This is a genomic window from Acinetobacter sp. YH18001 (genome assembly GCF_013416975.1).
Taxonomy (GTDB): Bacteria; Pseudomonadota; Gammaproteobacteria; order Pseudomonadales; family Moraxellaceae; genus Acinetobacter; species Acinetobacter pseudolwoffii.
On the sequence record NZ_VPEU01000010.1, the window covers coordinates 1 to 57,671 of the forward strand.

General features: G+C 44.7%; 52 protein-coding genes, 4 tRNA genes and 2 pseudogenes (1 of these 58 running past the window's edge). 33 read left to right on the forward strand and 25 right to left on the reverse strand.

Going from position 1 to position 57,671, the window contains the following annotated elements:
• Positions 1–898 precede the first annotated feature (898 nt).
• Entirely contained in the window at positions 899–2,605 is a 1,707-nt protein-coding gene (locus FTV48_RS05175) for a diguanylate cyclase (RefSeq protein WP_179999588.1), read from the forward strand.
• Between the two features lie 393 nt (positions 2,606–2,998).
• On the opposite strand, the gene uvrA is transcribed toward FTV48_RS05175, so the two are convergent.
• The 3 genes from uvrA to tenA form a co-directional block, all read right to left on the reverse strand.
• Positions 2,999–5,830: an excinuclease ABC subunit UvrA gene (gene uvrA / locus FTV48_RS05180; RefSeq protein ID WP_179999590.1), complete on the reverse strand. Its 2,832-nt coding sequence runs from the start codon at positions 5,828–5,830 to the stop codon at positions 2,999–3,001.
• A gap of 181 nt (positions 5,831–6,011) precedes the next feature.
• The gene (locus FTV48_RS05185; protein ID WP_159138374.1) at positions 6,012–6,380 is read right to left on the reverse strand and encodes a hypothetical protein; all 369 of its coding nucleotides are present in this window, start codon (positions 6,378–6,380) and stop codon (positions 6,012–6,014) included.
• 223 nt (positions 6,381–6,603) lie between these two features.
• A complete protein-coding gene (gene tenA, locus FTV48_RS05190; protein ID WP_159138373.1) occupies positions 6,604–7,275 on the reverse strand; it encodes a thiaminase II in 672 nt (223 codons plus the stop codon).
• A gap of 222 nt (positions 7,276–7,497) precedes the next feature.
• On the opposite strand from tenA, the gene FTV48_RS05195 reads away from it, so the two are divergent.
• From FTV48_RS05195 to ahpC, 4 genes are all read left to right on the forward strand, one after another.
• A complete protein-coding gene (locus FTV48_RS05195) occupies positions 7,498–8,586 on the forward strand; it encodes a DUF475 domain-containing protein (protein WP_159138372.1) in 1,089 nt (362 codons plus the stop codon).
• A gap of 153 nt (positions 8,587–8,739) precedes the next feature.
• Positions 8,740–10,104 (forward strand): MFS transporter, encoded by a 1,365-nt coding sequence (locus FTV48_RS05200; protein ID WP_179999592.1) that lies wholly within the window; start codon positions 8,740–8,742, stop codon positions 10,102–10,104.
• Between the two features lie 51 nt (positions 10,105–10,155).
• Positions 10,156–10,746 carry a single-stranded DNA-binding protein gene (gene ssb, locus FTV48_RS05205; RefSeq protein WP_005095120.1) on the forward strand — a complete coding sequence of 197 codons (591 nt, stop codon included), beginning with the start codon at positions 10,156–10,158 and terminating at the stop codon, positions 10,744–10,746.
• 329 nt (positions 10,747–11,075) lie between these two features.
• Positions 11,076–11,639 (forward strand): alkyl hydroperoxide reductase subunit C, encoded by a 564-nt coding sequence (ahpC, locus tag FTV48_RS05210; RefSeq protein WP_005095146.1) that lies wholly within the window; start codon positions 11,076–11,078, stop codon positions 11,637–11,639.
• An 81-nt stretch (positions 11,640–11,720) separates the two neighbouring features.
• Here ahpC and FTV48_RS05215 read toward each other — a convergent pair whose 3' ends face one another.
• Positions 11,721–12,644 (reverse strand): LysR substrate-binding domain-containing protein, encoded by a 924-nt coding sequence (locus FTV48_RS05215; protein WP_179999594.1) that lies wholly within the window; start codon positions 12,642–12,644, stop codon positions 11,721–11,723.
• Between the two features lie 143 nt (positions 12,645–12,787).
• Positions 12,788–13,415: pseudogene (gene ycaC / locus FTV48_RS05220) on the reverse strand (isochorismate family cysteine hydrolase YcaC).
• A 308-nt stretch (positions 13,416–13,723) separates the two neighbouring features.
• Between ycaC and FTV48_RS05225 the strand changes: the two are divergent.
• The 3 genes from FTV48_RS05225 (at position 13,724) to FTV48_RS05235 (ending at position 17,176) form a co-directional block, all read left to right on the forward strand.
• Positions 13,724–14,602, forward strand: a complete 879-nt coding sequence (locus FTV48_RS05225) for a pirin family protein (protein ID WP_005095152.1) — start codon at positions 13,724–13,726, stop codon at positions 14,600–14,602.
• 414 nt (positions 14,603–15,016) lie between these two features.
• Positions 15,017–16,324 carry an FAD-dependent oxidoreductase gene (locus FTV48_RS05230; RefSeq protein WP_005173177.1) on the forward strand — a complete coding sequence of 436 codons (1,308 nt, stop codon included), beginning with the start codon at positions 15,017–15,019 and terminating at the stop codon, positions 16,322–16,324.
• Positions 16,325–16,327: 3 nt separating this feature from the next.
• Positions 16,328–17,176 carry a cyclopropane-fatty-acyl-phospholipid synthase family protein gene (locus FTV48_RS05235; protein WP_100356958.1) on the forward strand — a complete coding sequence of 283 codons (849 nt, stop codon included), beginning with the start codon at positions 16,328–16,330 and terminating at the stop codon, positions 17,174–17,176.
• A gap of 89 nt (positions 17,177–17,265) precedes the next feature.
• Here the strand turns inward: FTV48_RS05235 and FTV48_RS05240 are convergent.
• The 3 genes from FTV48_RS05240 to FTV48_RS05250 all read right to left on the reverse strand — a co-directional run bounded on the left by FTV48_RS05240 (position 17,266) and on the right by FTV48_RS05250 (position 18,229).
• A tRNA-Thr gene (locus tag FTV48_RS05240) sits at positions 17,266–17,341 on the reverse strand.
• Positions 17,342–17,544: 203 nt separating this feature from the next.
• Positions 17,545–17,772, reverse strand: a complete 228-nt coding sequence (locus FTV48_RS05245; protein ID WP_179999596.1) for a hypothetical protein — start codon at positions 17,770–17,772, stop codon at positions 17,545–17,547.
• 366 nt (positions 17,773–18,138) lie between these two features.
• Positions 18,139–18,229 (reverse strand) — tRNA-Ser (locus FTV48_RS05250).
• A gap of 121 nt (positions 18,230–18,350) precedes the next feature.
• Here FTV48_RS05250 and FTV48_RS05255 point away from each other — a divergent pair.
• On the forward strand, positions 18,351–20,231 hold the full coding sequence (locus FTV48_RS05255) for a potassium transporter Kup (protein WP_179999598.1): 1,881 nt from the start codon (positions 18,351–18,353) through the stop codon (positions 20,229–20,231).
• Between the two features lie 78 nt (positions 20,232–20,309).
• Here FTV48_RS05255 and FTV48_RS05260 read toward each other — a convergent pair whose 3' ends face one another.
• Entirely contained in the window at positions 20,310–20,888 is a 579-nt protein-coding gene (locus tag FTV48_RS05260) for a hypothetical protein (RefSeq protein ID WP_005173169.1), read from the reverse strand.
• A gap of 265 nt (positions 20,889–21,153) precedes the next feature.
• On the opposite strand from FTV48_RS05260, the gene FTV48_RS05265 reads away from it, so the two are divergent.
• Positions 21,154–22,236, forward strand: a complete 1,083-nt coding sequence (locus tag FTV48_RS05265; protein WP_074383897.1) for a DNA/RNA non-specific endonuclease — start codon at positions 21,154–21,156, stop codon at positions 22,234–22,236.
• Between the two features lie 77 nt (positions 22,237–22,313).
• Positions 22,314–22,559, forward strand: coding sequence for a hypothetical protein (locus FTV48_RS05270; RefSeq protein WP_005095167.1), 246 nt, complete (start codon positions 22,314–22,316; stop codon positions 22,557–22,559).
• A 101-nt stretch (positions 22,560–22,660) separates the two neighbouring features.
• Here the strand turns inward: FTV48_RS05270 and FTV48_RS05275 are convergent, their stop codons facing one another.
• Entirely contained in the window at positions 22,661–23,674 is a 1,014-nt protein-coding gene (locus tag FTV48_RS05275; protein ID WP_100354911.1) for an AraC family transcriptional regulator, read from the reverse strand.
• A gap of 110 nt (positions 23,675–23,784) precedes the next feature.
• Here FTV48_RS05275 and FTV48_RS05280 point away from each other — a divergent pair, with 110 nt between their 5' ends.
• Positions 23,785–24,429: a hypothetical protein gene (locus tag FTV48_RS05280; RefSeq protein WP_074383899.1), complete on the forward strand. Its 645-nt coding sequence runs from the start codon at positions 23,785–23,787 to the stop codon at positions 24,427–24,429.
• Positions 24,430–25,026: 597 nt separating this feature from the next.
• Here FTV48_RS05280 and hisF read toward each other — a convergent pair.
• Positions 25,027–25,785, reverse strand: coding sequence for an imidazole glycerol phosphate synthase subunit HisF (gene hisF / locus FTV48_RS05285; protein ID WP_005095173.1), 759 nt, complete (start codon positions 25,783–25,785; stop codon positions 25,027–25,029).
• A gap of 113 nt (positions 25,786–25,898) precedes the next feature.
• Between hisF and FTV48_RS05290 the strand changes: the two genes are divergently transcribed.
• The 3 genes from FTV48_RS05290 to FTV48_RS05300 are packed head-to-tail and all read left to right on the forward strand — an operon-like array spanning position 25,899 to position 27,925.
• The gene (locus tag FTV48_RS05290) at positions 25,899–26,846 is read left to right on the forward strand and encodes a homoserine kinase (protein WP_159516464.1); all 948 of its coding nucleotides are present in this window, start codon (positions 25,899–25,901) and stop codon (positions 26,844–26,846) included.
• Between the two features lie 36 nt (positions 26,847–26,882).
• Positions 26,883–27,509 carry a DUF1294 domain-containing protein gene (locus tag FTV48_RS05295; protein WP_179999600.1) on the forward strand — a complete coding sequence of 209 codons (627 nt, stop codon included), beginning with the start codon at positions 26,883–26,885 and terminating at the stop codon, positions 27,507–27,509.
• 20 nt (positions 27,510–27,529) lie between these two features.
• A complete protein-coding gene (locus FTV48_RS05300) occupies positions 27,530–27,925 on the forward strand; it encodes a hypothetical protein (protein WP_005095179.1) in 396 nt (131 codons plus the stop codon).
• Positions 27,926–28,280: 355 nt separating this feature from the next.
• Here FTV48_RS05300 and FTV48_RS05305 read toward each other — a convergent pair whose 3' ends face one another.
• Positions 28,281–28,640 (reverse strand): helix-turn-helix domain-containing protein, encoded by a 360-nt coding sequence (locus FTV48_RS05305; RefSeq protein WP_179999602.1) that lies wholly within the window; start codon positions 28,638–28,640, stop codon positions 28,281–28,283.
• A 96-nt stretch (positions 28,641–28,736) separates the two neighbouring features.
• On the opposite strand from FTV48_RS05305, the gene FTV48_RS05310 reads away from it, so the two are divergent.
• Positions 28,737–30,068, forward strand: a complete 1,332-nt coding sequence (locus tag FTV48_RS05310) for an APC family permease (RefSeq protein WP_179999604.1) — start codon at positions 28,737–28,739, stop codon at positions 30,066–30,068.
• Positions 30,069–30,108: 40 nt separating this feature from the next.
• Positions 30,109–31,515: an FAD-binding oxidoreductase gene (locus FTV48_RS05315; RefSeq protein WP_179999607.1), complete on the forward strand. Its 1,407-nt coding sequence runs from the start codon at positions 30,109–30,111 to the stop codon at positions 31,513–31,515.
• Between the two features lie 71 nt (positions 31,516–31,586).
• Here FTV48_RS05315 and FTV48_RS05320 read toward each other — a convergent pair whose 3' ends face one another.
• From FTV48_RS05320 to hisB, 6 genes are all read right to left on the reverse strand, one after another.
• Complete coding sequence (locus tag FTV48_RS05320) at positions 31,587–32,498, reverse strand: DMT family transporter (protein WP_179999609.1); 912 nt, start codon at positions 32,496–32,498, stop codon at positions 31,587–31,589.
• Positions 32,499–32,563: 65 nt separating this feature from the next.
• Positions 32,564–33,298: a 1-(5-phosphoribosyl)-5-[(5-phosphoribosylamino)methylideneamino]imidazole-4-carboxamide isomerase gene (gene hisA, locus FTV48_RS05325; protein ID WP_074383906.1), complete on the reverse strand. Its 735-nt coding sequence runs from the start codon at positions 33,296–33,298 to the stop codon at positions 32,564–32,566.
• Positions 33,299–33,497: 199 nt separating this feature from the next.
• On the reverse strand, positions 33,498–34,268 hold the full coding sequence (locus tag FTV48_RS05330) for a hypothetical protein (protein ID WP_179999611.1): 771 nt from the start codon (positions 34,266–34,268) through the stop codon (positions 33,498–33,500).
• A gap of 406 nt (positions 34,269–34,674) precedes the next feature.
• Positions 34,675–35,337, reverse strand: a complete 663-nt coding sequence (locus FTV48_RS05335) for a 3'-5' exonuclease (RefSeq protein ID WP_100354904.1) — start codon at positions 35,335–35,337, stop codon at positions 34,675–34,677.
• A gap of 359 nt (positions 35,338–35,696) precedes the next feature.
• Positions 35,697–36,314 (reverse strand): imidazole glycerol phosphate synthase subunit HisH, encoded by a 618-nt coding sequence (gene hisH / locus FTV48_RS05340; protein WP_074383909.1) that lies wholly within the window; start codon positions 36,312–36,314, stop codon positions 35,697–35,699.
• Entirely contained in the window at positions 36,314–36,907 is a 594-nt protein-coding gene (gene hisB, locus FTV48_RS05345; RefSeq protein WP_179999613.1) for an imidazoleglycerol-phosphate dehydratase HisB, read from the reverse strand. The genes hisH and hisB overlap by 1 nt, the downstream gene beginning before the upstream one ends.
• Positions 36,908–37,003: 96 nt before the next feature.
• On the opposite strand from hisB, the gene FTV48_RS05350 reads away from it, so the two are divergent.
• From FTV48_RS05350 to tehB, 7 genes are all read left to right on the forward strand, one after another.
• Entirely contained in the window at positions 37,004–37,381 is a 378-nt protein-coding gene (locus FTV48_RS05350) for a GNAT family N-acetyltransferase (RefSeq protein WP_005095200.1), read from the forward strand.
• 202 nt (positions 37,382–37,583) lie between these two features.
• A tRNA-Phe gene (locus FTV48_RS05355) sits at positions 37,584–37,659 on the forward strand.
• A gap of 136 nt (positions 37,660–37,795) precedes the next feature.
• Positions 37,796–37,871 (forward strand) — tRNA-Phe (locus tag FTV48_RS05360).
• A gap of 236 nt (positions 37,872–38,107) precedes the next feature.
• The gene (locus FTV48_RS05365; RefSeq protein ID WP_179999615.1) at positions 38,108–38,611 is read left to right on the forward strand and encodes a hypothetical protein; all 504 of its coding nucleotides are present in this window, start codon (positions 38,108–38,110) and stop codon (positions 38,609–38,611) included.
• A 198-nt stretch (positions 38,612–38,809) separates the two neighbouring features.
• Positions 38,810–39,559, forward strand: coding sequence for a hypothetical protein (locus FTV48_RS05370; protein WP_005173124.1), 750 nt, complete (start codon positions 38,810–38,812; stop codon positions 39,557–39,559).
• A gap of 110 nt (positions 39,560–39,669) precedes the next feature.
• Positions 39,670–39,942: a hypothetical protein gene (locus tag FTV48_RS05375; RefSeq protein ID WP_159138357.1), complete on the forward strand. Its 273-nt coding sequence runs from the start codon at positions 39,670–39,672 to the stop codon at positions 39,940–39,942.
• 213 nt (positions 39,943–40,155) lie between these two features.
• Positions 40,156–41,022, forward strand: coding sequence for an SAM-dependent methyltransferase TehB (gene tehB, locus FTV48_RS05380; RefSeq protein ID WP_100354898.1), 867 nt, complete (start codon positions 40,156–40,158; stop codon positions 41,020–41,022).
• Positions 41,023–41,118: 96 nt separating this feature from the next.
• Here the strand turns inward: tehB and FTV48_RS05385 are convergent, their stop codons facing one another.
• The 4 genes and pseudogenes from FTV48_RS05385 to fadB all read right to left on the reverse strand — a co-directional run bounded on the left by FTV48_RS05385 (position 41,119) and on the right by fadB (position 45,688).
• Positions 41,119–41,544 (reverse strand): hypothetical protein, encoded by a 426-nt coding sequence (locus FTV48_RS05385; protein WP_005173119.1) that lies wholly within the window; start codon positions 41,542–41,544, stop codon positions 41,119–41,121.
• A 150-nt stretch (positions 41,545–41,694) separates the two neighbouring features.
• Positions 41,695–42,294, reverse strand: a pseudogene (locus FTV48_RS05390) (ImmA/IrrE family metallo-endopeptidase); the annotation flags it as partial.
• A 58-nt stretch (positions 42,295–42,352) separates the two neighbouring features.
• Positions 42,353–43,525, reverse strand: a complete 1,173-nt coding sequence (gene fadA, locus FTV48_RS05395) for an acetyl-CoA C-acyltransferase FadA (protein ID WP_005095215.1) — start codon at positions 43,523–43,525, stop codon at positions 42,353–42,355.
• Positions 43,526–43,537: 12 nt separating this feature from the next.
• The gene (fadB, locus tag FTV48_RS05400; RefSeq protein WP_179999617.1) at positions 43,538–45,688 is read right to left on the reverse strand and encodes a fatty acid oxidation complex subunit alpha FadB; all 2,151 of its coding nucleotides are present in this window, start codon (positions 45,686–45,688) and stop codon (positions 43,538–43,540) included.
• 583 nt (positions 45,689–46,271) lie between these two features.
• Between fadB and FTV48_RS05405 the strand changes: the two genes are divergently transcribed.
• The gene (locus tag FTV48_RS05405; protein ID WP_100354982.1) at positions 46,272–46,700 is read left to right on the forward strand and encodes a PH domain-containing protein; all 429 of its coding nucleotides are present in this window, start codon (positions 46,272–46,274) and stop codon (positions 46,698–46,700) included.
• 1 nt (position 46,701) lies between these two features.
• Here the strand turns inward: FTV48_RS05405 and FTV48_RS05410 are convergent, their stop codons facing one another.
• The gene (locus FTV48_RS05410) at positions 46,702–47,763 is read right to left on the reverse strand and encodes an AAA family ATPase (protein ID WP_179999619.1); all 1,062 of its coding nucleotides are present in this window, start codon (positions 47,761–47,763) and stop codon (positions 46,702–46,704) included.
• 224 nt (positions 47,764–47,987) lie between these two features.
• Between FTV48_RS05410 and uvrC the strand changes: the two genes are divergently transcribed.
• The 3 genes from uvrC (at position 47,988) to pgsA (ending at position 51,392) form a co-directional block, all read left to right on the forward strand.
• A complete protein-coding gene (uvrC, locus tag FTV48_RS05415) occupies positions 47,988–49,787 on the forward strand; it encodes an excinuclease ABC subunit UvrC (RefSeq protein ID WP_005173083.1) in 1,800 nt (599 codons plus the stop codon).
• Between the two features lie 115 nt (positions 49,788–49,902).
• Positions 49,903–50,697 (forward strand): thioesterase family protein, encoded by a 795-nt coding sequence (locus FTV48_RS05420; protein ID WP_179999621.1) that lies wholly within the window; start codon positions 49,903–49,905, stop codon positions 50,695–50,697.
• Between the two features lie 107 nt (positions 50,698–50,804).
• Positions 50,805–51,392: a CDP-diacylglycerol--glycerol-3-phosphate 3-phosphatidyltransferase gene (pgsA, locus tag FTV48_RS05425; protein ID WP_005095228.1), complete on the forward strand. Its 588-nt coding sequence runs from the start codon at positions 50,805–50,807 to the stop codon at positions 51,390–51,392.
• Between the two features lie 686 nt (positions 51,393–52,078).
• On the opposite strand, the gene FTV48_RS05430 is transcribed toward pgsA, so the two are convergent.
• Together FTV48_RS05430 and argH are read right to left on the reverse strand one after the other, a co-directional pair.
• Positions 52,079–52,348: an oxidative damage protection protein gene (locus FTV48_RS05430; protein ID WP_005095230.1), complete on the reverse strand. Its 270-nt coding sequence runs from the start codon at positions 52,346–52,348 to the stop codon at positions 52,079–52,081.
• A 29-nt stretch (positions 52,349–52,377) separates the two neighbouring features.
• Positions 52,378–53,808: an argininosuccinate lyase gene (gene argH, locus FTV48_RS05435; protein WP_171294103.1), complete on the reverse strand. Its 1,431-nt coding sequence runs from the start codon at positions 53,806–53,808 to the stop codon at positions 52,378–52,380.
• On the opposite strand from argH, the gene FTV48_RS05440 reads away from it, so the two are divergent.
• The 5 genes from FTV48_RS05440 to FTV48_RS05460 all read left to right on the forward strand — a co-directional run.
• Positions 53,799–54,953: a sensor histidine kinase gene (locus FTV48_RS05440; protein WP_074383921.1), complete on the forward strand. Its 1,155-nt coding sequence runs from the start codon at positions 53,799–53,801 to the stop codon at positions 54,951–54,953. The two genes, argH and FTV48_RS05440, sit on opposite strands and share 10 nt — an antisense overlap.
• Before the next feature lie 69 nt (positions 54,954–55,022).
• Entirely contained in the window at positions 55,023–55,763 is a 741-nt protein-coding gene (locus FTV48_RS05445) for a LytTR family DNA-binding domain-containing protein (protein WP_005095238.1), read from the forward strand.
• Between the two features lie 107 nt (positions 55,764–55,870).
• Positions 55,871–56,794: a hydroxymethylbilane synthase gene (hemC, locus tag FTV48_RS05450; protein ID WP_005095241.1), complete on the forward strand. Its 924-nt coding sequence runs from the start codon at positions 55,871–55,873 to the stop codon at positions 56,792–56,794.
• Positions 56,794–57,573 carry a uroporphyrinogen-III synthase gene (locus tag FTV48_RS05455; RefSeq protein ID WP_100354891.1) on the forward strand — a complete coding sequence of 260 codons (780 nt, stop codon included), beginning with the start codon at positions 56,794–56,796 and terminating at the stop codon, positions 57,571–57,573. Before hemC ends, FTV48_RS05455 begins: the two co-directional genes overlap by 1 nt.
• Positions 57,570–57,671, forward strand: partial view of a hypothetical protein gene (locus tag FTV48_RS05460; protein ID WP_179999623.1) — the 5' portion only. Its footprint extends 735 nt past the window's final position; 102 of the gene's 837 nt are visible here — the first part of the coding sequence; it begins with the start codon at positions 57,570–57,572; its stop codon lies off the right edge, out of view. The genes FTV48_RS05455 and FTV48_RS05460 overlap by 4 nt, the downstream gene beginning before the upstream one ends.

Genomic DNA, 57,671 nt, shown 5'->3' on the forward strand with positions numbered 1-57,671 from the left:
AATGTGTGGATAATTTAATTCATTAATTCGATTGAATTGATTTCTTTTATTGCCAAATTCAATTTATGTTTTAAAGATAAATTCATAAATATGTCAAAAAATATAAGATGAATTATATAATTCATCACGCTTTATTATAAATTGTACAAATTTAATGCAGAATTTCTCTAGAATTGTAATAGGTGTCTCTTTTTTGAACCAAAATGTGATACTTTTTAATTCCGACTAGGCCAATCGGCTTTACATTGTTAATAGATTTTTACATAATATCAGTATCAGGTTAAAGTTGATGTTTCATCATGATTTAACGTGATTCTCCACAATTTTTTTATTGGCCCAGCTTTCCCCAAGGTTGGGCTTTTTTTTATCCGCACTTTTTATTTACTTTCTACTCATCTTCTAAGATAGAAACTGTTCTGTAGCAATGAACTTCAGCAATAAAAATAGTAAAAATAAAGCACTAAAATGGTGCATATTAATTCATTAATAGATGACCTAAAAATATAAGCACTAAAAAAAACCCCAGTTTTCATAGAAAACTGGGGTTTTTTCGCCAAAATTTGCGGGTAAACTAAAATATCTGCTGAGGAATAATTTAACTCGCCCTAATGCGGTGCATTATGCACCCAATTGTTGCATGTGTAAATAGTGCGGAAAGCAAGTTTTGATATTTTTTTTAATGCTTAAAAGTCCTGTATTTGTGTTGTATTTTTTGTAGGATAAAACCCATAAAACTTTAGCCTGAATTTAAAAAGTAGCGCTTTTAAAAATTAAAATCAAAAAAATATAGAAAAAACATTAACTAAGTTGAATACCTACTTTAAGAGTATTTCATTTTATTTGTATAATAATCAATCTATTTAGCTTTGCTTGTCATATTGGGGCGTAATACAACAGCATGAATACCTTACGCTCTGAGTGGATCAGTAAACGTTTGTACTGGTCGATGTCGATTATTATTTTATGTTTACTTTGCATCTGTATTCCCTTAATTGTGAGTAGCAGTCAAAGTTATTTAAAATCCAGACAAACTTATCAACAATTGAATGCCTTACAGCAGGTCGCTGATCTGGCGAATAAAATTTCGCGTGAGCGTGCGCCTGCCAATAAAGCCATGTCCAGTTCGGTGCAGGAATTTGCCCAGCATCAGCAAGAGTTAATCAGCTATCGTCAACAGGTGGATCGGCAATTGTCCCAGACCGCGGATGTCTTGACGGAGGTCGGGTTTAACAACCTGAGTCAGCAACTTTCACAGCTTGAGAATAGTTTGAAAAAAGGGCGTGCACAGGTTGATGCTTATACCCAGATGCCGCGTCAGCTGCGCAGTGCTCAGGAACTTGATCAGGCGATTCTGGCGATGTTTGCTGCCTGGGAAAGTTGCCGTGAACTTTTGCGTGACGTGGCGGTGGCTTCAGATAGCTCATCGACCCCTCTGAATAACTATATTAGCCAGATTCTATTTTTATCAGATTTACGTGATCAGGCCGGTCGTGTGGCCTCGTCTATCATGGCACATGTGACTTTTGAAGCTCCGCTTCCCACTGAAAATATTACCCGCTCTTTACAGACCCAACATCAGGTGCGTTATTTGTGGGCCTTGATTGATACCATTCAACCTGTTCAAGATAAGACTGAGGAATTCATCCGTTTACATCGGCGGGTAGAAACCGAGTTTATTCAGCAAGGCTTACCGATTGTGAGTGAGCTGATCAGTGACAGTCTGGAGCAACGTGACTACCGTTTGAGCGGAACAGAGCTGACTGAAGCGATCGTAGATAAATTTGCGACTGTGGTAGACCTGCAAACTTATCTGCTGCAATACAGCAGAGATGCCGCTATTCAGGAAATGAACAGCAATATGCAGCGTTTGATCTGGAGCGTGTTGGTATCGTTGATTTCATTACTGACCGCGATTTCCACCATGATCTTTGCACGCAAACAAGTATTTTTGCCACTTATTCAGGCACGCCGCATGTTGTTGAGTTTGTCTAAAAACTCGGGTCGTCAGAAAATTGATATGCGGCTGCGTGAAGTGAATCATTCTGATTCCTTATTCGCTGCCATTCAGAAATTGCAACAAATGTTGCAAGAACGCGATGCGCTAGAATTCCGTTTAAAAAATATTGCTCATTCCGATTCTTTGACCGGGCTGGCCAACCGTTTTGCGTTGGAAGAATATATCCGCTTTATGGAAAATCAGCCGGGTCAATTGAGCCAGACCTGTTTGATGATTATTGATATTGATCATTTTAAACAGGTGAATGATCAATATGGGCATATTATTGGCGATCAGGTGATTCAACTGGTGGCCGAGCGTTTACAGGCCAATGTCCGTGCTACAGATTTGTTGGTGCGTTATGGCGGCGATGAATTTCTGGTATTGATTGAAAATATCCAGATGCAGCAGGCACTGATTGTGGCTGATAAAATCCGGGCTGAAGTGGCTGAGCGTCATATTGTGACTGCAGCAGGAGACGAGATTCAGGTTTCGGTCAGTATCGGGGTTGCCATTGGTGCTGGCTCCTGGATAGCTTTATTGTCCAATGCAGATGATGCTTTGTTTAAAGCCAAAGCGAAGGGACGGAATGTGGTGGCTGAGGTTTAGTCTAAAAGATTCCTTCTCTACTTTTGACTGCACAAAAGTAGCCAAATGCATTTGTTCGAATGATGCTAAGTCCCTTTAGCACAGTCAAACGGGCAACATCCATGTTGCCAGTCATGTGATTTAATTTGGATGATCTTTAGCCTTAAGTTGACCATGTTCATGCCAAATTATTTCCAATGCATCAGACTAAAAAGACGCATGAAAACTGGCAGCCAATTCATTCTTCAATAGATAAGTATTTTGATGCCTATGAAGGTTATATCTCATCTCATGATGCTAAAAAGGTAGATGATCAAATATTGGCACAATTGGCTGAAGAAATATCGTTCAATAGGATCATGAAAAATAAAAAGCCCTCCTTGATAAAAGAAGGGCTGATAAATCTTGTATAGCTTATTTCAACAACGGCTTCAAAAATTTACCCGTATGTGATGCTTTCACTTTCACGACTTGTTCAGGCGTACCTTCCGCGACAATCATACCGCCACCCGAACCACCTTCAGGTCCCAAATCTACCACCCAGTCAGCAGTTTTAATCACATCCAGATTATGCTCAATCACCACAATGGTATTACCCTTATCACGTAGCTGATGCAGGATGTCCAGCAGCTTGGCAATATCATGGAAATGCAGACCCGTGGTCGGTTCATCCAGAATATACAGGGTTTGACCGGTATCGCGTTTGGCCAGTTCACGCGCCAGTTTGACACGCTGCGCTTCACCACCAGAAAGAGTGGTAGCAGACTGACCCAGACGGATATAACCCAGACCCACCTGATGCAATGTTTCCAGACGACGGTGAATCACCGGAATGGCATCAAAGAAATGCATGGCATCTTCAACTGTCATCTGCAAGACATCGGAAATATTCTTGCCCTTATAGTTCACTTCCAGCGTTTCACGGTTATAACGTTTGCCATGACAGGCATCGCAAGGCACATACATATCCGGCAGGAAATGCATCGCCACCTTGATCATGCCGTCGCCTTCACAGGCTTCACAGCGACCACCTTTCACGTTAAACGAGAAACGACCCGCGGCATAACCACGTGCTTTGGCTTCCGGAGTTTGTGAAAACAGTTCACGAATCGGGGTAAATAAACCGGTATAAGTGGCCGGATTGGAACGTGGGGTTCGTCCAATCGGACTCTGGTCAATATCGACGACTTTGTCGAGGAACTGCAAGCCATCAATCGATTCAAACTTTTCCGATGTTAAAGTGGTTGCACCATTCAGTTGGGTCGCCGCCAAAGGTAACAATGTCCGGTTAATCAAGGTCGATTTACCCGAACCCGATACCCCGGTAACACAAGTCATAATGCCCAAAGGAATGGTCAGATCGACTTTTTTCAGGTTATGCCCAGATGCACCCATCAGCTTGATCTGTTCTTCAGGTTTAGGTGGCTGAATCCGTTTTTTCGGCACTTCAATTTTTAACTTGCCAGACAAATATTGTCCGGTCAGCGAGTCAGGATTGGCCAGAATTTCATCATAAGTCCCTTCAGCAATCACATATCCACCATGTACACCTGCACCCGGGCCAATATCAATAATATGATCGGCGGCACGAATTGCATCTTCATCATGCTCGACCACCAAGACGGTATTGCCCAAGTCTCGCAGACGGATTAGGGTTTGCAGCAGACGGTCATTGTCACGCTGATGCAGACCAATTGAGGGTTCATCCAGCACATACATCACGCCCATCAGGCCGGCACCAATCTGGGAAGCCAGACGAATACGCTGTGCTTCACCGCCCGACAATGTTTCGGCAGAACGCGACAGGCTGAGATAATTCAGACCGACTGAGACCAGGAAGTGCAGACGTTCACGGATTTCCTTGAAAATCTTGTCGGCGATTTCTCCGCGTGCGCCTTCTAGGTTAATGTCCTGATAATAGCTTTCGGCATCACCAATCGACATGCGGGTAATGTCGGCAATGGTCTTGTCCAGAATTTTCACATTCCGCGAGATTTCATTCAGCCGTGAACCATCACAGGCATCACAGGCAGCATTGGACAGATACTGCGCCAGATCATCACGCACATAATTACTTTCAGTTTCACGGTAGCGGCGTTCCAGATGCGGCAAAATCCCTTCAAACGGAATCACCCGATTATGACGACGGCCACGCTCATCGATATAACTCAGATCAATTTTTTCTTTGCCGGTGCCGTACAGGAATTTCTTCTTGGTGTCGGCATCCAGTTCATTCCACGGCGTTTCTAAAGAAAAATCAAAATGCTCGGCGACTTTCTGGATCATGCCGTAATAATAAGGACGCTGACGATCCCAGCCTCGAATGGCACCCTGACTGACACTGACTTCAGGATTAGGAATCAGTTTATCGGCACTAAAATGACTGCGGGTGCCGAGACCATCACAGACCGGACAGGCACCAAAAGGGTTATTGAACGAGAATAAACGCGGTTCCAGTTCTGCGACAGCGCGGTCACATTCCGGGCAGGAATGCTTGGCAGAAAATACCCGATCATCATGTTCATCCTTCATCCAGGATAAAATCGCAATATCGCCACCGAGGCGCAGTGCAGTTTCAAAACTTTCTGCAATACGGTTGCCCAGATCATCACGGACTTTAAAGCGGTCGACCACGACTTCAATGGTATGTTTTTTCTTTTTGTCCAGCTCTGGTGGCGGATCAATTTCCATGATCTCGCCATCGACGCGGGCACGGACAAAACCTTGACTCTGTAACTGCTCAAATAAGGCGGTATATTCACCTTTACGCTCACGCACTACCGGGGCAAGCAGCATTAAGGCTGTGCCTTCTTCCAGCACTTTGACTGCATCGACCATTTCCGTGACGGTTTGTGCCACCATCGGCAGGTCATGTTCTGGACAGAAGGGCGTACCGACACGTGCATACAGCAGACGTAAGTAGTCATAAATTTCGGTAATGGTACCCACGGTAGAACGCGGGTTATGGCTGGTCGATTTCTGTTCAATCGCGATGGCTGGACTGAGACCTTCAATCGAATCGACTTCCGGTTTTTCCATTTGTGAAAGGAACTGGCGTGCATAGGCAGACAGCGATTCTACATATCTGCGCTGACCTTCGGCATATAAGGTATCAAAGGCAAGCGAGGACTTACCTGAACCAGACAGTCCCGTAATCACCACAAACTTGTCGCGTGGTATATCAAGGTTCACATTTTTCAGGTTATGGGTACGTGCGCCTCGAATACGGATGTGGCTTTGGCTCATGCAAGGATCCTAGAATATTCATCAAAAACCCTTATATGATACCGGATGAAAAATGTTCAAGTGCAAATAAAAGTATTTTAAACGTCAAGTTATGTCGGTGATTGGTCAATTCATCACAATACCGAGAAATATCACAGTAGATCGCTTCACTGTTCAGAATGACTAGACGTGAGGGAAGTTCTTAACAAGCCGCTGCATAGCGGCGTTCAAAGATAGATTCAATCTCTTCAAAGTAGCGGTCACGTGGCACATCATGATGCAGACGTGCATAAAAATTCACTTCATTTTCCAGAATGTGCAGAAAGTCCTCATAGTCTTTTTGGAAAAAATCCAAGTCAAGCAAATCATTACGGCGTGCCTGATGACAGCGATACTTTTCAATAAATTTCAGCAGGTGTTTCTGGATATGCGTGTTGGTGTGGTAAATCAGATAAGTCGCTGCCGAACCACAATCTAGGCAGCCTTGTTCGAGATAGATTTCTTCATTGTTGAACCAGCAACATTGCAGGGTGAAAAATGCCCGAATCGCTTCGGTGCCTAAAGTGTCCATATTATCTGCCTCTTTCCGGGATTGATTTTATTAATTGATAATTATTCTTAATTATTGTTCGGCAATTTTGGGCTTATATCTAGATCTAGCGTACCAGCCCGTTCTATCCTTGTTTTTTCAGACTAAGCCGTTTTTATGATGGGTTTATGACAGCAGAAATTTTTTTGAACGGCTATGACAAAAAAAGCCCTGTCTTAAACAGGGCCTTTTTTATTCGTCTGTCTTATTCATCCAGACCAGGCCACTGGCGTTGCTCAAAGGCACTGTCCCAGAATAACCATTCCAGACGGGCAGCATGGGTATAAGCTGCATGCATTTTTTCTAGTGTATCGGCATCGACACGCGCCGCAACACGGTCAACGGTCGCAATCACATTACGCACTGCAGTATGGAACTCTTCTCCTGAATAGGTATCCACCCAAGCTTGATACGGATTATTCGGCGCAGAGTTATCGACAATATCTTTACCAACTTCGGCATAAATCCAGAAACAAGGCAGCAACGAGGCCAGCACCACCGGGTAGCTTTCTGACCAGGCGGTTGAAGTCAGGTAAGAGGTATAGTGATGACATGCCAGAGTTAGCGGGGTATTTTCAAACTGCTCTTTGCTAATACCAAAATCCTGCATAAAGCCATCATGCAGGCTACGTTCCACTACAATTGCAATTTTGGCTGCCTCGGCAAACTGGATCACATCGTCCGCTTCAAAAGCTTTGGCGGCACACACGGCCAGTGCACGGCCATAGGCCAGTAAATAATGCGCATCCTGAATTACATAATGACTAAAGGCTTCACGGCTTAAAGTACCTTGCGCCAGTTGCTGATTAAAGGGCAGGGCCAGGGTCTTCTGATAAAGCCCGAGATTACGTTGCCATAGCTCTTGTGAAAAACTCATGCTGAAAATCCTTCGCAGTTCAAGTTAAACCATGCGGCACTATAGCAAAGATCGGGCTGTTTAAAAGATCGGCAAATTTTAAAAACAGAAAATAAGATAAAACAGCTCAGGAAGTGCTTTGGTTTATGCGCTAAAAGTTTCATAATTAGCTTAACTTTTCCTATTCGTATTGCTGCTCTTTCGCAGCCATACATTTATTTAATTTATCCAAGGTCGTTGTGTATGTTGAAACATTTTGGTTTCTCGATTGCATTTTCGATCGTGTGTCTTGGTTTGTCTGCGTATTGGGGTTATACCCATGGTCCTGAAGCAGGCCTGCAAACCATGCTCACAGCGCTAACCATCACCGCTATTCTGGCGATTATGGAAGTGTCGTTGTCCTTTGATAACGCGGTTGTTAATGCCTCAGTCCTACGGGGTTGGGATCATTTCTGGAAAATGCTGTTCCTGACAGTCGGTATTCTGATTGCAGTCTTCGGGATGCGTCTGATCTTCCCGGTGGTCATTGTAGCAGTGACTGCAGACCTGGGCTTTATGGAAGTGGTACGTCTGGCCCTGAATGATCCAAAAGAATATTCAGCCCGTCTCATGGCGCATCATCCAGAAATTGCAGCTTTTGGTGGGGCATTCCTGTTGATGGTATTCCTGAACTTCTTCCTGGATGAAGAAAAAGACACGCACTGGTTCAGACGGGTAGAACGCCGTCTGTCCAATCTGGCCAATGTGCCGGCGATGTCGGTGTTTATTGCACTGGTGGCCTTGTTAATCATGGCAGCCAATGTCGATGAAGCCAAGCGTCTGGCAGTGACCATGGCCGGGATCTGGGGTATCGTGATTTATATCGGGGTGCAGGTTCTCAGTCATATGCTCGGCGGTGAACCGGAAGTCGATGAAGAAGGCAATGCGATTCGTCATGATGAAAATGGTGTACCGACGGGTGTAGTGAAAGCCGGTATTGGTGGTTTCCTGTATTTAGAAGTTCTGGATGCCTCATTCAGTTTTGATGGCGTGATCGGTGCCTTTGCGATTACCTCAGACGTGGTTATCATCATGCTGGGTCTGGCAATTGGTGCGATCTTTGTGCGTTCCATGACCATTTATCTGGTCGAACAGGGCACATTGGATGCCTATATCTATCTGGAACACGGAGCGCATTATGCGATTGGTGCACTGGCCTTTATTATGATTGCCAGCGGAACCGGTCTGCATGTACCAGAAGTGGTTACCGGTCTGATCGGTGTCGCCTTCATTGTCTGGGCAGTGATCGCTTCAATCCAGTATAAAAAGCGTCAGGCCATCTTGGAAAAATAAAGCGCTGTACCTGATTGAAAAGCGTAGCTCCGGCTGCGCTTTTTCATTTTTAGATCGGCATCATCTTTATTTCAAATAAAATTCATGTCTTCTTCCTGAGCTGAATGTCCTATAATCTGGGCTCCAGATTAATTAACCCAATCGCCATAACTTATGATGAATGCTTTAGAACGTCGTTCAACCTTTGCCCTGAGCAGTATTTTTGCACTGCGCATGTTGGGGTTGTTTATGATTATCCCGGTGTTTTCTGTGGCAGGGCAGGCCTATGACGATGCAACGCCTGCACTGATCGGTTTGGCGGTCGGGGTCTATGGTTTGACTCAGGCCTTATTACAGATACCATTTAGCCTGATTGCAGACCGCTACAGCCGTAAGCCTTTGATTGTTTTAGGACTGCTGCTGTTTGCCTTGGGTGGTGCGATTGCAGCCATGTCTGACAGCATTTATGGCGTGATTATCGGTCGTGCCATTGCCGGTGGTGGCGCAGTATCCGCTGTCGTCATGGCCTTGCTGGCCGATGTCACGCGTGAAGAAAACCGCATGAAAGCCATGGCAATCATGGGCATGAGTATTGGTCTGTCTTTTGTGGTGGCATTTAGTCTCGGGCCTTGGCTGACAGGTCTGGTTGGCATTTCGGGATTGTTCTGGGTTACTACGGTGATGGGATTGGCTGCCATTGCGATGCTGTTTATGGTGCCTAAAGTCACGCGGCATCATAAAAACTTTCAACAGGGTTATCTGACCCAACTGAAACAGGTGCTCCAGATTGGCGATCTGAATCGTCTGCATGTATCTGTGTTTACCCTGCATTTATTGCTCACAGCCATGTTTATTTATGTGCCTTCGCAGCTGATCGAGTTTGCAGATCTGCCGCTTTCCAGTCATGGCTTGGTCTATTTACCCCTGTTGGTGCTAAGTCTGTTCTTTGCTTTTCCGAGTATCATTCTGGCAGAAAAATACCACAAAATGCGCGCGATTTTTCTGGTGGCGATTAGCGGTATTATTCTGGGTTTAATGGTGATGGTCTTTGGTTTTGAATCCAAATATATCTTGCTCATTGGCCTGGGCCTGTTCTTTATTGCCTTTAACGTGATGGAGGCCTTATTGCCTTCCTGGCTGTCTAAAGCTGCACCGATCCAGTCTAAAGCGACGGCAATGGGCGTGAATGCCAGCAGCCAGTTTTTGGGTGCCTTCTTTGGTGGGATGATCGGTGGTCAATTGTTGCTGCTCAATAATACCTCGATGGGCTGGAGTATCCTGACCGGGATCGCGATAATCTGGCTGCTGATGAGTTTTGGTCTGGCTCAGCCGCGTTATCTGTCCTCATTGGTACTGCGATTGCCGGAAAGCAGACAAACTGACGAATGGACTTCTCAGCTTTTGGCGATTCGTGGTATTGAAGAAGTCGTGGTGATGGCTGAACAGCAAGTTGCCTATATAAAAGTCGATAAACAGCAGATTGATGATGCTTCGCGACAACAATTAACGCACTTGTTAGGTAAAGAGGTAGCCATTTAAGCATAACTCTTATAAAGTAAAATACAGAAATATATAGGAAGTAAACAGCAAATGCGTGGTGTAAATAAAGTCATTTTAGTGGGTACTTTGGGTAAAGATCCGGAAACCAAAACTTTTGCAAATGGTGGTTCTCTCACTCAATTTTCGATCGCCACTAGCGATTCGTGGACAGATAAAAGTACCGGTGAACGTAAAGAACAAACGGAATGGCACCGTATCGTGTTGCATAACCGTTTAGGCGAAATTGCGCAGCAATATCTGCGTAAAGGTTCTAAAGTATATATTGAAGGTTCATTACGTACCCGTCAGTGGACTGATCAAAATGGTCAGGAGCGCTATACAACGGAAATCCGTGGTGATCAAATGCAGATGCTGGACTCGAATCGTTCACAAGGCGAGCAGGGCGACAACAGTTTTAACCAGCCACGTTTTAATAACAATAATCAGGCGAGTAACAACCAAAGTGGCGGTTACGGCAATAATCCGCAGTCGGGTTATGGTTCAGCGCCGCAGCAAGGCGGTTTCAACAACAATCAGGGTGGCGGTTATGGCAACAATAACCCGAGTGGTTTTGCACCGAAATCTGCACCTGCACCAACAGCAGCGCCTGCAGCTGATTTAGATGATGATCTTCCGTTTTAACTTATCAGAACGGTAAATCTTCATCCAAGACCCACCTGAATCCGGTGGGTTTTTTATGTCTTGAATTTGCTTTGTTTAGTTTGGATAGAGCTCAGAGCTTTATCATTGCTAATCTAAGTTGCAAAAAATTATATTTCAACTGCTCGGCTTATGTTCAAAATTCTAGGCTCCATATTGAGAAAATCAATCAGATCAGTAATTCTCATAGAAATCTTAAATCTAGAAAAGCGATTATTTTTATAAAAACTTACGGTTTTACCTATTTAAAAAATTTTCGTATTCTATCTTCATCGAATGAACAATCTCACCAATATACGAGGAAAGGTCTCATGAGTTTAATCAATACTGAAATCAAACCATTCAACGCCACTGCTTACCACAAGGGTCAATTTGTGGAAGTGTCCGAGCAGGACATGAAAGGTAAATGGTCGGTTGTATTCTTCTATCCTGCTGACTTTACTTTTGTTTGTCCAACTGAATTAGGCGATCTTGCTGATCAATATGCTGAATTCCAGAAAATGGGCGTAGAAATTTATGGTGTATCAACCGATACGCACTTCACCCATAAAGCTTGGCATGATACCTCTGACGTAATTGGTAAAATCCAGTACCCAATGATCGGCGACCCAACCTGGACTTTGGCGAAAAACTTTGAAGTATTGATTGAAGCTGAAGGTCTGGCAGATCGTGGTACTTTCGTGATCGATCCAGAAGGTAAAATCCAGATCGTTGAAATCAATGCCGGTGGTATTGGTCGTGATGCAGCTGAACTGCTTCGCAAAGTGAAAGCAGCGCAATATGTACACGCTCACCCAGGTGAAGTATGTCCTGCGAAATGGAAAGAAGGCGAAGCAACTCTTGCTCCTTCAATTGACTTAGTGGGTAAAATCTAATTCGCTCACTTTATTTCAAAGCAAAAAATCCAGCACTCAGTGCTGGATTTTTTTATTGGCTGCTCAACATGAAAGCACAATTCAAATGGTATAGCCCTGATGGCCTTCTGCCCGGGCACGTAAGCCCTCGACCAGATGCTCAATCAGTTTTTCCATCACCAGACGCTGACCTTTGCGTGAGGCATAGACCAGTTGTACGGTTCCCATATTGGAACACCAGTCTGGCAGCAGATGGATCAGGCGACCAGCTTTGAGATCTGCTTCCACGGTTAACAAGGGTAGATCGGCAATACCCAGGCCATCCAGGGCAGAATAGTATACGCCGGCCAGGTCATTGCTTTTGATGCGGGGTTCTAGGGGGATATCCATCTGTTCATGACTGTCGATACGATGCAGATGCCATTGATAGTGGTTTTTCTGCGTGCCTAAAACGATGGTCGGAAAGTCATTGATCTCAGTGGGGTAGTGTATCGAACGGCCTTGCAACAGCTCCGGACTGGCAACCAGACAATGCGTGGTTTTAGTCACATCGCGAACGACAATGCTGGAATCTTCATTGGCTTCAAAGTTGGTGCGGATTGCCAGGTCAATCTCATCATGCAGCACATCGACACGCCGGCTGGTAATTTCCATTTCTACCTGAACCTTGGGATAAGTCTTGAGGAATTCATTCAGCAGGCTGCGGATCTGGTAGCGCATCATCACCGAAGGACAACTCAGCTTGACCAGGCCTTGTGGTTCACTTTTCTGCTTGAGCAAGACATTACGGGCACATTCCACCTGTTGAATCAGCTTTTCGCATTCCTCAAAAAATTCCTGGCCCAGTGAGGTCACCTTAAAATGTCGGGTTGAGCGTTGAATCAGGGTGACATTGAAACGGGCTTCCAGCTCTAAAATACGTCGGCTGAGTTTGGATTTGGTGATTCCGGAGATGTCACTGGCTGCACTGAAGCCGCCATGCTTGACCACCAGATAAAAATAATAATAGTCATCAAAAGAATGCACCTTTCACCTCAATCGCCCTGCGTTCATACAATGCCCATCATAGGGGAAATCCGGGCCAGGCTAAACTGTTTCCAAGCCAGATTAATTTAATTGTTCCAACAAAAAGCGACCCGAAGGCCGCTTATTTTAGAGATGTGTATGGTTTATTTTTGGGCAGTATTCTGGTTATAGCTATTCATCAGGTTGCGGTAGTCAGGAATATGATTGCTGAACAGGCTGCCGAGACCTTCGATATCATTACGCCAGTCACGGTGCAGTTCACAAGCCAGACCAAACTAGGTCATCAGCTGTGCACCAGCCTGTGACATGCGGTTCCATGCAGCATCACGTGTCAGGTGATTAAAGGTACCAGATGCATCTGTCACGATGAATACGTCAAATTCTTCTTCAAGTGCAGACAGCGCCGGGGAAGGCGACACATACTTCAGTCACCACGCCAGCAATGATCAACTGTTTTTTACCCGTGGCTTTTACCGCTTTAACAAAATCTTCATTATCCCAGGCATTAATTTGCCCTGGACGAGCAATATAAGGTGCGTCCGGGAATAGCTCTTTCAGCTCAGGAACCAACGGACCATTTGGGCCTTGTTCGAAGCTGGTGGTCAAAATGGTCGGTAAATTGAAATATTTTGCTGCTGCCGCAAGCGCCAATACATTATTTTTGAATTTATCTGGGTCAATATCACGAACCAGTGACAACAAACCAGTCTGATGGTCTACAAGTAATACGGCTGCATTGTCTTTGTCTAAACGTACATAAGGTTTTGCCATTTCTCTGTTCCTCTCTATAAAATTAGCATCCCGTCTTGGATCAAACCCAGGCTGTTCCGGGACGTGGTGATTTTTATATTAGAGCTAAAAACAGGACAAAATAAGCCCAAATTCTGGGATAAATAATCTTAAAAATAGGATAATTAAAAATTTAGACCAAAATTTTAGTTTATTTGTGTTGAATTCGGGAAGTTAAAGCAGAGATTGTCTTATATATAAGATACTGTATTCCAGCTTAGGACTATCAGCGCATCTTGGCCCGGCATAAAATGGCTGCATGTTCATCCTATCGTAATAGGAGTTAAAAGATGAAAAAAGTAATTGGTGTTTACCGTAATCAAAACATGCATTGGGTCGGTGATGGCTTTCCGGTCAAAAATCTGTTTTCCTATGACCGTTTAGGTCAGGCGATCAGTCCGTTTTTGTTGCTGGATTATGCTGCGCCCTATCATTTTGATCCGACGACTGTACAACATGGCGTGGGTTCACATCCACATCGCGGTTTTGAAACAGTGACGTTAGCCTATCAGGGGGCAGTGACGCATCAAGATTCAAGTGGCGGTGGCGGCACGATTCAGGCAGGTGATGTGCAGTGGATGACCGCAGGCTCAGGGGTAGTCCATGAAGAATTTCATTCTCCAGATTTTGCCAAACATGGCGGTCTCTTTGAAATGGTACAGCTCTGGGTCAATCTGCCGGCCAAAGACAAGATGACCACACCACGTTATCAGGCGATCACTGCGGCAGCTATTCCGCGGATTGAAATGGATGAAGAGGCGGGGCATATCCGGGTGATTGCAGGTGAGTTTGCTGGTCATCAAGGTCCTGCTCATACTTTTAGTCCGATCAATGTCTGGGATGGTGAACTGAAAGCGGAATATGAAACCACATTACATATCCCTGCCGGGCATAATGCACTGTTAGTCGTGCTGAAGGGTGAGCTGGTGGTCAATGCGAGCCAGAAAGTCCTGGACAGCTCAATTATAATGTTTGCCCGTGATGGAGATCCGGCGATTCAGTTGCAAGCCTATCAGGATACCCAGTTTGTGTTACTGACAGGCGAGCCACTCAATGAGCCCATTCAAGGTTATGGCCCGTTTGTAATGAACAGCAAGGAAGAAATTATGCAGGCATTTCAAGAGTTTAATCAGGGTAAATTTGGTGAAATTGCGGTGCAGGCTGAATAGTACACCGAGCGGTTAAACAAAGAAGCCTCTGCTTTCGCAGAGGCTTTTATTTTATAAGGCGCTGTAGTTTCTTGTCGTTTTAAATAATTTACGCATAAACTCATCTTGGTGGAATCTGATGGGTTTATGGTTTTATTATGCTGTGAATCATAGGTTTTTCAAGGGCGTTTGTCAACCAAAGGTTATAAAAATGGTTAATTAAGATGTTTGTTTTTAAAGTGATTTTTCTGGTTATATGGAAAAAATATGAATAAAATCCTGAGTTTGGTGAATTTTGTAACCTGTTCAAAAAAATAGTGAAAAGCAGATTTTATCCCGTCCAATTGCCTTTACGAAAAACATATATTCTGGAAGATTTTAATAACCTGTTTGATTGGCGCATGGTACATAATTTCTGTAGTTTTTCAATGACGGATGATCAGTTTGGATATCGCAGTAATTGGTAGTGGCATGGCCGGACTGGCAACAGCCAGAATTCTCCAGGATGCAGGACATCACATCACGATTTTTGAAGCACTTCCAGGTCGTGGCATGGACAGTCATAGCCTTGAATTTGAAGGGGGGCTAATTGATGCACCTTTACGTGTGATGAATCCTTATCTGTGGAAAAACACCCTGAGTCTGGCCACGTATCTGGGCATTAAAACTTATCCGGTGCGTACCTATATGGCCTGCAGCTGGTTATTTGAAGATAAAACTGAAACCTGGCTGACCACATCGCGTAGCCGTATCGGCAATATTCCAATTATCAATAACCGTAAAGGCTTGCAGCAGTATGGCTGGCGTCTGGTCAAGGGCCTGTTGCAGCTCAAAGTGGCATTAACCAAATTTTTTAAGTCGAAAAATCAGGACATCAGCCTGGCAGAATTTATCAATCGCAATGAGATTGAAGAAGTGTTCTGGCATGGCGCCGTAATGCCGGTACTGTATACCATTTGTACCTGCAATCCGAAAACCATTGGTGAATGGCCGGCGAAACCTTTATTGATTTTCCTGCGTCAATTGACTGATGGCGATGCCTTACTACGCTTGCAAGGCGGAACACCGGCGCTGGTCGACAAACTGGTGGAAGGTATTCATATTGAAGATGGTTCAGCGATTACACTGGTTCAAGAGCAGGGCGATCAGGTCAAAGTTGAAAATGCGGCCGGTTATTCAAAACTGTTTGACCGGGTCATTGTCGCGACGCCAACCACTAAAATTGAGCAATTCCTGGATCCAACCCAGTTTGCCAGCGAAATTGAATTATTGAAGAAATTCAAATTCGAACAGGGCGAACTGGTGATTCATACCGATGCCAGCGTGATGCCGCCAAAACGTAAAGACTGGGCTGTGCTCAGCTATATGATGGATCGTAAGTTTACCCGTCAGCAATTTACAGTGTGGCTCAACTCGATTGAACCTTCTCTGGTCGGCAAGTCGGCAGTGTTCCAGACTTGGCGTCCGGTGACCGAGATTGACCCGAAAAAGGTGATTACCTCGGTCATGCTGACGCGTGCGGTGGTCGATGCCAATACCGTGGCGCTGAACAAGGAATTACAGCAGCGTCATCTGGAAGCCAATCGCAAAGTCTTTTTCTGCGGTTCATGGTCATGTGACGGTTTGCCCATTCTGGAATCGGCTGTGACCTCAGCGATGAAGATTGCGGAAATTTTCGGTGCGCCTTTACCGTTTCAGGGTTTAAAACCTGTGGTCGAGGTTGCTCCGCAACTGGGTTATTAATTGATGCAATGGCTTCAGGCATTGCGTCAGCGCTTTCCTCAGCATAAATATGCAATTCATGCAGCGGCGCTGGGGGATCAGGCGCAATTGCCCTGGAGTAATTTGGGCTATTGGCAGGCAGGACAGCAGGATTATGTTGCTGCCTGTCGCACGCTGGCCGATCAGCTCGCGCAGAGTGTCAATTTGAATTCAAAAGATAAATTGCTGGATCTGGGCTGTGGTCAGGGTGCAAGTTTATTGCACTGGCAACAGCACTACCGAGTGCAATATCTGGCCGGTGTCGAAGTACAAGCGGCTTGCGTGGCCACTATTCAGCAACATCTGCCAGAACTGAATGCCATCTATCAGGCCTCGTTTCTGCGTTTAAACGAATTACAATTTTCCCAGCGTTTTGATGTGGTGCTGTGTCTGGATGCAGCTTATCACAGTCCGGTTCCGTTACTTTTGCAACAAATCAGCAGTGTTTTAAAGCCAAATGCACGAATTGGTTTTCATCATCTGGTGTTATCGGAACGTTGGCAAAATTTGAATTCATTTCAAAAGCGTAAATATCAGCTGTTACTGAAATCTGCCGATATAAATTTAAAAGAATTAATGTCTGTTGGTGCACTGTATGCGTGTCTGGATCGTTTTGAATTTAAAAATATTCAGATTCAGGATCTATCCGAGCCGGTATTTTCTGGCTTTGCGGATTATGTACAAAAAACTTTGAATTCAAAACAAGCCGGTCATCATATTCAAGGCTCAGGCTTGGATCATTTTAAAATTCAAATGACAGCAAAGCTATGCCAAAAATTATATCAGGAAGGGATCGTGAGATATGTGCAGGTAACGGCACAATCGAAGGACTAAAACAGCGTAAGAAAACGTCGAAAAATTCAAGTTTGAAAAATACCAAGCCCAGAAACATCAAAGCCTCACTAAAAAGCGAGGCTAAGATATGGTGCCGGCACACGGATTCGAACTGTGGACCTACTGATTACAAGTCAGTTGCTCTACCAACTGAGCTATGCCGGCATGGTGGAGTGCATTTTACAGAAATTCATTCGCTACGCAAGCCAAAAAATAACCGTTCAAGCTATTTTGGTACGATTTACCGTTTTTCCGGTTCATTCTATCTAAACTGTCTTTTATCGAAAGATCAAGAAAACGCCCATATAGGCAGATATGGGCGAGGGTGAATGTACAGGGTTTAGTATGGGTCAATCGCTTAAAAGGGATTATCGCTTTTTTAGGATCTGGTCTAATTCTTGTGCACATTCCTCTAAAGTAAAGGCCATATCAAACTGCATTTGAGGTTTGAGTTCTTGAGCGAGGCTTCTCCACTGTTCGATGAGTCTCAGAGCTTTTTGAATTTTATGTTTATTGATGTCTTTGGCAATGGTTGGGGTATAACCGCCACGTTTTGCATTTTTGATCTGTTTTACATAGTTTGCGCTGTTATTCATGTTCGCTCTCCGAATAGCAGTGTATCTATTTAGCTTTAAGTTTAAATGGCTCGATCAATCCTGTATTTCTTTCTATTTTATGGTTTTTATTCTCCTCTCAGCACCTCTGTAGGCACCATAACATAGCTTTGATGACAATAGAATTAAGCTATTTTTATGCCAGTTTTTAAATTGAACCTAGAAAAGCACGGAAGCTTAAGAAAAATTTAAATATGGTGGAATAATCGTCTTAGAACAGCCATATTCCTTAGGTCATAGTAACTTTAATCATGGTGGTGATGGATTGTTTAATGATTCTAAGCAGATGCGAATTTGAATTTCAGGCAATAAAAAAACCCGAATCATGTGATTCGGGTTTTTAAATTCTGGCGGTGAGAGAGGGATTCGAACCCTCGAAACGCTATAAACGTTTACACACTTTCCAGGCGTGCTCCTTCAGCCACTCGGACACCTCACCATAGGCCGAGGATAATAGCGAAAAAAACCAGCTGTGCCAAGCTGAAACAATTGATTTGCAGAAAAACTTTTAATGTGGTGCTATGATTCGCAAAAATGCTTGTTAAAAACGAAGACAATATATGCAAAGCACTGCACAAAAAGCAGCTCTCCCGGTGATTACACTGGCTGCGCTTGGGGTCGTTTTCGGAGATATTGGCACCAGTCCACTGTATGCACTGCGCCAATGCTTCCTCACCGCACATCTCGCCATTAGCGAGGCCTCTGTACTCGGTATCCTGTCGCTGATTTTCTGGTGCATGATGCTCACCATCAGCTTTAAATATGTCACGGTCATCATGCGTGCCGATAACAACGGCGAAGGCGGAATCATGTCATTATTGGCATTAAATCTGCGTACCACACGAATTGCTGATCAAAAGAAAATTTTCCTGATTGCCTTGGGTTTTATTGGTGCATCGCTATTCTTTGGTGACGGTATTATTACTCCGGCAATTTCTGTGCTGTCTGCCATTGAAGGCTTGAGTATTGCGACACCTATTTTCAATCAATGGCTGGTACCGCTATCGATTGGAATTCTGGCGGGGCTGTTTATGGTGCAGCGCCACGGTACAGCCACCATGGGGAAATTTTTCGGGCCTTTAACCATGCTCTGGTTCCTGTCCATTGGCGGTTTTGGTTTGTGGAGCATTATCCAGACCCCGTCTGTCCTCTGGATGGTGAATCCGTACTGGGCATATCACTTTGTGGTTGATCAGCCCTACGTGGCTTTCCTGACCATGGGCGCGGTGATTCTGACCATGACCGGGGGGGAAGCAATTTATGCCGATATGGGGCATTTCGGTCGTCTGCCAATTCGTCTGGCTTGGTTTATTATTGTCTTGCCGTGTTTATTGCTGAATTATGCCGGACAGGGCGCATTGTTGCTGCGTAGTCCTGAAGCGCTGGCCAACCCTTTCTATATGCTGTTGCCGGACTGGGCCTTGTTCCCGATGATTGGACTGGCCACCGCAGCGGCGGTCATTGCCTCGCAGGCGGTGATTACCGGGGTATTTTCGATGGTCAATCAGGCCATTCAACTGCGTTATTTGCCGCGTCTATCGGTCAAGCATACCTCGGCAGTCGAACGTGGCCAGATTTATCTGCCCTTTATTAACTGGCTGCTGTTTATTTCGGTCTTGATCCTGATTTTACTGTTTGAAAATAGTGCCAATCTGGCCAGTGCTTATGGTGTTGCAGTGACCATGACCATGCTCTGCGGTACTATTCTGATCTCGATTCTGGCTTATGGTTTATGGCGTTGGCCGGTCTGGAAAGTGGCATTGTTTGCTGTGCCATTTTTGGCTCTGGATTTGGTCTTTGTAGCCTCAACTTCTTTAAAAATCACCTCGGGTGGCTGGGTGCCGATTCTGATTGGTGCCGTGCTGTTTACCATTTTGATGACCTGGAAAGATGGACGCGCTTTGGTTTTGAAGCGTCTGGAACAGGATGCCTTGCCGATTGATCTGTTTATTAAAAGTATCTCAATGGGGGAAGGTACCAAATATGTGCCAGGTGAGGCCATTTTCCTGACGGGTACACCAAATATTGTCCCGCATGCCATGCTGCATAATATCAAGCACAACAAAGTCTTGCATGAACGTAATATTATGCTCACGGTCATTACTCGTGATGTTCCCTTTGTAGCTAAGCAAGATCGGGTTGAACTGGAACAATTGAGTGAGCATTTTTATCGGGTATTTATCTATTATGGTTTTAAGGATCAGCCCAATATTCCAGTAGCTTTACAACAGGCTTATCGAAAATGGGGTTTTGAATATGATCTGATGCAGATCAGTTTCTTTATTTCACGTGAACGGATTATGCATACTGTGGGTGAGGGTATGGCACCGTGGCGGGAAAAACTGTTTATTTCCATGCAGCGCAATACCAGTCCGGTCAGTGATTTCTATCAGATTCCACCCAACCGTGTGGTCGAGCTGGGCACCCAGATTCAGATGTAAATAAAATTAAAAAGCATAAAAAACCAGAGACACACTCTGGTTTTTTATGGGAGAAACAGTAAATAACTGAGCTTCGGATTATTGCTCAAGTTCTACGGCAGCCGGCACTTCAGGTGCAGCATTCAAAGGCTGCTCCATCAGCACTGGTTCTGCATCGGCTTGAGCTGCAATTTCAGTTTGTGCATTCATTGCATTGGCTTCAACTACAGCAGCTTGCTGTTGCTCTTCAAGCACAGGCTGTTGTTCTGGCGCAGCCATAGATGTGGTTGCTTCGACTTCGGTACTGTTGGCCGGTTCAGCCAGATTGGCCGGCATGTCTGATTGATTCATACCCGGTTCTGCCACAGGAGGTTGTGGCGAAACCATGTCTGAATTACCTGGTGCCTGCATCATCGCTGGATCATTTGGCATCGCTGGCTGCGTATTTGGCATTGGTTGCTGTGGCGCAGCTGTACGCGGATCGACAAGGCGGATTTGACCAGAGTTGACTAGAGTTTCTAGAGAGCCTTCCTGACCATTTACCGTGGTACTAATTTTAGCTTTAGACAAGCTTTCAAGTGTTTCACCCGGTTGAACCGGTGGCTCGGCAAATGCGCCTGCGCTGATTACACTTGTGAATAATCCTAAACCTAATATTTTAGAGAGTTTGGAATTCATGATTGACACCACTGCTAATAATTGTACGAATTGGGATAGGCGCTTAGCTTTACATACTCATCCGGCAGCTCCAATCAAAGCTACTCAAAGACTGCGAAACCTCATTTAAAATGAAATAAAAAATAGACAGTTTGTTACAGCTTTCGTGGCTTTTAAGCCATTATTGTTTATTTGTTAAGCGAATGGCAGGGTCAAGATATACTTCATATACACAGCTTGTTAAGCTCGGGAAAAATCGGTATTGATCTAAAAAGTACGTGTAATAATGGCCAAGAAGCAGCGTAAATCCAAGAACTCTCTTTTTCAGTTTTTAAGTAAAAATAGTACTAAAGTCATTCTGGGTGTGGTGGCTTCGAGTAGTTTTGCCATCGCCTTTGGTCAGGAAAAAATCAGTCAATGGGTGTCTCTGCCATCTTCATCCGATTCCGCCTGTCTGACACAGTTTTATCGTGATGTTCCGCCGTATCTGATGAAAGACAGCCTGAAAAAAGACAGTTATTCACTGTGCTTTAATGGCTTTAACGTCGGTTATTCCGGTGTTTCGAAAACCCCACTTTGGGTGGCTGAAGCACTCACACCGGCACGCTTAAGCCAGAAAATTCCGCGTCAAGATAATTTTCATGAAGAGACCCAGCTCAAACCTGCGCATCGGGCGACGTTGGCGGATTATCGTGGTTCCGGTTATGATCGCGGGCATATGGCGCCAAATGCGGATATGCCCAATAAGGCTGCACAGTCGGACAGTTTCTCACTGGCCAATATGGTGCCGCAAGCACCGAAAAACAATCAGCAGGTCTGGCGTGAACTGGAAGAAGCGACCCGTGCCATTGTAACCAAACAGAAGCAGGATGCTTATGTTGTTACCGGGCCGGTATTTGCGGCGAAAAAACTAAAAACCATTGGTAATGGCGTGATTGTACCGACGGCGGTGTATAAGGCAGTTTACCTGCCGAAAACCGGTGCGATTGGTGCTTATTATGCGCCGAATGATAATTCGCTCAAAGTGCGTATTGTTAGTGTCTGTTATCTGGAGGAACAGCTCGGAATTAACCTGTTCCCACAATTGACCGAAGAGCAGAAGCGCAATACCTATCGTTTGCCATTGACGGCCAAGGCGGTTAAAGCCAATCAGAAAATCGAATATTCTAACTGGGATGCAGAAAGCCAGTGTGCGGAAGACGTCTCTAAAGAAAACTTGCAGGCACTGCAACGTGAGTTTAAATCTTCAGGTTCAAATACCTCGACGTCCTCAGCGACTGGTGGTGCAATCGATAACGACACCCAAAATACGATTATAAAACAGCTGATAGATGCGCTATTGCAATATATTTTGCAGTTATTGAAATAAACTTGCTGAAAAAAGTGGGATTCGAGTAGCATCGATCTCACCCATTATTGAAAATAACAAAGACAGGTGGAGAGGATATGTTTAAAGCATTTGAAAATGGCAGTGAATCCCATGCCATTCATGATCTGACCTTGGAAAATGATCTGGATTGTGTCAGCCTGTATGGAAACTTGCAGATCACCAAGGATCAGGAAGGTCTTAAGGCTGCCAAGGTTTTGCAGGCTTTTGTAAATGATGTGGTGCAGCAACTGGAAAATACTGTAGATCTGCCAGAAAAGCTGCAGCGGGATGATCTGGACGAAATTGAAAATCCATTTTTATAAGATTTTTTCATTTGTTGGAGAATGTTCCATCTGGAACCAGACACAAAGCCCAATATTCCTATTGGGCTTTTTACTGTTTTTAGTCTCAGTATTGCAGCGTCTCAAGCTGTCTGAGCCAAAGATTCTAAGCGCCATTGTTGTGGCGTCAGCTGGGTCCATTGCTTAAATGCCCGCTGAAATGCACTCTGCTCGGAGTAACCAAGCAGCATGGAAATTTCCTGTAAGCTTAAATGCGGATCTTTCAGATATTGCATTGCCATCATAGAGCGGATTTCCTGCATGCATTGCTGATAGGTTTTACCCTGCTTTTGCAAATGTCGTTGTAACTGACGGACAGAGAATTTTATTTGCTGGGCAATATGTTCAATCTGGAACTGGTTTTTTTGCAGGCCCACCAGAATCGCCTGCTGTAACTGCTGGTCAACTTGGGTGGAATTGGGGAATTTTTCCAGTAAAGCTTCAGCTTGTTGTTTCAGAAGCTTTTGTAGGGTCTGATCACCCTGTTTTAAAGGCGTAGACAGCTCGCTGACCGGCATCAGGACTTGAGTCTTGGCTTGACCGAAACGAACCTTGCAGCGGAAATACTGTTCATACAATGCTATATTTTTGGGTGTTGGATGCTGAAAATGCACTTCATGCAGATGCAGATGATTATTATCCAGAATATTCGATTTAATAAATTCGATCATGAGTGCAATCGCGATTTCATCGGTCAGTTGCGTACTCATCTTAAAAGGAACCTCACCCCAGGCAATCGAAAGATGATCTCCTTGCCCCTGGATTTGTAGCGGGCTACCATCATAGATCAGGCGATGGTAGTCATGATAGCGCATGAAGGCTTCACCCAGCGTGTCACTGGAAAGTGCCAGATAACCGATAATCCCGAGATGTTTAGTCTCGACCAGTTGCGCAATTTCCAGGCCCAAAGCCGGGCGCTGCAGCTGTTGATCAAGTGTCGTCAGCAGATCACGCCACAGAGTAAAATCAAAGCGTTCCAGATTTTGAATGGCCAATAATTTCTCAGGGACTTCGAGCTGTTTCAGCTGATAATAGTCCAAAAGTAAATGTCCTAAACCACCGTATATCGAGCCTACGTAGTTTTTTAGAACCAGCATTTTTTAATTCTTTTATTTTGTCGTATTTTGTCAATCATATTGAATATTTTGGTCAATATCTAGTCTTTTACTTAGCCTATATTGAAAAATAGACCAAGAGGTAAAAGATCATGTGGAAAGGTTTTCTGGCAGGACTCGTCGTTGCCAATGGATTTGAATGGTTTGCGCATAAATATGTGTTACATGGAATTCACCGCCAAGGACAGAGCCGCTATAGTCCGGTTCCAGAAAGCATGTGTTCGCATTGGGAACATCACCGCATTGTGCGTAAAACGGAATTTTCCGATTTCGGTTATGTAGAAGGACTGAACAACTGGCGTACCCGCAATGAAATTGCTTCTCTTGCCGTGGTTGCTACAGTCTTTGGATTGACGTTTTATCCTTTTTCCAAAGGGATGACGCTGGCCGTATTATATAGTGCAGGCAATTATTATTATCGGCATCGTCGTGCCCATCTGGAGCCAGAATGGGCCAAAAAAAAGCTGCCTTGGCATTATGATCATCACATGAATAGTAATCAGGATGCCAACTGGTGTGTGACCAAACCCTGGTTCGACTATCTGCTGGGTACCCGGGTGATTTCCTCCGCAGATTTACAGGAGCAGAACCCTTTAGGTATGGTATTGCCTGCACCGATCTCGAAAAAACTGAACTATTGGGCAGACCGTTATTTTCCAGCCAAGTGGGCAGAAACTCCGGCTAAAATTGCTAAAAATCCTGCGACCAATCACTTAAATAGGCCATTAAATCGCTAAAACCCGGTTCTTGTCGTGATTTGTCAATAAAATGCAGATGTATTGTCAATATTGTCCTTTTGATTTGGCCTATATTCACGGTTGTTGGTGAGTGAAGCCACATACTTATATGTTTTAGGTGTAATGAATTATTTTGAATACCAAGCGCTGTGGTCTAATCTTGGTTTTTACAGGGAGTCGCGAGACTCCTTTTTTTTTATTTAATTTTTACTTTTGAATATCGGTCAAAATAGAGCGATCTTGTTCATCCTCATACTGGGGTGAATATTGAAAGAAAATAACGTCCTTTATATTTAAGCTGCTCAGCACTGGAAAGCTTCGTGCTGTCCGGCGGCTATTGATCAATAACAATCCCTAAATATCATTTTGAACATACAAGTCCTTTTCTATTAACTCTTTTTTGTCGTGTTTGCTGTTCTGCTTTAATCCACAGAACGATGGATATACTTTTTCAAAGCAGTCATCATTAGAGCAAACCCGGATGTGCCACAGATGATGAGAGTATTTTCCAAATGATTTATTGCCTAGGCTTATCCTGTAGAAATAAAAAAGAGCATCGTTGTGATGCTCTTTTTTAAATAGGAATTCGTTTTTGAATTAAAGGCGCATTTCAATGCCTTGCGCTGCCATATAGGCTTTGGCTTCAGGAATGGTATGTTGACCAAAATGGAAAATTGACGCTGCCAGTACCGCATCAGCACCGCCATGAATAATCCCGTCTGCCAGATGTTGTAAATTTCCTACACCGCCAGAGGCAATAGTCGGTACAGTGACGCGGTCATTGATGGCACGCATCAGGGCGATGTCATAACCGGCTTTGGTGCCGTCGGCATCCATTGAGGTAATCAGGAGTTCACCTGCGCCGTAATTGGCCATTTGTTCTGCCCATTCCAAGGCATCAATGCCGGTCGGTTTGCGGCCGCCGTGGGTGAAAATTTCCCATTTATCTTCGCCGGTTTTTTTGGCATCAATGGCGACCACGATACATTGTGCGCCAAAACGTTGTGATGCTTCCTGGACAAATTCCGGATTAAATACTGCTGCCGAGTTGATGCTGACTTTATCTGCACCAGCATTGAGCAGCAAACGGATATCTTCGACTTTACGCACACCGCCACCGACCGTCAGGGGGACGAAAACCGATTCAGCCATACGTTCTACAGTACGGTAAGTGGTGTCGCGTCCATGATGTGTAGCGGTAATATCAAGGAAAGTAATTTCATCGGCACCTTGTTCGTTATAACGACGTGCGACCTCAACTGGGTCACCTGCATCACGAATATCAAGGAATTGAACACCCTTGACCACACGACCATTATCAACGTCGAGGCAAGGAATAATACGTTTAGCTAGCATAAATTTTTCCAATTATTACAGCCGATTATGAAACTCACCCACGCAAGCGCTACACCTTGGCAGATGGAAACGGTATTCTAGCAAAATTATGTAAGTTTTTTCGCAGGTTTTCTATGTCGGTTTATACCACTTTGACTTTAAAGGAAGTTCAGGATTTTGCAGCGCCCTACGGTTTAAAGGCGGTTGATCTGATTCCGATTCAAGGCGGTATTCAAAATACCAACTATTTTTTGGTCTGCGAAGACGCACACTATGTGCTAACGGTGTTTGAGGATATGGATGAACAGGCGGCAGGGGAACTTGTGCCTGTATTACAACATTTGGGCAAAGCAGGCTTGGCCGTTCCGGTGCCTTTATCGCATTCAGGCAAGGCTATTCACAGTATTAAAGATAAACCGGCACAGATTGCACCGCGCCTGTTGGGTGAGCATCCCATGCCATCGACCGTGGCACAAGTTGAAGCGATTGCTATTGCTCAGGCAAAAATGCATGTGGCATTGCAGGACTTCAAATTAGAACGTAATTTCGTGCGTGATCATGCGTATTGGCTGGCAGTGTCCCAAGAAATCAAACCAAGTTTAAGTCCGGCCGATAAAATGTTGCTCGGCAAGCTTTTAGGCCTGTATGACGCTTTAACAGCAGTCTATCCAGATCGTCCACGTGGCTTTATTCATTCCGATCTGTTCCGGGACAATACCTTATTTGAGGGTGATCAACTCAACGGTATTCTGGATTTTTATGAACTGAATAAAGATGAATTTTTATTTGATATCGCGATTACTTTAAATGACTTTTGCACCAACTATCCGGATGTCACTTTAAACGAAGAAAAAGCCATTGCCTTTTTAAATGCCTATGAAAGCGTCCGCCCCTTAACAGCAGATGAAAAATCATGTTTAGAGTTGTACTTGGCCATGGCCGCAGGACGTTTCTGGATGATGCGTTTACAGGTGGCACAGCGTAACGCGGCACTGGGTCGTACTGGCGAAGATATTTTGCAAAAAAATCCAGTCGAGATGCGTAATATGTTGATTGAGCGATTAAAATTCGTTACAGCTTAAATATTTAAAATTTATAAAGACAAAAGGACAGGGGATATGCGCGATCAGGGGCGTTTAGTAGAGTGGTTTGATGACAAGGGTTATGGCTTTATTCAGCCCAATGATTCGGCCAAAGATCGCGTATTTCTGCATATCAAGGACTTTACCAAGCAAGGTCCGCGTCCGATTGTCGGCTGTGCCTTAGATTACACGGTCATTTTAGATGAGCGCGGACGATACAAAGCACAGCAGGTCATGTATCTGAAAGCATCGCAAACCAAAACGTCTCAGGCTAAATTCAAACCCTCCAAGCAACAGCAGTCACAGAAATTACAACCGATGCAGATTGCCTGTGTGGTTTATATTCTGTTGCTGACCGCATTGACTTTGGGCGGTCTGCTCAGCGGACTGGTCTTGTTGCTGATCAGTTTGATGAATGCATTGAGTTACTGGTTGTATGCGCAGGACAAGGAAGCGGCGCAATCGGGTAAGCAACGTATTCCGGAAAATACCCTGCATCTGGTGGCTTTTTTAGGTGGTTGGCCAGCAGCCTGGTTAGCCCAGCAAAAACTGCGACATAAAACACAAAAACAACCGTTCCGGCAGATATATTTTTGTACTATAGCCTTTAACATCATTTTGATTATATGGCTAATTTCCCCATTTAACAGTTTAAATATTTAGGGGAAAGATCAGGAGGGGACGTGAACTATTCCATTGATAAAGACCCAAATCGCACACTGACTTTTGCACTGTACATTTTATATATTGTGGCCATTTTTAGTGCTGGCCTCTTGGCTGTCGTGGCGTTGATCATTAACTATGTCAAACGTCGCGATGTGCGTGGTTCAATTTTTGAAAGCCACTTCACCTGGCAGATCCGCAGTTTCTGGTGGTATCTGGTCTGGAATATCATTGCCTTTATTCCATTTTTGTTTCTGTTCTTTACTGGCGAAGATCCGAACCTGTTTGCAGGCGTGGCATTTGGCGCATCCGCTTTCTGTTTGTTAGTGGTGTTTCTGGCCTGGATCTGGATTGTGTATCGGGCGATTCGTGGCATCATGCGCTTGAATGACAATCGACCGATGTATAAATCCTAAATTTTATTGTAGAAAAAGCAGCCAAAGTGCTGCTTTTTTATGCCTCATGCAATAGAACGGATTCCATCTGTCTGCATAGGCTGAAAAAATTACCAACTCGCACCACTTTTATTCAAGCTTGCTCCATTTTAGGGAGCAATTCTTATCATCATTGAACATAATGACGAACATTGCTAAACATTTTTAATTTTATAAATTTACATTTTTAATATTTAAACTTTACTTTTTTGTTTTATAGATTTACTTTTTTAATAAATATAATTTACGTTTTTAATAAAATAAACTTACATTAATGTACATTTATTTTTTTAAATTTAACAGGTCAAATTATTTTATTGTCGGGCTCATTTTTAACTTAAGAATAAAAGCGACCACGACGGCGACGCATGCCTAAAACATGAATAGCACGCACCAGAACCGCATAAGAAACTGCATAACCAAAGCGCTGTTCAAATATTGGAACCAAATCACTAATATTTTGAAATTTTACAGATATTACAAACACTTGAAATTCATTCCAATCTTTAATATGGCCCGGTGCGCCGCGGTTTTTTACAGGTTTCTGGACCAAGTCGCCAGTTTCTTCTTCAAGGCGGATCCATGCATCCAGAGTCACCCGAGAGATGCCAAATTCTTTACAGACAGCCACCTTGTAATCGGTCTTTTTATACATCTGAATGGCTGCAATTCGAGTTTCTAAATTGTACTTTGGCATTTTCCATCCTCACTCAATTTATTTATATTTTTATTATATGGCATAGTCATTGCAATTGAACAAATAACGAAAATAAATAATGTTCAGGTGACATCAATGGAAAAAGCACAAGTTGCTTTCAAAAAAATGTCTTTGTGGCAGGTCGTGATCATTGGTGTGGCATATATGACCCCGATGGTTGTTTTTGATACCTTTGGGATTGTTTCCGGCATCACTGCGGGACGTGTTCCACTCGCGTATATCCTTGCCTTAGGTGCCATGCTGTTAACGGCATTCAGCTATGCGCGCTTTAGTCGCCAGACAGAAAAACCGGGCTCGGCGTATACTTATACGGCGGAATCTTGCGGGCCGAAAGCCGGTTTCTTTGTTGGCTGGTGTGCCTTAATGGATTATATATTGCTGCCGCTCGTGAATGCTTTACTGGCCGGGATCTATTTGGAAGCCCTGATTCCAGGCGTGCCATATTGGGTGTGGGTCTGTATCTTTATCGGTTTGGTGACCCTGATTAACTGTTTCCGCATTAATATCTTGGCGAACTTAAGCCTGATTTTTGTGGTGGCTCCCTTGATTTTAATGCTGCTGTTTATCTATCTGGTGATCAAGGGTATAGGTACGGAGCAAGGTTATCATTATGTCCTGACCATGACGCCATTATTGAACGGTGATAGCAGTATATTGCCGTTAATTGCCGGGGCATCAATTTTATGTTTCTCGTTTCTGGGCTTTGATGCCGTGACGACGATGTCACACGAAACTAAAGACCCGAAAAAAAATATTCCACGTGCTGTAATGCTGACCACGTTGACAGGCGGGGTGATTTTCTTCTCGGCATCGTGGTTTATCCAGTTGTATTTCCCCAGCAATGTCCGCTTTAACAACCCCGATGAAGCATTGCCTGAAATTGTGATGTATGTCGGTGGGGCACTGTTTCAGGCGGTGTTCCTCTGCGCGCAAATCATGAATACCTTTGCTTCAGGTTTGGCGACTCATGCCAGTGCCTCGCGTTTAATCCATATCATGGGACGTGACGGAATTTTCCATAAAGGCACATTCGGTCAAGTGCATAACAAGTTGGGTACACCACTTTATGCCGTGCTGTTCATTGGCTTAACTTCACTCCTCGCCATCAGCCTTGATCTTGCGACAGTGGTGAGTATGGTGAGTTTTGGTGCCCTGATTGCCTTTACTGCAGTGAATTTCTCGGTATTTGTAAAATTCTTTGTTCAGGACAAACAGCGTCAAGGCTTAAAAAATATCTTCCTTAACTTGGTTTTGCCCCTGTTTTCGGTGGGCGTGATGTTGGGTTTATGGATCAACCTGGAAATGTCAGCCTTGATCTGTGGCTGTATTTGGCTCGCAGTAGGTGTGCTGCTCTATATGTATAAGCGTTTGCGTAAACAGAATATTGTGATTAGTAGTGCTTACTAAGATCGAATCAATTGTATTGAAGTAATAGTGAGAAGATGAAATGAATAAGCCAAAATTTATTGAAGATGTCGAGTTTAAAGCCAGTATTAATACACAGAGTGGCAAAGAGTGGAACTGGATTAATCCCAAACATGGCAATTTCGAACATCCTGCCAATTACTATGAAAGCTCACTCGAAACTGGGCATGCGTTTCCAGGTTTAAATGCCGATCTTGAATGTGATGTGGTGGTGATTGGTGGTGGTTTATTGGGTGCTTCGACAGCACTCCATCTGTCTGAACATGGCATAGATACCATTTTGGTAGAAAAAAATCGCATTGGTGGCGCTGCTTCAGGACGTAATGGTGGACAGCTCACACCAGGGCTAGCGCGTTGGGAAGCGTCAGAAATGATTGAGCATTTCAGCTATGCAGATGCAAAAAAACTCTGGCACTTTAGCTCTACTGAAGCGATGTCTTTAATCGATGACATTGCAGCAAAATACCAACTTGAGCTACAGCATAAACGTGGACATATTACCGCAGCAGTGCATGAAGGGCACTTGGTTGGTTTAACTCAAGGAGCAGATGCACGTAAATTTTTAGGTGAAGACCACACCAAAATTGTCGGTGAGCATGAGCTGAAACAGCATATTGCTTCAGAGAATTATTGTGGTGGTCTAATTGACTCGCTGGGGGGACATATCCATCCACTCGCACTGAACCGTGGACTGGTTTATGGCTTCTGCCAAAACGGTGGACAGGTGTTTGAACAAACTGAAGTTGTGTCAGTAGAAGAGCGTGAAGATGGGATTTATGTCACGACCATAAGTGGCGTAATAAAAGCGCGTAAGAGTGTGGTCATGGGCGTACATCATGCTTCGTTTAAACTGCTGCAAAAGAACAATCGAACCACAATTCCATTTTATACTTATGTATGTACCACAGCGCCTTTAGAAGTAAATTTAAAAGAGCTATTGCCAACCGATGCGCCTGTCTACGACACCCAGTTCCAGATTGATTATTACCGGGGTGTGTCTCAAAACCGAATTTTATTTGGTGGTGAAGGGACAGGTTCGTGTTGGAGTCCTGAAAAAACCCATCAGTATTTGTTAGGTCGAATTCAGCATGTATTCCCACAATTAAAACAGGTTGAGCTGGATTTTGTCTGGAGTGGAACCACGGATCTGACCATAAATGGTGCAGCCGACAGCCGTAAATTTGGCCATAAATTCCCGATTTATGCCGTGCAAGGCTGGAGTGGGCATGGTGTGGCGCAAACGGTGCGTATCGGTAAAGCGATTGCAGATGATTTCTGTGGCAAGGCAGATGATTTCAATATGCTGACCACTATTCAGCATCAGGATATATTGTTTGGTCGCACACTTGCCCCTGTGGTGATTCCAATTGCCAAAACTGCCTATGGACTGGGAGCATTGGTAAATCCGGGCAAGATGGTGTCTTTCTAAAATTAAATATAAAAAATTCCCCTTTCTTAAAAGGGGAATTTAGGGGGATTAAAAATAGGAAATTAAGTGATTTATTCTTTTACTTTCCGCTTTAAAAACTTCGGTTTCCATTCACTGGCAATTACGCCCAGTACCACCATCAATCCGCCCAACAGTGCCAGTGCAGGTAGGCGTTCTCCTGCAAGTCGGCCAAAAAGTGCTGCCCATACCGGTTCACCGGCATAGATAATTGCTGCCTGTGATGGATCTACCCTACGTTGTGCCCAGTTCATGACCAGTTGAATCATCGCACTGGCAATGCCTAAACCGACTAAAATGCCTGCCAGATGCCAGTGAAATTCAGGTAGCTGAGATTCACCTAAAACAGGTGCAATCATAAAGCAGAACAAGGACGCAAAAATCAGTTGCAGCACTGTGACCCGGCGTACATTCACCTGCTCAGCAAAATAACTGATCAAAATAATCTCCAAGGCAATGGCAATGGAGCCAAGTAAAGTCAAAGTTTGTCCAAAACTGAGCTGAATTGCTGCAAAGCCATTACCAGTCAAAAACACTAACCCGATAAAGGCAAACAATGCCCCGATCCAGGTCATCACCTGTGGTTTTTGACCAAACAGCAGCCAGAGCAGGATTGGTACCAGTGGAACATACAAGGCGGTTAAAAAAGCAGACTCGCTGCTGCTAATCGTTTGCAATCCCACGGTTTGGGTGCCGTAACCGATGGCGATCATGATCCCAATCACCGCGCCGGCAATAATTTCCTTGAGGGTCATGCCTTTTAAAGATTTTAATGAGATCAGGGTCACGGCAATGGCGGCTGCAGCAAAACGCAGCCCAACAAACATAATCGGACTGCTAAAATTCAGCCCGTATTGTACGGTAATAAAACTGCCGCCCCAGATCAGGGTAATCAGAATTAAAGCAAGCTGCGGAAGTTTGGCTGCCAGAGCGGGAGAGCGAAAGCTGGAAATGAGGGTCGGCATGTCAGGAGATCGGAAAATAACAAATAAAAAAAGAGGTCCGAAGACCTCTTGTGCAGCAGGCTTAATTATAGCGCTTGTTGTTCATCTAACAATAACTGCGCTTCACGCAGGCTTAATGTACCTTCGTAAATGGCACGACCAGTAATGGCACCTAGAATGCCCGGCTGATCTTTCAGGTTACGGACGTCATCCATATTGGTTACGCCGCCTGAAGCAATCACAGGTAAACCTGAATATTGTGCCAGATTTACGGTTTGCTCAATATTCACACCCTGCATCATGCCATCACGGGCAATGTCAGTATAGACAATGCTGGATACGCCCGCATCGGCAAAACGCTTGGCCAGATCTGTCGCTTTGACATCCGTCACATTGGCCCAGCCATCGGTTGCCACCATGCCATTCATGGCATCAATGCCGACAATGATATGACCCGCGAATTTTTTGCATGCTTCTTCCACAAATTCAGGATCCTGAACTGCTTTGGTACCAATAATCACAAAAGATACGCCTGCTTGCAGATAATGCTCGATGGTTTCCATCGAACGGATACCGCCGCCAATCTGGATCGGTAAATCTGGCTGCGCTCTGGCAATGGCTTCAACCACTGGCTTATGGATAGGCGTACCTGCGAAAGCACCGTTTAAATCCACTAAATGCAAGCGGCGAGCGCCTTCATTTACCCAATGCTGTGCTGTTGCGACCGGATCGTCAGAAAATACGGTATCGTCTTCCATACGACCTTGTTTTAAACGGACACATTTGCCATCTTTCAGGTCAATTGCAGGGATGATCAGCATGCTTTCGCTCCTTGCTTAATCTTTAGAATGAATTTGAGTGAGTTCATCTTAGCAAATAAAGTCGAAATTTCTAACTCTTAAACAGTATCAATAAAGAAAACCTGTCCGAAGACAGGTCGCAGTCAGGTAATTTATTTTTATCCTTTTAATGATTCAGCGACTGCGCATACGATCTGCTTTATTTTCACTGTCACACTGATTAGACATAGCTATAAGTTTGAGACAGATGGTCTAGTGAATTGACTTGGCCCAGCTGCACTCCCAACTCATAAAGTCCCTGATTGACTGTACTGACAGTTTCACCCACTAAACCGACCACCGCACCTGCAACTGGCAGGCTGGTCGCGACGTCTGTGACCGGAACCAGGTCATTGAGCAGGGCATCCAGTGTGCCCGATACATCCTGAATTACACCGCCGACACTGGCGACCGGATTTTCTAGGGTATTGTTAATCAGCTCGAGTGGATTGATTGCTGCCACATATTGTCCGGTTTCATCAACCAGACCACTTAGATTGCTGCCAGTCTGCCCAACCGCGGTCACCACATCACCCAGGATCGGTAAGTTAGCCAATGGAGCAGTCAATGGAGCCGTAGCGGCAAGCACACTGTCCAGAATGTCAGATACACCCCCTAGACCCTGACCCAGCAGATCAGTCGTACCATTCAAGGCAGTATTAACACCGCCTGCTAAGTCTCCTGCAATCCACTGGTCCGAGATGGCATGTACACCTGCACTGACGCCACTGACCAGACCAGTGCTGACATTCAGGACGGTCGATAGCAGATCTCCGACAACGGGCAGTGCACCGAGCTGAGCGCTAAGAGGCGCAGTTAGATCCGATACGGTTGATACCACTTCATCTACCACGGTGATCACCGTTTTAGTCAGCACACCCAGTGCTGTCGTAATCCCTTGCAGTGCCAGACTCAGCACGCCACTGATTTTTTCATTCAATAAACTGAACATGTGTATTAACCCTCTAGAACATGCACATCCTGATCGGATGATGAATAAGATGGCTCATGTTTTAGCAAATTTTTTAATAAAAAACAGAACGGAGAAACTGCAAATAGATCATGAAAAATAAAGAAATTATAAAAAGTTGAATATATTCAAATTGCTAAGTTTGAAAATGGTTATTGTTTTAAAATGTAAATAAAATCAGTAAATTAATTTGAATTTTATGGTGCTTTTTGAGATTTTATGCCTCAAGATTGGGCATGATTCTATCTGAAGTTAAGTTCCAAGTTAAAGAGACGCTGAAAGTTGCTAAATACACTTGGAATGGGTATTTAAGCAGTCTTAATATTGCCAAATTTTGGGGCAGAATCTGATTTACACAAAGTTACATTGTTGCAGTGTGCTGAAGACATTAAAGCCTTGACGAAGGGCGTAGACGTAATTTCAGTGATGTATTCGGAATCTCTTTGGGGAGTAGATTTCGGCGCAGCAATTCTTCAAATACCAACACTGGCGCATAGGCATCTGCAGCTGCATAGTCAATCTGGGCTGCACTTAAGTTTTTGCTGGCCCAATTGGAAGTGCTAATCCGTTTCGATTTAGGAAAATTTAGTCCAAATAACAGGGCGATGGCATTTTTCAGTCCGACCGGATTTTTTAGACCAAAATGACCGAAGCATTTCGACAGCTCAATCACGCTATTCAGTTCTATACCTCGTTTACGAAACAGATGCGCATCATTTTTCAGGCCAAAACCAACCTTGATCTGATCACGATTGGCAAAAATTGGTGCAAGAAAAGCCCAGATGGCCGGGTTCATTTGAAATAAATAGGCTTTGTCTAGAGTGGCCAGCTGAATCAGATGTGGCCCGGTAGAGATTTCACCGACTTTAAAGGTCGGTTTGGATTCAGAATCAAAGCCAAATAATGCGCAGCTTTTCAGCTCCTGTTCAACAGCCAGACATTGTTCCAGACTATGAATAAGTTGAATCTGCGGCATGGGAAGATTTTGAAATACAGGAAAGGCCTGAATCTGTTCTTTGCTCGGCAGTATTGTCGGCTGGAGCGCTTCCATAATTATCAATAGTTCACTGGGCTTGGGCACTCAGCTTAATTACTTTTCTACGTTTAAGCAAAAATAAAGCCTAGATTGACCAGCGGAATGAGGATCAGGAGCGACAAGGTCATCAGCATGTTCCAGCCAGATAAGACAGGCGGTCAAAACATCCATTTGGGCTTAAGGCTGATTCACGAGTGTGAGAGTATTGATACATTATTTTATTCCCATATGCTTTAATTATTGTTTAAATATAAGGGCTTGACTAAGCAGAATAATAATTCTAGTGACTAAAAAATAGTCATGATTCTGGTGGTAGATTAATCTGAACGAATAAAAAAGCCCGCAATCTGCGAGCTTTTTAAGTGAAAGGAAAATCAGATTTTCCAGTCCACAAAGTTTTTCAGTAATTGCAAACCTGCGGTATGGCTCTTTTCCGGATGGAACTGAGTCGCGAACAGGTTTTCTTGATGAATCGCGGTACAGAACTCGATGCCATAGGTACAACTGGCAGCCACCAGCTCTGAATCTTGTGGCTCGACATAGTAGCTATGTACAAAGTAGAACCGCGCATCCTGTTCAATATTGTTCCACATCGGATGGTCTGGATTGGCCTGATGTACCTGATTCCAGCCCATATGTGGCACTTTTAGACCGGCCATTTCCGGGAAATGCTTGACCGCACCTTTGAAAATACCCAGCGCATTTGTGCCACCATTCTCTTCAGAATGCTGCATCAAGGCCTGCATACCGACACAGATTGCCAGTACCGGTTTGTTAAACACGGCATTGCGTACCACTTCATCGATACCTGCTTCATGCATGCCTTGCATACAGTCACGCATGGCGCCCACACCCGGAAAGACAATTTTGTCTGCTTGCGCAATCAGTTTGGGATCATTGGTCACATCAACCGTGGCACCGACATGTTCGAGTGCTTTTGCCGCAGAGTGCAAATTTCCCATGCCATAATCAAGAAGGGCAATACGGGTCATTACAGCGTTCCTTTGGTTGAAGCGACCATGTTCGCAGCACGCGGATCCACTTCACAGGCCATACGCAGCGCACGCGCAAAAGCTTTAAATACGCTTTCGATCTGGTGATGGCTGTTTTTGCCTTTCAGGTTGTCGATATGCACGGTCATCAATGAATGATTGACAAAGCCCTGGAAGAATTCAGAGAATAAATCCACATCAAAACGGCCGATCATGGCACGGGTAAATGGAATATCCATAAACAGGCCTGGACGACCAGACAGATCCACCACAACACGGCTTAAAGATTCATCGAGTGGTGCATAAAAGTGACCGTAGCGTTTCAGGCCTTTTTTATCACCCAGCGCTTGTGCAAAAGCCTGACCCAAGGTAATACCACAGTCTTCTACGGTATGATGGTCATCAATTTCCAGATCACCTTCACAATGAATATCAATATCAAACAAACCATGACGCTTGATTTGATCAATCATATGGTCTAAAAATGGAATACCCGTGTTTAAGGTGCCTTGACCAGTACCGTCGAGATTCAAACGAACTCGAATTTTGGTTTCGTTGGTATTTCTTACCACTTCACTGATACGATCTGTCATAGACACGTTCCTCAAATACGTCAAAATGATTGATGTAGAAAATATTTTCGCCGTGACGACGTCACCGCATATTAGATTGCTCAGGAGGGTTTATCAATGCCTATTACCGTACATGCTTATACTTCTTTAGAAAATGATGAAGTGCGCAGCCAGCTTGAGCGACTGTATGACACTAGCCCTGAATTTAGCGATGGGGCAGATGCCATGGAACAACTAGAGCAAAACCTTACACAGTATACCTCAGTTTATAGTGCAGAATTTAATACCAAGATTATCGGGGCAATCTGGTGCACCGGACAGGGAGAAAGCCGGATTCTGGAAAATATCGTGGTGCATCCGGCCAACCGCGGGCGTGGCGTTGCAGAAAGGCTGGTCAGTGAAGTCTGCCGCATGGAAGAAGAAAAAGGGGTCAAGAATTTTGTGCCGGGGTGTGGTGCCATCCATCGTTGTCTGGCCAATCTGGAAAAAATCTAAAAATAGATCAAGCAATCGCAGCCTTTGGGCTGCTTTTTTTGTAACTAAGACCGCAGATTTGTTTTATTAGTGAAGTCTTTGGTAAAAACTGTTTAATTTATGACTCAAATTGATGCGATTTGATGGAAAAGTAAACATTTGATGAAAATTATTCTCTGCGCTCTTGACGATTTAAAGCTGAAACTGTTTAATACGCGACATCGGCGTGATAGCTCAGTAGGTAGAGCAACGGATTGAAAATCCGTGTGTCCCCAGTTCGATCCTGGGTCTCGCCACCATATTTTAAAACATTTTAAAGTTTTCAATCCCTGATCCCATCAGGGATTTTTTTTAGACCAAAATTCAGTCATTCAATTATTTTTTTTATAATTTTGATTGACTAATGCAGCCAGATACGGCTTAATACACCGCATCGGCGTGATAGCTCAGTAGGTAGAGCAACGGATTGAAAATCCGTGTGTCCCCAGTTCGATCCTGGGTCTCGCCACCATATTCAAAAAATCCTCAAACCATGTTTGGGGATTTTTTTTTGCCTGTAATGTTTGCCTACAACAAAATCAGATCAGAATTAAATCTATATTTTCTTATTGTTCCTGCCGTATTTTTTTTCTATTTTTTATCCTGTTTATTCATGATTGACCGTTTATCAAACTTAACAATAGGCGCTTGTATTACTTGTAAGCTTTCAATCTGAAGCTTTCCTATTGTCCAAATGAGGGCTAAATCATGAATCTCCTAAAGCCGAGCATACTGGGCCTGGTCACGGCCTGTGCTGCCTTTACACTGCCGATATCCAGCCATGCTGCACCTGCCACTGTGTCTGATCCGGTGGTATTGCCGACACTCACTGTCATGGCCGAACCGGAACTGCGCGCCGTGACTGAAAAAATGATGCCTTATCAGGAACAGAACAGCCAACTTAAGGCCCTGCAAATGCGTCTGATGAAAATCGAACGTGATATTCAGGCCTATAGCGTAGATGGCGACATTGCTGCGAATATTGATGTAATGCGGTCGCCGGTCGCCCCCGATCTGGATAGTCTGCCTGTGGTATTTCGTGAATATGTACTGGCAATAGCACAGGGTTTACAGTCTTCAGACCCAAGAAATGGTGTGTATATCTTGCTGCAACCCTTTGGTATTAACAGGGATGCCACCAACGTGCAAATCGTACGTGAACAATTTGACCCAAATCGACTCAGCCTGAGCTTGCCATTTGATTCCAGATAATCGTTGTTGACAGCCTGAAGGCTTGGGTCTGCAGGATCAGCCAGCAGAAGATTTCGGATTAAATTACTTTCCGGGCACGATGATTCTTGCCTGAGCATGCCATATGAGCGGTCAAACCAAATCTCTTGAATTGTGTCTAAAAAATAAGCATAGTGTGTATTATCAATAAGATCTGACCGACAGAGCTGGAGCGTGTACATGCCGCGTGTTTTTATGATATTAGCCGCTGTTACGCTGGCAATTTTTATTGGACTGTTTTATCAAAATTCTGTCCAGCAAAAACATCAGGCCGAGTTGCTCGAGTATGAAACCGTGCTGGAAGAAAAAACCCAGAGCATTGTAAGGCAAGCACAGGACTGGTCTAAACCGATTCAGCTTGAGCTTGAGGATGATCGTCTGGATGGGGACTATGCCATCATGGCCGAATTTATGCTGGGTCAACTACGGGACAGTGCCGAGGAGCGCAATCAGTATCTACGCGACCTGAAAGCGGCCAACTGGCAGAATTTTCTGGATATTGACCGTCTGGCCAAGGATCAGGCACAAGACTATAAAGAAACCGAAGCCATGCTCAAGCAAGTGCATCAAATTGTGAACAGCTATCAGCAGCAAATTCAGCAGCGTGATGCCGAGCTGATCAATAAGGCACAGCAACTGGATATTAAAAACCGTTATCGCCAGCAGCTGACCGCGAACCTGCAAGCCGATCAACAGCAAAGTAATGCCCATGCGATCTTTGAGATTGAGAAACAAAGTCTGGCCAAGGCAGATGCCTTATTTGCCGTATTGAAAAAGCATAAATGGCAAAAGAAAAATAAAACTTTCATGTTTTATGAAGATAAAGCAGTGAAAGAGTTTAATGCGCTGTATAAAGAAATATTAAATCTGAATAAACAGATGCAACAGATTGCGACAGCAAACCAGAAAGCGGTTGAAAACAAGTTATAATCCTGTAGGCGATCACAGGATTGCCACATGACTGTCATCTGCTGTTCAAACTTAGTGCTTAAATTGAATGTGTCGCACAGATCACGACATAACATTTAAGCAGGTGAGTCATGCAAACAATTCAGGTTTTTGCTGATATTCAGCAGGTGTACGGTGAGTTTGTCGCAAATAAAACATGTCCAAAATTACAAAGTCTGAATAATGAGGGCAGGAGCCGATTTTTCTTGAATCAATATTTCAAGCTGATCGAGGACTGGCACTATACCGAACAGATTGTGATTCAGTTTAATCAGCAATATTTCAGTCTGGATCTGGAAGGCGCGCCGGATTTTATGGATCAGGAAAATTATATGCGCTGGCTACAATCAGAACTACTGCATTAATCCAGTCACCCTATTCATTCTCTGGCTAAACTCAAGCTGTCGATCGAGGCAGCTTTTTTATTTTCCAGATTTGGTCTGCATCTTGCTGCTGTATTGGCACAGCGTAAATAAGCGCTGATTCCAATTCCGGCCTGAACCAGCTATGCTGAAATGAATAAAACCGTCGCTATAAGCATGACAGGCGGCGCATGCATGAGATGGAGGGCGATATTGATGCAAGAACTGATTTGTTATAAGCAACTTCCGGTCTGGACAGAAAAGAGTATTCCTCAGGGCTTCAAGAATCAGCACAATACCAAAGCAGGGACTTGGGCCAAACTGACGTTACTTAAAGGTGAGTTGCGTTTTGCCATGCTGGAAGCATCCGGTGCGGTGCAATCTGAACATGTATTTACACCAGAACAGCAACCGCCATTTATTGAACCTGAGGCTTGGCACAAGATTGTTTCTGCCAGCGAGGATGTCGAATGCCAGCTGCGTTTTTATTGCCGGCCTGAAGATTACTTCATCAAAAAATATCAGTTGAATCCTACCCATTCTGAAGTACTGGCTGCCATGCCCTATTTAAAGGGTGGCCGTGCGCTGGACGTCGGTTGCGGTACAGGACGTAATGCGCTGTATTTAAGTCAGAACGGTTTTAATGTCGATGCTTGGGATGTCAATGAAAACAGTTTGCAGACCTTAAGACAGATTGTGCAGACGGAGCACATTGACCACTTGCAGATCCAGCGCCGTGATCTCAACACAGATACCAGTATTACAGGCCAGTATGACTTCATTTGCTGCACCGTGGTGATGATGTTCCTCGAGGCCAAAACCATTGCACCCTTGATTGCGCAGATGCAGCAGGCCACCGTGCCGGGTGGTTATAACCTGATTGTCTGTGCGATGGATACGCCAGAGATTCCGGTACAGCCCGATTTTCCATTTAGCTTTAAGCCGGGCGAGTTACGGGCTTATTATGAGGACTGGAAGATTGTGAAATACAATGAAAATATTGGTGAGCTGCATCGGGTGGATGCACAAGGCCAACGGATTAAACAGCATTTTGCGACCATGTTAGCGCAAAAGGTCGAATAAGTGCTTTAAGCTGCTGTTAAACTCTTGAATTAAAATGAGAGTGTTCAAAACAAAAAAAGATGTCGTAATGACATCTTTTTTATGCTTTTAAAAAGCTTAAGCCGCTTTTTTAAACCAAGAGAACCAGCCTTTTTTCTCAGCTTTTACTTCTGCTTGAGCAGCTTCGGCTTTCTCAGTAGTCGCGTCTTTTACTTCAGCAGCAGTTTCAACAGTTGCGTCTTTTGCTTCTGCTACTTCTGTTTTTGCAGCTTCAACTTGTTGTTCTGCGGTTGCTTGTGCAGTTTCTACTTGAGCAGTTGTTTCAGCTTTTACTGTTTCAACTTTCGCTTCAGTTACTTGTTTTGCATCTGTAGCAGTGGCTTGAGCAGCTTCAACTTTTGCTTGCACAGGCGCAACCGCTTCTGTAGCAACAGTTTGAACTGTAGTGGTTGTAGCAGCAGGTGCTACTTGAGCTTCAGTTGCCATTGCAGATGCAGAAGTTGCTACGATTGCAGTCGCAAGCATTGTTTTAAGCATGTTCATATAAACCCCTTAAGGAAGTAGGAAAAAAGAGGCTTGATCATACACAGATAAAATTTAAGCGATTCATAATTAAGATTTTAATGGTGGAAAAATAAACCAATTTTACAAAGGGATAACATTCTAGTTTAAATAAAAAAGCTCCGAAGAGCTTTAACTAATGACATAAAGCTTTGGTCGAGGTTTAGATTCTTCATATTTAATTAAAGAATCAAATGTTAGTTCATTAAAGTCTTTTTCAGATATACGAATTTCATCGAGCATTTTCTGCTTACTAAATTTTGGATCTGAAGCTAATGTTAAAATTAATTTAGGAAGCATTACGCTTTCATCACGGTGAGTTTCGTTAGGCTCATTAATGTGATAACCTAAGGTATTAATTTTCATAGAGTTAATTCGATAAAACCAATCTGTTATACGTTGCAATTTATGCGATTTATAATTTATAGCCTTTAAACATGTTCGCCATACTTTCTTATAGTCGATCATATTTTCAATCGTTAAATAAGAAGGAACTGTACTTAAAAAACCTTCAGTAGGCATTAAAAATTCTGAAGCAAACTTATCTGCTTCAGTTTCTAAAATACGATTGTCTACTTCATTGCGGACATATTTATTATGTGTGTGCATAACGGTGTGGCCTAATTCATGCGCACAATCGAATCTTACCCGTTCGGCAGATTTTGTATCATTCAAAAAAATAAACGGTGAGCCTGATTCATCATCAAAAAAAGAAAGGGCATCAATTTCTTTTTTTTGTATAAAAAACCCCGCACTAAGCGGGGTTTCTTTTTATCTCGGTATTTAAGAATTAAACACGTTCGATAATGGTCGCAATACCTTGACCCAAACCAATACACATGGTCGCAAGACCAATTTGCGTATCTTGCTGTTCCATCACGTTAAGCAGAGACGTGGTAATACGCGCACCAGAACAACCGAGTGGGTGACCCAACGCAATCGCACCACCGTTATGGTTCACGATGTCTTGCTTGTCATAAATGCCTAAGCCCTTAAGAACAGACAGACCTTGTGCAGCAAAGGCTTCGTTCAATTCAAAAGTCTGAATATCAGAAATGGCAAGGCCAGCACGTTTCAAGGCTTTTTGCGTTGCCGGAACCGGGCCGTAACCCATGATCGCAGCATCACAACCTGCAACTGCCATAGAGCGGATCACGGCACGTGGCTTAAGACCTAAGGCTTGTGCACGCTCATAAGACATGAGCAACATTGCAGAAGCACCATCAGACAAGGCTGAAGAGGTTGCCGCAGTCACTGTACCGCCTTTCGGATCGAACACTGGACGTAAAGCACGGAATGATTCGATGTTGGCATCCGGACGGATCACTTCATCGATATCACATAGAACTTTATAGCCATCAGCGTTGTGACCTTCAATACCTACAATCTCGTTCTGGAACAGACCATTTTCAGTCGCAGCCCAGGCACGACGATGAGATTCCACACCAAAGGCATCCTGTTCTTCACGGCTAATGCCATTCATACGACCCAGCATTTCAGCGGTTAAGCCCATCATGTTCGATGCTTTGGCATAATGCTTAGACGCTTCCGGGTTCAGGTCGATACCATGCATCATGCCCACATGGCCCATGTGCTCTACACCACCAATGATGAAGATATCACCCTGGTTGGTGGCAATTTGCGCTGCCGCAGTATGAATTGCCTGCATAGACGAACCACACAAACGGTTCACGGTTTGACCTGCCACAGTTTTCGGCAAGTCTGCCAGTAATGCGATATTACGGGCAATGTTCATCCCTTGTTCCAGAGTCTGGTTGACACAGCCCCAGATCACATCTTCAACTTCATTCGGGTCGAATTCGTTACGTACCATCAGGGCACGGACAAGTTCAGCAGACAGGCTGTCCGCACGTACATTGCGGAACATACCGTTTTTGGTTTTACCCATTGCTGAACGTACGCCATCGACGATGACAACGTCACGTGGATTTAAAGTAGCCATTCACGTTGCTCCTTAACCGTAGAATTTTTTGTTGTTAGCAGCCATTTCACGCAACATTTCTGGCGCTTCATAAGCTTTACCAAGGTGCGCATACTTATTGCAAAGCGCAACATACTCAGCTACACCGGTTTGATCGATGTAACGGCATGGACCACCACGGAATGGAGGGAAACCGACACCCATGATCATTGCCATATCTGCTTCAGAAGCAGTCGCGACAATGTTGTCTTCCAGGCAACGAACCGTTTCGTTACAGAAAGCCAGCATCATACGGTCAATGATTTCCTGAGCGTCAAATTCACGTTTTTCCACAGTTGCAACAGAGGCCACAAGCTCATATGCAGTTGGATCAACCACTTTGGCTTTTTTGCCTTTACGGTCAAGCTCATACTTGTAGAAACCCACGTCGTTCTTTTGACCCAGACGTTTGTTCTCATACATGGTTTGAATCGAACCTTTGAAGTCCGGTTTCATACGATCCGGGAAGCCTTCAGCCATCACTTCTGCACCATGCACGCCAGTATCAATACCGACAACGTCCATCAGGTAAGCAGGGCCCATCGGCCAGCCGAATTTTTCCATCACTTTATCGATTTGCTGGAAATCAGCACCATCTTTAAGCAATAGGTCAAATGCACCGAAGTAAGGGAACAATACGCGGTTGACCAGGAAGCCCGGGCAGTCATTCACCACGATTGGTGTTTTACCCATTTTCTGAGCAAGTACCACAGTCGTTGCAATGGCTTCGTCAGAGGTCTTCGCGCCACGGATCACTTCAACCAAAGGCATCATATGTACCGGGTTAAAGAAGTGCATCCCCACGAAGTTCTCAGGACGTTGCAGGCTTTCAGCCAGACGCGTGATCGAAATCGTAGACGTATTTGAAGCAATGATGGTGTTCTCACGTACTGATTTTTCAGTATCAGCAAGTACAGCAGCTTTGATTTTAGGGTTTTCAGTTACCGCTTCAATCACGATATCCACTTCTTTAAACTCTTCCAGGCTTAAAGTCGGACGGATACGTGCAAGCGTTTCACCCATTTTTGCTGGTGTCATTTTTTTGCGTTCAACCTGTTTGGTCAACAGTTTGTTCGCTTCAGACATACCCAATGCAAGCTGTGGATTACCAATATCTTTCATAATAATTGGTGTGCCTTTGCTCGCCGCCTGATAAGCAATACCACCACCCATGATACCTGCGCCTAGAACAGCCGCCTGGTTCACTGGATGCGCACCTTTTTCATAGCGCTTCGAGGTTTTTTTCACGATCTGGTCATTCAGGAACAAACCGATCAAGGCACCTGCTTGTGGTGTGACTGCTGCTTTAGCAAAACCTTCAGCTTCCGCTTTCAGCGCGTCATCACGATGCAGGCTCGCACCCGCTTGAAGAGAATCAAGCAGTAATTTTGGTGCAGGGTATTGAGCTGGATTAGCTTTTGCCAGAACCATGCCTTTCGATGAGTTAAACGCCATCATCTGTTCGATCGGGCTGAGTTTAACTGGATCGAGTTTTTCCTGACGCTTGGTTTTCCAGTCTAAACGGCCATGAATCGCCTGTTTTACCAGATCAAGTGCAGCATCTTGTAGCTTGTCAGCAGGAACGACAGCATCGACTGCGCCGTCTTTCAGTGCAGCAGCTGGCTTCTTAGGATTGGCCATTGCCATCCATTCTACCGCGTTGTCGATACCGATTAGACGGCTTAAACGCACTGTACCACCGAAGCCCGGGAAGATACCCAGCTTGATTTCAGGTAGGCCCACTTGTGCCTGTTCTGACATGACACGGTAGTCACACACCAGGCACATTTCGAAACCGCCACCCAGTGCCATGCCATTAATTGCAGCCACTTTAGGAATGTCGAGGTCTTCGAAGCTGTTAAAAATTTCATGTACTGGCATTGCCCAGTCAACAATCGCTTGTTCACCCTGAGCAAAGTTGTCGCCGAATTCAGTGATATCAGCACCTACAATAAATGTAGATTTGCCTGAAGTCACAATCAGACCTTGAATATCGGCATGGGAGACGGCTTCGATAGCAGCCTTGAAATCTTCAATCGTTGCACGGTTGAATTTGTTAACGGACTCACCTTGTAAGTCAAAGCGGAATTCTGCAATCCCGTCCTCAAGCATTTGGACGGTAATGGCATTGCCAGCGTGGATCATGCCCTGATCTCCTTTATTTTGGAGGACTTCTAAGTTGATGTTGTGAAGCAAGTGCGCATGTCCCGCGCACTTTTTGACTTCGCTAATCTTACGATAACTATATCCAAAAAGAACATAACAAGTTGTATCAAGCCGTGACGCAAGGGTCATCAATTTTTGCCGAATCGATTCCATCTGCGCTGTATTTTTGTTGCCGTTTTTGACCACAGCCTGAACTAAAGATTCTGTTTCAATTCATTATTTTTTATCGATTAGCCTGATTGATATGGAGCAGGGTGGACAATATTCAAGGGCAGGCTTTGCTGCTATTTGGTCAATTCAGTCAATTATCGCCCTGTGGAACAAGGAAAATCAGGGCTGAATCTCGCTCAGTACAGGGCGTGCAGGCATGTATAGATATTTTCGGATCAGCCTCAATAAAACTGTAGTTGATTGCTTTAGTCGAGGGTTTTCTGAGGATTTCAGCCCCAGCATGCCTATGTTGATGCTAGGCCTGAAATAACAGTGCTTCTGTTGAATATGACCTCTGTCATCTGGCACAGAATTGTTTATGATGATCAGGCACATAGATATGGGGATCTCGATGCAGGTATTTCGTTCCAAAAAAGACTGGTGGCTGGTCGCTTTTCTGATCTGTATGAGTGGCCTGTTACTGCAACTGCTGCTGACCATGCAGGCCAAAGGCACCCTGCAGCAATATCCACTGCACACCGCCATCTACATTCTGACCATTATTATTCTGTGGTGGCCGCTGTGGAGTACGCGCTATATGGTGGAAAATGGAGTGTTGAGCATTAAAAGCCTGTGGTTGAGCTGGCAGATTCCGTTGAGCGCCATCCAGTCCATTCAGCCGACGGATCATTCCATTATTGCACCGGCCTTGTCCTTAAAGCGTCTGCGGATTGACTATAGGGAAGACGGCATGCAGAAATTTGTATTGGTTTCACCTAAAGATCCGACCGCTTTTAGACAAGCGATTCAAGCAAATAAAACGGATATTGAGTCTGCATGATTTAAGCTTTTGCTTGCTCAGGCAGAACCACAAATTGTCCATCGACACAGTCCAGATGCAGACTGAACTGCTCGGGCTGGCTTAAAAAATACAGCGCCAGAACCGGTTCCAGTTCAGTACGCAGCTTGCGGCCCAAATGCCGGGCGCCGTAACGAATATCATAGCCCTGATAGAAATAGGCTTTGGCTGCATCCGATAAATGTACCTGTCGGTTTTGATGCTGTAGGCATTTATTGAGTTTTTCCAGTTCGATTTCGACCAGACGCGGCAGGGCATCATGCTGTACCGCCTGATAATGCAGGCTGCGGTCAATCCGGTTTAAAAATTCAGGATCGAATTTACGCTGCATGACTTTTTCAATAATACGCTGGGTGGGTACATGTTTCAGGCACAGTGCCTGCATTTGCTGTGGCAGGTAGCTGAGTTTCTCCAGATATTGCTGTGCGGCCTGTGCGCCGACATTACTGGTCATAAAGATCATGCAGTTACGGAAATCAATAGTTTTGGTTCCGGCTGTCAGGGTCAATCTTCCAGTATCCAGCACATTCATCAAACTACGAATCACTTCGTTACTGGCTTTTTCCAGTTCATCAAACAGCATGATGCCGGGACGGGTATGACTGCCGGCAATCGCCGTTTCATCAAACAGGCTATGCCCTTCTTTAGAACCGACATAACCTGGCGGCGCACCGGTGAGTGCCGCGGCATAATGTTCCTGTGCCAGGGTATTCATGTCAATCCGGCAGAAAGCATCCGGACGACCATAAATCGCTTCGGCAATCAGACGCACGGTTTCAGTTTTACCCACGCCGGTTGGGCCGAGCATCAAGGTGACCGAGAGTGGACGCTCCGGACTGGAGAAATCGGCCTTGACCACATGCAGCATTTTTTCAATTTCATTCAGTGCGGCATCCTGTCCAATCATCCGTTCACGCAGCAATTGCATCACGTGATTCGGCTCGAAATGAAAACGCGGTTTGCCAATCCGGCGATCACGCTCAGATGGGTGATGGGTGGAGCTGGATGGTTGAACAATATGGATGCCCGATTGCTGCATGGTCATGCGAATCATCTCAAAACTAGACCCTTCGAGCATAGCAAAGTTAAAGGTTGAAATTTAGAGCTTTTAGCAATCAGATCATGCGGAGAAAGCTATAGATTGCAAAGATGGCTGAGCTATAGTTTTAAATTGGGTGTCAAGTTGAGGGGAATTTTGTGTTTTCGCTTGAAAATAACCGAATAATCATCACATATATCTGCAGATTGCATGTAAAAAATAGGCTTTAGGTGAACGAAAACGCACGTCCTCATATCGAGAAAATTCTGGCCAATATGACCAGCCTGCCCGGGGTCTACCGGATGTATGGCAAAGACGGCGAACTGTTGTATGTGGGGAAAGCCAAAAATCTAAAAAACCGGGTCTCCAGCTATTTTGTCAAAACGCTGGATCATCCCAAAACCCAGGCCTTGGTGGCGCGGATTTATGATATTCAGACCTTGGTGGTGCGCTCTGAAACCGAAGCCTTGTTGCTGGAACAGAACCTGATCAAGCTGCATCATCCGCCGTATAACATTATGCTGCGCGATGATAAATCTTATGTCTATATCTTTGTTTCCGCAGATAAACCTTATCCACGACTGGCCAGTGGGCGCGGCAAGGGCAAGCATCAGGTCGGCAAGTTTTTTGGGCCTTATCCGAGTGCCTATACCGCCCGGGATACCTTGGTGGTGCTGCAAAAACTGTTTAATGTGCGTTCCTGTGAAAACAGCTTTTTTGCCAACCGAACCCGTCCTTGTCTGCAATACCAGATCAAGCGCTGTTCTGCGCCCTGTGTCGGATTTATCTCTCCGGAAGACTACAAAGCAGATGTGGATAACTCGATTCGCTTTTTGCAGGGCGATACCAAGGAGCTGAATCAGGAACTGATCGCAAAAATGGAAGCGGCAGCCGAAGCTCTGGAATTTGAAAAAGCCGTGTTCTATCGCGATCGGATGGCACTGTTAAGAGATGTGCAGTCACAGCAGGCGATTTATAAGCTCAAAGGCGAAGCCGATATCCTGTCTATTGCTTATCAGGCCGGGGTGACCTGTGTGCAGATCATGCATGTGCGCAACGGTAAAATGCTCGGCGGAAAAAGCTATTTCCCGGATATGCTCAGTGATGATCTAGGGCAGATGCTTGCCGATTTTATTGCCAATTTCTATTTTCAGGTGGCGGATGAAATTCCGGCCGAGCTGATTGTCAATGTCGAAGTGGCCGATCGCAAGGAACTGGAAGCTGCCTTGTCGCAGCATTTTGACAAGAAAATCCAGATCAAGTCCAAGGTACGAGAAACCCGCGCGGAATGGCTGGAACTGGCACAAATGAATGTACAGCATGCGATTCAGGGCAAGCTGGCCAATCATTTTGAGCTGAATGACCGTTTCCATCAGCTGGAACAGGTGGTCGGCCGCCCGGTGGACCGGATCGAATGTTTTGATATTTCGCATACCATGGGTGAAGACACTATCGCGTCTTGTGTGGTATTTGATAGTGGTGGGGTACGTAAACGTGATTATCGTCAGTTTTCCATCCATGACATTCAGGCGGGCGATGACTATGCCGCCATGCGTCAGGCTTTGACCCGTCGTTATAAAAAAGCCATGCTGCCAGATTTACTCCTGATTGATGGCGGCAAGGGGCAACTGCATATGGCGATGGAAGTGATGCAGGAACTGGGGCTGGAGGCCTTTATGGTCGGTGTGTCCAAAGGCGAGGGGCGTAAACCCGGTCTGGAAACCCTGCACTTTACCGATGGTCGCAAGATTCAGTTGCCAGAAGATCATAAGGCACTCCATTTGATTCAGCAGGTGCGGGATGAAGCGCATCGCTTTGCGATTACCAAGCACCGCGCCAAACGCGATAAAAAACGCGGTTCATCGGTACTAGAAGTCATTCCGGGCCTTGGGCCAAAACGCCGTCGTGACCTGTTGACCCATTTTGGCGGGATTCAGGGCGTACTGAAAGCCTCAGAAAGAGATCTGCAACTGGTGCCGGGATTGGGTTCAGTCATGGCACGGATGATCTATAAAGTGCTGCATGAATAATTATCAAGCCCAATGCAAGGGCAAAAGAGCACATTGACGCACGGGTCATTGATCATTCACAGCAGAGCAAGCTTGACTCAATATACTGAGGATCAAGACTCACTGAGGGATCAACATGTCTTTGCAGGCGCTTTATGCACAAATTTCCGAACAGGAATGGGTGGAATTTCCATCAGGGTGGTTACAGGGGCGCACCCTGTATGGTGGTCTGGCTGCAGCAATGATGATGCAAAAAGCGGTTATTCAGATCAATAATCCGGCCAAACATCTGCTCAGTTGCAGCGTCACCTTTGTTGGGCCGATCCAACAGGCGAAAGTGCGACTGAGTGCTGAAATTTTGCGGGAAGGTAAGTCGGTCACCACCATCGAAGTACGTCTATGGCAAGACGAGGTAGTACAAAGTATTCTGATTGCCAGTTTTGGTATCTCGCGTGACTCGGAAATTCAGGTGCAGCAAGAAGAACAGGCACCTGACTATGCTGCACCAGAGCAGCTGTTGCAGATTCCTGCGGGTTATGGCCTGCCAGAATGTTATGACCATTTTGAAATCGCCTGGGCGGACGTCAATCTGCCTTGTAGTGCCAGCTCACGTCCGGACTTTGGCGGCTGGTGCCGTTTTCATCCTGAAAAGCATAGCAATCGTGAATTCCTGATCGCTGACCTGATGGCAATTTTCGACATCTGGCCACCTGGTGTACTGCCGATGTTTAAAAGTATGGCACCCGCGAGTAGTCTGACCTGGAGCGTGACCTATGTGCATCCGCTTCAGCATCAACTGCATGATTGGTTTAAATATAAGGTATTTACGGATCATGCTGCGGATGGTTATGCAACCGAGCATGCCTATCTCTGGGATGCAGAAAATCGCCTGATTGCGATGGCAAGACAAACAGTGACAGTGTTTGCCTAGTGACACTGACAGCCAATTCGTATAAAGTGAAGCCTATTAATGATGGATCAAACCTCTAAAAAAGTGTGCATTTTCATCATACATTAGGGGAACAATTGGCGGTGTCTATGACTACAGGTCGTATCCTGAATATTCCAAATATCTTGACCTTGGCGCGTATCGCTCTTATTCCGGTATTTTTATTGGTGGCTTACTGGCCGCCTGCAATGGGCTTTGAAGCCAACCATTCCGACATGACACGGCATATTATTTTGACCACGATTTTTGTAGTGGCTGCAGTGACGGACTGGTTTGATGGCTATCTGGCTCGAACTTTAAACCAGACCTCTGCTTTTGGCCGTTTTCTCGATCCGGTCGCAGATAAATTGATGGTCGCAGCTGCGCTGATTGTATTGGTGCAATGGCAACCTTCGATGTCGATGGCTTTTGCTGCGATTGTGATTATTTCACGTGAAATTACTGTTTCAGCATTACGTGAATGGATGGCAGAACTGGGTGCACGAACAAATGTTGCAGTATCAACCGTGGGTAAATACAAAACGGCTTTTCAGATGATTGCGATTACCGTGTTTTTGCTGAACTGGCCACCACTGGAAATGCTGGCCTATGCCTTATTGTACACAGCAGTCATCCTGACTTTATGGTCGATGTTTATTTATCTGAAAGCGGCTTGGCCCTATTTGAAACAGCCTTAAGCAAAATTAAAAAATAAGCTCCTTGAAAGGGGCTTTTTTTATGCTCCGAAATTATCAAAATTTGATAAATCACAGGCAAAAAAATACCCAGCCTTTGGGGGAAGAACTGGGATGAAATCGGGGTATTTGTTGCTTATTGTTATAGTTATTCAAAGATATCTCATCTTCTTAGAGCTCATTATAAAGAGACCATTTTACAAAATCATATGACTTCTTGTAGCAGATTGTTGTGTTTTGTGATCAGTCTGTATGTAGGATTTACAATCTATAATTTTGATACAAATATGAATGTTTTTCAGCAGGATAGTGGCTGACTATTGGCGGGGGATAGGCTAGGTAAAAATGCTTTTTAATCCTTCAGCTTTTGTCTAAAAAGTACAGAATACCGGCCGCCGCCCAATCAAAACCCTGAATTCAAGACATCAATAACTTAGCTTGCTGCTATTACTCTGTTCTTGAAATTTGAAAGCGCTATTGGAAAGAAAGATTTATAATTTCAGAAATGAAAAAGAGCCTCAAAAGAGACTCTTTTAGATTAAAGCCTACGCGCAGCATAGCTGCTTGTCTTGCGTTCGGGTGGAGCAGTATTAGAGATACTAAAAAGGAGCCTTTTCAGACCCCTTTATCACATTCGAAACTACGCGCTTCGCTTGTCTTGCGTAATGTTTAGAGCAGCGCTCTAAACATTACTCAGGCTTTAGCCCTTCAGCTTTTTCCAAAGTTTCGTCATTGCTAAAGAACTTTTCACGTTGTTCTTCTAGAAACTTTTTCGCGTCCGGTTCAAATACGTTTAAACGCTTTTCATTAATCAGCGTAGTCTGGTGTTTGAGCCATTCCTGCCAAGCCTGTTTAGACACATGGTCAAACAGTTCCTGACCCTTGGGGCCTGGGAAGGGTGCAAAGTCCAGGCCTTCCATTTCTTGTTGATACTTACGGCAAAATACTTGTCGAGACATATCAATACTCCGAATTTAAGCTAAAAAAGTTAAGCGTAAAGATTTTCTAAGCGAGTATAAGCACGGGCAATAGCAGCTTCGACTTGCGCAGGTGCAGTTCCACCAATATGGTTACGTGCATTCACAGATGCTTCAAGTGTTAACGCTTTTTCAAATACATCGGCCTGAATCAGGTCAGAGAACTGTTGAAGTTGCTCAAGTGTCAGCTCAGACAAATCTTTCGACTCTGCAACACCCAGTGCTACAGCTTTGCCGACAATTTCGTGCGCATCACGGAATGCCACGCCATTTTTCACCAGGTAATCTGCCAGATCAGTCGCAGTAGAGAAACCACGTAGCGCTGCTTCGCGCATTTCAGCAATGTTTGGAACCAGTGCAGGAATCATGTCGGCAAATGCCATCAATGAACCACGTACCGTATCGATCGCATCAAACAAGGGTTCTTTGTCTTCCTGATTGTCTTTGTTGTACGCCAGCGGCTGGCCTTTCATCAGGGTCAGCAGGCTCATCAGGTCGCCATAGACACGGCCAGTTTTACCACGTACCAGTTCAGGCACATCCGGGTTTTTCTTCTGTGGCATGATTGAAGAGCCTGTACAGAAACGATCTGGAATATTCACGAATTTGAACTGAGCAGATGTCCATAGAATCAGTTCTTCGGACATACGAGACAAGTGCATCATAATTAACGATGCAGCAGCATTAAATTCAATTGCAAAATCACGATCCGATACTGCGTCTAAAGAGTTTTCAGCAACGGCTTCAAAACCTAACAGCTCAGCGGTGTAAGCACGCTCAATCGGGTAGGTGGTTCCTGCAAGTGCAGCAGAACCCAGTGGCATACGGTTGACACGTTTACGGCAATCAATCAGACGCTCAGAGTCGCGTACCAGCATTTCAAACCAGGCCATTAAGTGATGACCAAAAGTCACCGGCTGAGCGGTTTGTAAATGGGTGAAGCCCGGCATGATGGTATCGGTATTTTTAGCCGCCAAGCTTAAAATACCTTTTTGTAATTTTTCGAGTAATTTTAAAATCGCATCAATTTCATCACGTACATAAAGACGAATGTCAGTTGCGACCTGATCATTACGGCTACGGCCAGTGTGTAATTTCTTGCCTGTGATGCCAATACGCTGAGTCAGGCGCGACTCAATGTTCATGTGCACATCTTCTAGGTCAATGCGCCATTCGAACTTACCTGCTTCAATATCGGCTTGAATGGCAGTCAGACCTTCGATGATGTCATCGCGTTCCTGTGCCGTCAGTACGCCTACTTTGGCCAGCATGGTTGCATGGGCAATCGAGCCTGCAATATCCTGTTTATAAAAACGTTGGTCAAATTGAACAGATGCTGTAAATTCAGCAACAAAAGCATCAGTCGCTTCAGAGAAACGACCACCCCACATACCCGAAGTCTGGGCTTGTGATGGATTAGAGGAATTAGAAGATGTGGTCATGTCGGCTCAATCAGATTAAAAGCAGTAGAACGAAAAAGAGTATAACAAATTCAAAGCCTATTGCCGAAGTCACATCTGCTCAATCTTTCGCATCGATAAACGGGCAAACACAAAGTTCCTATTTTTTTAGCCAGATTGGCAATCTTCGCTATTTGCTGGAACTGTTTGTCGGCGGCAATATTCTGGCCATGATTCTAGCGCTCGCAGAAGCACAGTCGTGGCAAGCTTTAAATGCGATGCATCTGCTGCAATATATGCTGTATATCAACTGGGTACTGTTATGTTTTGCAGCACTGGTGGAATTATTCCATCAGGCCTTTCAGCATATGGGGATTAAGCTGGCGCTCATTTCCGGTTTTTTGCTACTACAGGCCATTGTGGTGCTGACCACCATCAGTCTGAATGTTGTGATACATTTTGGAATGAATTTTAATTTTCAGGGCTTAAACCTGGCAATTGCCCTGGATCAGGTCGGGTTGCATCTCAGTTTGGGTGTTTTGCTCGGTATGTTTTGTTTTCGCTATCTGTATTTGCGTGAACAATGGGAACAGCAGCAGCATAGTGAACTGAATGCTCGGATTCAGGCCATGCAAGCGCGGATTCAACCGCATTTTCTGTTCAATAGTATGAACAGTGTGATTAGCCTGATCAGCATCGATCCGGATAAAGCCGAACAGATGCTGCTGAATCTGTCCCGCTTATTTCGTGCCAGTTTTCAGGAATTGAAACTGGTCAGTCTGCAAGAGGAAATTGATCTGTGCCAGCGCTATCTGGAGATTGAGCAGATCCGTTTGGGTGAACGCCTGCAAATCGAATGGAAGTTAGAAAACAAAGACTTATACTCACAAGTACAAATCCCATTATTAACTTTACAACCCTTGTTAGAAAATAGTATTTTCCATGGAGTTGAAAAAATTCTCACAAAGAGTACGATAAGTATATTGGTTGAAATATTGCAAAATCAAATTAATATCATTATTACTAACCCTTATACGCAGGATAATAAAACTTTAAAAAAGGGGCATGGTATTGCAATAGAAAATGTCAGACAGCGTCTGCAAGCTTATTACGGACCCAGTATGACCTTTCAAACCTTTGCCGGCGAAGGGATGTTTACGACGGTAGTGCGATATCAATATAAATAAAAATAAATCAAAGAAATCGCAGTTAGCTTTATCATGTATTTGATCATGTTAACTGGGTAAGGAGGAGCAATGGACATCCTGATTTGTGATGATGAGCCTTTGGCTGTCGAGCGATTATCACGTTTAGTCTCTCAGCTGGGGCATGATGTGGTGGCGACTGCAAGTCATGGTCGTCAAGCGATTGATCTGGCTCACCAATACGAACCCGATGTCATACTATTAGATATTCAAATGCCTGAAATGAATGGCCTTGCTTGTGCGCAGTATTTGCGTCAGCTGGACCCGATGCCGGCAATTATCTTTTGTACGGCCTATGACCAACATGCGCTGGATGCATTTAAATCAAATGCCGAAGGCTACTTGCTTAAACCCGTGATGCAACAGGAATTGGCACAGGTTTTGGAGCACTTAACTAAACTTACCCAAGCTCAGATGAGCCAACTAAAACAAAAAGAAAATATGGACGAAATCAATATCAGCCGCCAGCAGATTGCGGCAAAGACCTATCGTGGTGTCGAATTGGTGCCAGTTGAAAATATCTATTATTTTCTGGCGGATCAGAAATATGTCACTGTACGTCATAAAAACGGCAGTGTACTGATTGATGAAACCTTAAAGGAGCTAGAGCAGGAGTTTGGGAACCAGTTTATCCGGATTCATCGTAATGCCTTGATCTCGGTGAATTATCTGGATGGTCTGGAAGTGGTCAGTTCAGGTCAGTATCAGGTGCGTTGTCGTGAGCTGGACGACCGTTTAGCGGTCAGTCGGCGACATTTGCCATTTTTAAGGGATCGGATTCAAAAGCTATAGCAGGAATCAATGAGAGCATTCAGTTGAAACTTGTATAAATTCACTTGCATTTTAAAGTGAGCAGGTTAAGTTTAGACTATTGTTCTCATTTACTGTTATTGAAATTTATGAAGACCCTAAAAATTGCAACTCGACAAAGTCCACTTGCGCTTTGGCAAGCGGAACATATCCGTGCGCGCCTACAAGATTTGCACGCTGGTTTGCAGGTCGAGTTAGTCACTTTTGTTACACAGGGCGATAAAATCCTAGATACGCCGCTGGCCAAAATTGGTGGTAAAGGTCTATTTGTAAAAGAATTAGAAGCTGCTTTACTCGATGGCCGTGCCGATCTGGCCGTACATTCCATGAAGGATGTACCGATGGCATTGCCGGAAGGGCTGAGCCTTGCGGTGATCTGTGAGCGTGAAGATCCACTGGATGCCTTTGTCTCGAATACCTATGCCAGCTTTGATGAATTGCCACAGGGCGCCAAAGTGGGCACTTCCAGTTTGCGCCGTAAAACCCAGATTTTAAAACAGCGTCCTGATCTCGAAATCATTGATTTGCGCGGGAATGTCGGTACACGTTTGTCCAAGCTGGATGCCGGTCAGTATGATGCGATTATTCTGGCCAGTGCCGGTTTGAAACGTTTAGGTCTGGCAGAACGTATTCGTCATACTCTGACTCCTGAAATCAGTCTACCGGCCGTAGGTCAAGGTGCACTGGGGCTGGAATGCCGTACCCATGATCAGGCGGTACTGGACTTGATTCAGCCATTATTACATGCAGAAACGGATGCCTGCGTGCGTGCTGAGCGTGCCTTTAATGCCTATCTGGAAGGCGGATGTCAGGTGCCGATTGCCGGCTATGCCACGCTCCAGAATGATGTGATTTCAATCGAAGGTCGCGTTGGCAGTGTTGATGGAACGGTTTTGCTGCGTGCACAGCACACTGGAAAAATTGCAGAAGCTGAACAGTTAGGGGTGGAATTGGCCAAAAATTTACTCGATCAAGGTGCAGGCGAGTTGCTGAAAGCACTTTATTCAAACTGATGTTACTGATTAATACCCGTCCGAGTGAGCGTGCTGCGGGTTTGACTCAGCAGTTACAGGCAGCGCAGATTTCTGTACTAGAATTGCCTTTGCTGGAATTGCACGCACAGCCTTATTCCGACGAGCTGTTACGCTTGTATCGCCAGCTGGATCAGGCCAAAATCATTGTGGTGGTCAGTCCGACTGCCGCCCAGATTGGCATGCAATATTTACAGCAAGCGGAAATTATCTTATCGCGCTTGGCAGATGTGCAATGGGTGGCGGTGGGTAAAGCCACTGAGCAGGCGCTGGCTGGTTATGGTATTCAAAGTCATGTGCCTGAACTTGAAACTTCGGAAGGCATGTTGCAATTACCCGTGTTAAGGCAACTGCCTGCTGGCTCAGCTGTGGCCTTCTGGCGCGGAGAAGGCGGCCGTCAATTTATGATGGATCATCTGCGCGCAAATAATATCAAAATTTTGAATTTTATTTTATATCGGCGGCAATGCCCCGCAAGCACAGCAATAATTTTGGCAGAAAACCTGGCATTGCTTGAAGCGCAGCAGCGCTTTGCCGTGCTAATCAGCAGTGAAGCAAGCTGGTTAAACTGGCTGACATTAATGCAGGATAACTCGGATTTAATGCATCAGGCCCGTTATTTGGTTTTGGGGCCGCGTTTGGCCACTCTTCTTGGGGAATATCAACAGCAGCATCAGGCAGGGTTTGAATTTGTGCAAATTGATGATTTAGAGGCGAATACGATCTTGCAAAAAATGAGACTGATACTAGGGAACGCATGAAGAAACTATTTATTGTATTTTTCATTTTGAGTGTGGTGTGGCTCATCAAACTCAGCTATGACCTTTATGTTCTCAATGCAGCGCAGACTGGACTTCAT

Coding starts and splice junctions, on each gene's coding strand:
- FTV48_RS05280 (WP_074383899.1), top strand. CDS start 23,785: ATGTGGAAAGGTTTTCTGGCAGGACTCGTCGTTGCCAATGGATTTGAA.
- FTV48_RS05295 (WP_179999600.1), top strand. CDS start 26,883: ATGCGCGATCAGGGGCGTTTAGTAGAGTGGTTTGATGACAAGGGTTAT.
- uvrA (WP_179999590.1), bottom strand. CDS start 5,830: ATGAGCCAAAGCCACATCCGTATTCGAGGCGCACGTACCCATAACCTG.
- FTV48_RS05405 (WP_100354982.1), top strand. CDS start 46,272: ATGCAGGTATTTCGTTCCAAAAAAGACTGGTGGCTGGTCGCTTTTCTG.
- FTV48_RS05175 (WP_179999588.1), top strand. CDS start 899: ATGAATACCTTACGCTCTGAGTGGATCAGTAAACGTTTGTACTGGTCG.
- tenA (WP_159138373.1), bottom strand. CDS start 7,275: ATGAGTTTTTCACAAGAGCTATGGCAACGTAATCTCGGGCTTTATCAG.
- FTV48_RS05245 (WP_179999596.1), bottom strand. CDS start 17,772: ATGAATAACAGCGCAAACTATGTAAAACAGATCAAAAATGCAAAACGT.
- FTV48_RS05185 (WP_159138374.1), bottom strand. CDS start 6,380: ATGGACACTTTAGGCACCGAAGCGATTCGGGCATTTTTCACCCTGCAA.
- FTV48_RS05420 (WP_179999621.1), top strand. CDS start 49,903: ATGTCTTTGCAGGCGCTTTATGCACAAATTTCCGAACAGGAATGGGTG.
- FTV48_RS05370 (WP_005173124.1), top strand. CDS start 38,810: ATGCCGCGTGTTTTTATGATATTAGCCGCTGTTACGCTGGCAATTTTT.
- argH (WP_171294103.1), bottom strand. CDS start 53,808: ATGACCACATCTTCTAATTCCTCTAATCCATCACAAGCCCAGACTTCG.
- FTV48_RS05320 (WP_179999609.1), bottom strand. CDS start 32,498: ATGCCGACCCTCATTTCCAGCTTTCGCTCTCCCGCTCTGGCAGCCAAA.
- hemC (WP_005095241.1), top strand. CDS start 55,871: ATGAAGACCCTAAAAATTGCAACTCGACAAAGTCCACTTGCGCTTTGG.
- FTV48_RS05365 (WP_179999615.1), top strand. CDS start 38,108: ATGAATCTCCTAAAGCCGAGCATACTGGGCCTGGTCACGGCCTGTGCT.
- FTV48_RS05310 (WP_179999604.1), top strand. CDS start 28,737: ATGGAAAAAGCACAAGTTGCTTTCAAAAAAATGTCTTTGTGGCAGGTC.
- fadA (WP_005095215.1), bottom strand. CDS start 43,525: ATGGCTACTTTAAATCCACGTGACGTTGTCATCGTCGATGGCGTACGT.
- ssb (WP_005095120.1), top strand. CDS start 10,156: ATGCGTGGTGTAAATAAAGTCATTTTAGTGGGTACTTTGGGTAAAGAT.
- FTV48_RS05275 (WP_100354911.1), bottom strand. CDS start 23,674: ATGCTGGTTCTAAAAAACTACGTAGGCTCGATATACGGTGGTTTAGGA.
- FTV48_RS05440 (WP_074383921.1), top strand. CDS start 53,799: ATGTGGTCATGTCGGCTCAATCAGATTAAAAGCAGTAGAACGAAAAAG.
- ahpC (WP_005095146.1), top strand. CDS start 11,076: ATGAGTTTAATCAATACTGAAATCAAACCATTCAACGCCACTGCTTAC.
- FTV48_RS05430 (WP_005095230.1), bottom strand. CDS start 52,348: ATGTCTCGACAAGTATTTTGCCGTAAGTATCAACAAGAAATGGAAGGC.
- FTV48_RS05200 (WP_179999592.1), top strand. CDS start 8,740: ATGATGAATGCTTTAGAACGTCGTTCAACCTTTGCCCTGAGCAGTATT.
- FTV48_RS05385 (WP_005173119.1), bottom strand. CDS start 41,544: ATGAACATGCTTAAAACAATGCTTGCGACTGCAATCGTAGCAACTTCT.
- hisH (WP_074383909.1), bottom strand. CDS start 36,314: ATGACCCGTATTGCCCTTCTTGATTATGGCATGGGAAATTTGCACTCT.
- FTV48_RS05235 (WP_100356958.1), top strand. CDS start 16,328: ATGCAATGGCTTCAGGCATTGCGTCAGCGCTTTCCTCAGCATAAATAT.
- FTV48_RS05265 (WP_074383897.1), top strand. CDS start 21,154: ATGGCCAAGAAGCAGCGTAAATCCAAGAACTCTCTTTTTCAGTTTTTA.
- tehB (WP_100354898.1), top strand. CDS start 40,156: ATGCAAGAACTGATTTGTTATAAGCAACTTCCGGTCTGGACAGAAAAG.
- hisB (WP_179999613.1), bottom strand. CDS start 36,907: ATGACAGATCGTATCAGTGAAGTGGTAAGAAATACCAACGAAACCAAA.
- FTV48_RS05255 (WP_179999598.1), top strand. CDS start 18,351: ATGCAAAGCACTGCACAAAAAGCAGCTCTCCCGGTGATTACACTGGCT.
- FTV48_RS05260 (WP_005173169.1), bottom strand. CDS start 20,888: ATGAATTCCAAACTCTCTAAAATATTAGGTTTAGGATTATTCACAAGT.
- FTV48_RS05290 (WP_159516464.1), top strand. CDS start 25,899: ATGTCGGTTTATACCACTTTGACTTTAAAGGAAGTTCAGGATTTTGCA.
- hisF (WP_005095173.1), bottom strand. CDS start 25,785: ATGCTAGCTAAACGTATTATTCCTTGCCTCGACGTTGATAATGGTCGT.
- FTV48_RS05410 (WP_179999619.1), bottom strand. CDS start 47,763: ATGACCATGCAGCAATCGGGCATCCATATTGTTCAACCATCCAGCTCC.
- FTV48_RS05195 (WP_159138372.1), top strand. CDS start 7,498: ATGTTGAAACATTTTGGTTTCTCGATTGCATTTTCGATCGTGTGTCTT.
- FTV48_RS05330 (WP_179999611.1), bottom strand. CDS start 34,268: ATGTTCAGTTTATTGAATGAAAAAATCAGTGGCGTGCTGAGTCTGGCA.
- pgsA (WP_005095228.1), top strand. CDS start 50,805: ATGACTACAGGTCGTATCCTGAATATTCCAAATATCTTGACCTTGGCG.
- FTV48_RS05335 (WP_100354904.1), bottom strand. CDS start 35,337: ATGGAAGCGCTCCAGCCGACAATACTGCCGAGCAAAGAACAGATTCAG.
- hisA (WP_074383906.1), bottom strand. CDS start 33,298: ATGCTGATCATCCCTGCAATTGACCTGAAAGATGGCAAATGTGTCCGT.
- FTV48_RS05315 (WP_179999607.1), top strand. CDS start 30,109: ATGAATAAGCCAAAATTTATTGAAGATGTCGAGTTTAAAGCCAGTATT.
- FTV48_RS05225 (WP_005095152.1), top strand. CDS start 13,724: ATGAAAAAAGTAATTGGTGTTTACCGTAATCAAAACATGCATTGGGTC.
- FTV48_RS05305 (WP_179999602.1), bottom strand. CDS start 28,640: ATGCCAAAGTACAATTTAGAAACTCGAATTGCAGCCATTCAGATGTAT.
- FTV48_RS05445 (WP_005095238.1), top strand. CDS start 55,023: ATGGACATCCTGATTTGTGATGATGAGCCTTTGGCTGTCGAGCGATTA.
- FTV48_RS05350 (WP_005095200.1), top strand. CDS start 37,004: ATGCCTATTACCGTACATGCTTATACTTCTTTAGAAAATGATGAAGTG.
- fadB (WP_179999617.1), bottom strand. CDS start 45,688: ATGATCCACGCTGGCAATGCCATTACCGTCCAAATGCTTGAGGACGGG.
- FTV48_RS05230 (WP_005173177.1), top strand. CDS start 15,017: ATGATCAGTTTGGATATCGCAGTAATTGGTAGTGGCATGGCCGGACTG.
- FTV48_RS05270 (WP_005095167.1), top strand. CDS start 22,314: ATGTTTAAAGCATTTGAAAATGGCAGTGAATCCCATGCCATTCATGAT.
- FTV48_RS05375 (WP_159138357.1), top strand. CDS start 39,670: ATGCAAACAATTCAGGTTTTTGCTGATATTCAGCAGGTGTACGGTGAG.
- FTV48_RS05455 (WP_100354891.1), top strand. CDS start 56,794: ATGTTACTGATTAATACCCGTCCGAGTGAGCGTGCTGCGGGTTTGACT.